Annotated in this window: 53 protein-coding genes and 2 pseudogenes (2 of these 55 running past the window's edge); 35 read left to right on the top strand and 20 right to left on the bottom strand. The window is 72.9% G+C overall.

All coding sequences use genetic code 11. From position 1 onward, the window contains the following. On the top strand, positions 1-581 hold the 3' end of the coding sequence (locus ABTZ58_RS11225) for an AMP-dependent synthetase/ligase (RefSeq protein ID WP_351353594.1). Its footprint begins 1294 nt before the window's first position; only the last 581 of its 1875 coding nucleotides appear in the window; its start codon lies off the left edge, out of view; it ends in the stop codon at positions 579-581. Between the two features lie 267 nt (positions 582-848). Here the strand turns inward: ABTZ58_RS11225 and ABTZ58_RS11220 are convergent. Together ABTZ58_RS11220 and ABTZ58_RS11215 are read right to left on the bottom strand one after the other, a co-directional pair. After that, a pseudogene (locus ABTZ58_RS11220) lies at positions 849-1061 on the bottom strand (hypothetical protein); the annotation flags it as partial. A gap of 91 nt (positions 1062-1152) precedes the next feature. Beyond that, positions 1153-1281, bottom strand: a complete 129-nt coding sequence (locus tag ABTZ58_RS11215; protein WP_351353592.1) for a hypothetical protein — start codon at positions 1279-1281, stop codon at positions 1153-1155. A gap of 160 nt (positions 1282-1441) precedes the next feature. Between ABTZ58_RS11215 and ABTZ58_RS11210 the strand changes: the two genes are divergently transcribed. After that, positions 1442-3967 carry a SpoIIE family protein phosphatase gene (locus ABTZ58_RS11210; RefSeq protein WP_502996047.1) on the top strand — a complete coding sequence of 842 codons (2526 nt, stop codon included), beginning with the start codon at positions 1442-1444 and terminating at the stop codon, positions 3965-3967. 27 nt (positions 3968-3994) lie between these two features. Further along, positions 3995-5227 (top strand): radical SAM family heme chaperone HemW, encoded by a 1233-nt coding sequence (hemW, locus tag ABTZ58_RS11205; protein WP_351353589.1) that lies wholly within the window; start codon positions 3995-3997, stop codon positions 5225-5227. Positions 5228-5232: 5 nt separating this feature from the next. On the opposite strand, the gene ABTZ58_RS11200 is transcribed toward hemW, so the two are convergent. Next, positions 5233-6042, bottom strand: a complete 810-nt coding sequence (locus ABTZ58_RS11200) for a DUF3097 domain-containing protein (RefSeq protein WP_351353586.1) — start codon at positions 6040-6042, stop codon at positions 5233-5235. Positions 6043-6073: 31 nt separating this feature from the next. Further along, positions 6074-6805, bottom strand: coding sequence for an MBL fold metallo-hydrolase (locus tag ABTZ58_RS11195; RefSeq protein WP_351353583.1), 732 nt, complete (start codon positions 6803-6805; stop codon positions 6074-6076). 171 nt (positions 6806-6976) lie between these two features. On the opposite strand from ABTZ58_RS11195, the gene hrcA reads away from it, so the two are divergent. The 10 genes from hrcA to ABTZ58_RS11145 all read left to right on the top strand — a co-directional run bounded on the left by hrcA (position 6977) and on the right by ABTZ58_RS11145 (position 17740). Beyond that, positions 6977-7993, top strand: a complete 1017-nt coding sequence (hrcA, locus tag ABTZ58_RS11190) for a heat-inducible transcriptional repressor HrcA (RefSeq protein WP_031111606.1) — start codon at positions 6977-6979, stop codon at positions 7991-7993. After that, the gene (dnaJ, locus tag ABTZ58_RS11185; protein ID WP_333930651.1) at positions 7993-9129 is read left to right on the top strand and encodes a molecular chaperone DnaJ; all 1137 of its coding nucleotides are present in this window, start codon (positions 7993-7995) and stop codon (positions 9127-9129) included. Before hrcA ends, dnaJ begins: the two co-directional genes overlap by 1 nt. 100 nt (positions 9130-9229) lie before the next feature. After that, positions 9230-10318 (top strand): nitronate monooxygenase, encoded by a 1089-nt coding sequence (locus ABTZ58_RS11180; RefSeq protein ID WP_351353578.1) that lies wholly within the window; start codon positions 9230-9232, stop codon positions 10316-10318. Then, positions 10315-11055: a 16S rRNA (uracil(1498)-N(3))-methyltransferase gene (locus ABTZ58_RS11175; protein WP_351353575.1), complete on the top strand. Its 741-nt coding sequence runs from the start codon at positions 10315-10317 to the stop codon at positions 11053-11055. The genes ABTZ58_RS11180 and ABTZ58_RS11175 overlap by 4 nt, the downstream gene beginning before the upstream one ends. 16 nt (positions 11056-11071) lie before the next feature. Further along, positions 11072-11464, top strand: a complete 393-nt coding sequence (locus ABTZ58_RS11170) for a VOC family protein (protein ID WP_351353572.1) — start codon at positions 11072-11074, stop codon at positions 11462-11464. 49 nt (positions 11465-11513) lie between these two features. Continuing rightward, entirely contained in the window at positions 11514-12071 is a 558-nt protein-coding gene (locus ABTZ58_RS11165) for a hypothetical protein (protein ID WP_351353569.1), read from the top strand. Positions 12072-12116: 45 nt separating this feature from the next. After that, positions 12117-15344: a S41 family peptidase gene (locus ABTZ58_RS11160; RefSeq protein WP_502996046.1), complete on the top strand. Its 3228-nt coding sequence runs from the start codon at positions 12117-12119 to the stop codon at positions 15342-15344. 95 nt (positions 15345-15439) lie between these two features. Continuing rightward, on the top strand, positions 15440-15793 hold the full coding sequence (locus tag ABTZ58_RS11155) for a histidine triad nucleotide-binding protein (protein ID WP_309097023.1): 354 nt from the start codon (positions 15440-15442) through the stop codon (positions 15791-15793). Positions 15794-15797: 4 nt separating this feature from the next. Then, on the top strand, positions 15798-16703 hold the full coding sequence (locus ABTZ58_RS11150; protein ID WP_351353566.1) for a ribonuclease Z: 906 nt from the start codon (positions 15798-15800) through the stop codon (positions 16701-16703). Positions 16704-16723: 20 nt separating this feature from the next. Beyond that, entirely contained in the window at positions 16724-17740 is a 1017-nt protein-coding gene (locus ABTZ58_RS11145) for an adenosine deaminase (RefSeq protein WP_351353563.1), read from the top strand. A 10-nt stretch (positions 17741-17750) separates the two neighbouring features. Here ABTZ58_RS11145 and ABTZ58_RS11140 read toward each other — a convergent pair whose 3' ends face one another. Together ABTZ58_RS11140 and ABTZ58_RS11135 are read right to left on the bottom strand one after the other, a co-directional pair. Next, positions 17751-19064, bottom strand: coding sequence for an MFS transporter (locus tag ABTZ58_RS11140; RefSeq protein ID WP_351353560.1), 1314 nt, complete (start codon positions 19062-19064; stop codon positions 17751-17753). A 184-nt stretch (positions 19065-19248) separates the two neighbouring features. After that, positions 19249-20031, bottom strand: a complete 783-nt coding sequence (locus ABTZ58_RS11135; RefSeq protein WP_351353558.1) for an IclR family transcriptional regulator — start codon at positions 20029-20031, stop codon at positions 19249-19251. Between the two features lie 95 nt (positions 20032-20126). Between ABTZ58_RS11135 and ABTZ58_RS11130 the strand changes: the two genes are divergently transcribed. The 9 genes and pseudogenes from ABTZ58_RS11130 to ABTZ58_RS40165 form a co-directional block, all read left to right on the top strand. After that, complete coding sequence (locus tag ABTZ58_RS11130; RefSeq protein ID WP_351353555.1) at positions 20127-21074, top strand: 5-dehydro-4-deoxyglucarate dehydratase; 948 nt, start codon at positions 20127-20129, stop codon at positions 21072-21074. Then, entirely contained in the window at positions 21071-22360 is a 1290-nt protein-coding gene (locus tag ABTZ58_RS11125; protein ID WP_351353552.1) for a glucarate dehydratase family protein, read from the top strand. The genes ABTZ58_RS11130 and ABTZ58_RS11125 overlap by 4 nt, the downstream gene beginning before the upstream one ends. A gap of 132 nt (positions 22361-22492) precedes the next feature. Next, entirely contained in the window at positions 22493-23629 is a 1137-nt protein-coding gene (locus ABTZ58_RS11120) for a carbohydrate kinase family protein (protein ID WP_351353549.1), read from the top strand. A 175-nt stretch (positions 23630-23804) separates the two neighbouring features. Next, positions 23805-24872 (top strand): PhoH family protein, encoded by a 1068-nt coding sequence (locus tag ABTZ58_RS11115; RefSeq protein WP_351353546.1) that lies wholly within the window; start codon positions 23805-23807, stop codon positions 24870-24872. A gap of 14 nt (positions 24873-24886) precedes the next feature. Then, positions 24887-25384, top strand: a complete 498-nt coding sequence (ybeY, locus tag ABTZ58_RS11110) for an rRNA maturation RNase YbeY (protein WP_020270521.1) — start codon at positions 24887-24889, stop codon at positions 25382-25384. Positions 25385-25390: 6 nt separating this feature from the next. Next, positions 25391-26695: a hemolysin family protein gene (locus tag ABTZ58_RS11105; protein WP_351353543.1), complete on the top strand. Its 1305-nt coding sequence runs from the start codon at positions 25391-25393 to the stop codon at positions 26693-26695. Then, positions 26692-27051, top strand: a complete 360-nt coding sequence (locus ABTZ58_RS11100; protein ID WP_351353540.1) for an MmcQ/YjbR family DNA-binding protein — start codon at positions 26692-26694, stop codon at positions 27049-27051. The genes ABTZ58_RS11105 and ABTZ58_RS11100 overlap by 4 nt, the downstream gene beginning before the upstream one ends. A gap of 20 nt (positions 27052-27071) precedes the next feature. Further along, positions 27072-27425 carry a cytidine deaminase-like protein gene (locus ABTZ58_RS11095; protein ID WP_351353537.1) on the top strand — a complete coding sequence of 118 codons (354 nt, stop codon included), beginning with the start codon at positions 27072-27074 and terminating at the stop codon, positions 27423-27425. A gap of 37 nt (positions 27426-27462) precedes the next feature. Further along, a pseudogene (locus ABTZ58_RS40165) lies at positions 27463-27642 on the top strand (hypothetical protein); the annotation flags it as partial. A gap of 1 nt (position 27643) precedes the next feature. Here ABTZ58_RS40165 and ABTZ58_RS11090 read toward each other — a convergent pair. Further along, positions 27644-27982 carry a P-II family nitrogen regulator gene (locus ABTZ58_RS11090; protein ID WP_351353534.1) on the bottom strand — a complete coding sequence of 113 codons (339 nt, stop codon included), beginning with the start codon at positions 27980-27982 and terminating at the stop codon, positions 27644-27646. Positions 27983-28142: 160 nt separating this feature from the next. Here ABTZ58_RS11090 and era point away from each other — a divergent pair, with 160 nt between their 5' ends. Next, a complete protein-coding gene (gene era, locus ABTZ58_RS11085) occupies positions 28143-29096 on the top strand; it encodes a GTPase Era (protein WP_309098102.1) in 954 nt (317 codons plus the stop codon). Between the two features lie 13 nt (positions 29097-29109). On the opposite strand, the gene ABTZ58_RS11080 is transcribed toward era, so the two are convergent. The 3 genes from ABTZ58_RS11080 to ABTZ58_RS11070 are packed head-to-tail and all read right to left on the bottom strand — an operon-like array spanning position 29110 to position 31839. Then, the gene (locus ABTZ58_RS11080; RefSeq protein WP_351353530.1) at positions 29110-30432 is read right to left on the bottom strand and encodes a GH1 family beta-glucosidase; all 1323 of its coding nucleotides are present in this window, start codon (positions 30430-30432) and stop codon (positions 29110-29112) included. Positions 30433-30490: 58 nt separating this feature from the next. Then, positions 30491-30757: a protealysin inhibitor emfourin gene (locus ABTZ58_RS11075; RefSeq protein WP_351353527.1), complete on the bottom strand. Its 267-nt coding sequence runs from the start codon at positions 30755-30757 to the stop codon at positions 30491-30493. Positions 30758-30777: 20 nt separating this feature from the next. Further along, positions 30778-31839 (bottom strand): M4 family metallopeptidase, encoded by a 1062-nt coding sequence (locus tag ABTZ58_RS11070; RefSeq protein ID WP_351353524.1) that lies wholly within the window; start codon positions 31837-31839, stop codon positions 30778-30780. A gap of 335 nt (positions 31840-32174) precedes the next feature. Here ABTZ58_RS11070 and leuA point away from each other — a divergent pair, with 335 nt between their 5' ends. The 6 genes from leuA (at position 32175) to ABTZ58_RS11040 (ending at position 40170) form a co-directional block, all read left to right on the top strand. Then, entirely contained in the window at positions 32175-33896 is a 1722-nt protein-coding gene (gene leuA, locus ABTZ58_RS11065) for a 2-isopropylmalate synthase (protein ID WP_351353521.1), read from the top strand. A gap of 186 nt (positions 33897-34082) precedes the next feature. Then, positions 34083-34781, top strand: a complete 699-nt coding sequence (locus tag ABTZ58_RS11060) for a TerB family tellurite resistance protein (protein ID WP_351353518.1) — start codon at positions 34083-34085, stop codon at positions 34779-34781. A gap of 147 nt (positions 34782-34928) precedes the next feature. Next, positions 34929-37022, top strand: coding sequence for an MMPL family transporter (locus ABTZ58_RS11055; protein ID WP_351353515.1), 2094 nt, complete (start codon positions 34929-34931; stop codon positions 37020-37022). A 50-nt stretch (positions 37023-37072) separates the two neighbouring features. Beyond that, positions 37073-38326: a sensor histidine kinase gene (locus ABTZ58_RS11050; RefSeq protein WP_502996045.1), complete on the top strand. Its 1254-nt coding sequence runs from the start codon at positions 37073-37075 to the stop codon at positions 38324-38326. After that, complete coding sequence (locus ABTZ58_RS11045) at positions 38323-38979, top strand: response regulator (protein WP_351353512.1); 657 nt, start codon at positions 38323-38325, stop codon at positions 38977-38979. The genes ABTZ58_RS11050 and ABTZ58_RS11045 overlap by 4 nt, the downstream gene beginning before the upstream one ends. Before the next feature lie 3 nt (positions 38980-38982). After that, complete coding sequence (locus ABTZ58_RS11040; protein WP_351353509.1) at positions 38983-40170, top strand: sialidase family protein; 1188 nt, start codon at positions 38983-38985, stop codon at positions 40168-40170. 21 nt (positions 40171-40191) lie between these two features. Here the strand turns inward: ABTZ58_RS11040 and ABTZ58_RS11035 are convergent, their stop codons facing one another. The 5 genes from ABTZ58_RS11035 to ABTZ58_RS11015 are packed head-to-tail and all read right to left on the bottom strand — an operon-like array spanning position 40192 to position 46705. Then, complete coding sequence (locus ABTZ58_RS11035) at positions 40192-41124, bottom strand: dihydrodipicolinate synthase family protein (protein ID WP_351353506.1); 933 nt, start codon at positions 41122-41124, stop codon at positions 40192-40194. Further along, positions 41121-42140 (bottom strand): oligopeptide/dipeptide ABC transporter ATP-binding protein, encoded by a 1020-nt coding sequence (locus ABTZ58_RS11030; RefSeq protein WP_351353503.1) that lies wholly within the window; start codon positions 42138-42140, stop codon positions 41121-41123. Before ABTZ58_RS11030 ends, ABTZ58_RS11035 begins: the two co-directional genes overlap by 4 nt. Beyond that, positions 42137-44107, bottom strand: coding sequence for a dipeptide/oligopeptide/nickel ABC transporter permease/ATP-binding protein (locus ABTZ58_RS11025; RefSeq protein ID WP_351353500.1), 1971 nt, complete (start codon positions 44105-44107; stop codon positions 42137-42139). Before ABTZ58_RS11025 ends, ABTZ58_RS11030 begins: the two co-directional genes overlap by 4 nt. Then, entirely contained in the window at positions 44107-45069 is a 963-nt protein-coding gene (locus tag ABTZ58_RS11020; RefSeq protein WP_351353497.1) for an ABC transporter permease, read from the bottom strand. Before ABTZ58_RS11020 ends, ABTZ58_RS11025 begins: the two co-directional genes overlap by 1 nt. Before the next feature lie 4 nt (positions 45070-45073). Further along, positions 45074-46705 carry an ABC transporter substrate-binding protein gene (locus tag ABTZ58_RS11015; RefSeq protein ID WP_351353494.1) on the bottom strand — a complete coding sequence of 544 codons (1632 nt, stop codon included), beginning with the start codon at positions 46703-46705 and terminating at the stop codon, positions 45074-45076. A gap of 242 nt (positions 46706-46947) precedes the next feature. Between ABTZ58_RS11015 and ABTZ58_RS11010 the strand changes: the two genes are divergently transcribed. Both ABTZ58_RS11010 and ABTZ58_RS11005 read left to right on the top strand, forming a co-directional pair. Continuing rightward, a complete protein-coding gene (locus ABTZ58_RS11010; RefSeq protein ID WP_351353491.1) occupies positions 46948-47688 on the top strand; it encodes a FadR/GntR family transcriptional regulator in 741 nt (246 codons plus the stop codon). 33 nt (positions 47689-47721) lie between these two features. After that, positions 47722-48168 (top strand): protein-tyrosine phosphatase family protein, encoded by a 447-nt coding sequence (locus ABTZ58_RS11005; RefSeq protein ID WP_351353678.1) that lies wholly within the window; start codon positions 47722-47724, stop codon positions 48166-48168. A 190-nt stretch (positions 48169-48358) separates the two neighbouring features. Here the strand turns inward: ABTZ58_RS11005 and ABTZ58_RS11000 are convergent, their stop codons facing one another. Then, entirely contained in the window at positions 48359-49858 is a 1500-nt protein-coding gene (locus tag ABTZ58_RS11000) for an alpha/beta hydrolase (RefSeq protein WP_351353488.1), read from the bottom strand. A gap of 466 nt (positions 49859-50324) precedes the next feature. Between ABTZ58_RS11000 and ABTZ58_RS10995 the strand changes: the two genes are divergently transcribed. Genes ABTZ58_RS10995 through ABTZ58_RS10985 form a run of 3 tightly spaced genes read left to right on the top strand, consistent with a single transcriptional unit; the run spans position 50325 to position 52177 of the window. Next, positions 50325-50540 (top strand): hypothetical protein, encoded by a 216-nt coding sequence (locus ABTZ58_RS10995; protein ID WP_086599578.1) that lies wholly within the window; start codon positions 50325-50327, stop codon positions 50538-50540. Positions 50541-50566: 26 nt separating this feature from the next. Then, entirely contained in the window at positions 50567-51313 is a 747-nt protein-coding gene (gene recO / locus ABTZ58_RS10990) for a DNA repair protein RecO (protein ID WP_351353484.1), read from the top strand. 30 nt (positions 51314-51343) lie between these two features. Next, a complete protein-coding gene (locus ABTZ58_RS10985) occupies positions 51344-52177 on the top strand; it encodes an isoprenyl transferase (protein ID WP_351353481.1) in 834 nt (277 codons plus the stop codon). Positions 52178-52625: 448 nt separating this feature from the next. Here ABTZ58_RS10985 and ABTZ58_RS10980 read toward each other — a convergent pair whose 3' ends face one another. The 4 genes from ABTZ58_RS10980 to ABTZ58_RS10965 are packed head-to-tail and all read right to left on the bottom strand — an operon-like array spanning position 52626 to position 55756. After that, the gene (locus tag ABTZ58_RS10980; RefSeq protein ID WP_309096634.1) at positions 52626-53042 is read right to left on the bottom strand and encodes a Fur family transcriptional regulator; all 417 of its coding nucleotides are present in this window, start codon (positions 53040-53042) and stop codon (positions 52626-52628) included. Between the two features lie 58 nt (positions 53043-53100). Further along, positions 53101-54003, bottom strand: coding sequence for a metal ABC transporter permease (locus ABTZ58_RS10975; protein WP_351353478.1), 903 nt, complete (start codon positions 54001-54003; stop codon positions 53101-53103). Continuing rightward, positions 54003-54770, bottom strand: a complete 768-nt coding sequence (locus tag ABTZ58_RS10970; RefSeq protein ID WP_351353476.1) for a metal ABC transporter ATP-binding protein — start codon at positions 54768-54770, stop codon at positions 54003-54005. The genes ABTZ58_RS10975 and ABTZ58_RS10970 overlap by 1 nt, the downstream gene beginning before the upstream one ends. A gap of 20 nt (positions 54771-54790) precedes the next feature. Next, the gene (locus ABTZ58_RS10965; RefSeq protein WP_351353473.1) at positions 54791-55756 is read right to left on the bottom strand and encodes a metal ABC transporter substrate-binding protein; all 966 of its coding nucleotides are present in this window, start codon (positions 55754-55756) and stop codon (positions 54791-54793) included. A gap of 225 nt (positions 55757-55981) precedes the next feature. Here ABTZ58_RS10965 and ABTZ58_RS10960 point away from each other — a divergent pair, with 225 nt between their 5' ends. Then, positions 55982-55993: the beginning of a glycine--tRNA ligase gene (locus tag ABTZ58_RS10960; RefSeq protein WP_351353470.1), read on the top strand. 1371 nt of this gene lie beyond the right edge of the window; 12 of the gene's 1383 nt are visible here — the first part of the coding sequence; it begins with the start codon at positions 55982-55984; its stop codon lies off the right edge, out of view.

Below are 55993 nucleotides of genomic sequence, written 5' to 3'. Positions count from 1 at the left end.
GGGAGATCCTGCTGCGCGGCCCGGGGATCATGGAGGGTTACCACAAGCTGCCCGAGAAGACCTCCGAGGTGCTGGAGCCGGACGGCTGGTTCCACACCGGCGACATCGGGGAGCTGTCGCCGGACGGGTACCTGCGGATCACCGACCGCAAGAAGGACCTCATCAAGACCTCGGGCGGCAAGTACATCGCGCCGGCGGAGGTGGAGGGGCAGTTCAAGGCGGTGTGCCCGTACGTGTCGAACATCCTCGTGCACGGGGCCGACCGGAACTTCTGCACGGCGCTCATCGCGCTCGACGAGATCGCGATCACCGAGTGGGCCAAGGAGAACGGGCTCGAAGGGAAGTCGTACGCGCAGATCGTGGCGGCGCCGCAGACCGTCGAGATGGTCGACGGGTACGTGAAGCAGCTCAACGAGGGGCTGCAGCGCTGGCAGACGATCAAGAAGTTCCGGCTGCTGCCGCGGGATCTCGACATCGAGCACGGTGAGATCACGCCCAGCCTGAAGCTGAAGCGGCCCGTCGTGGAGCGGGAGTACAAGCACCTGATCGAGGAGATGTACGAGGGGTCGCGCGAGGCGTAGGGGGTGGCCGGGGGCTGCGGGCCCGTGGTGGCCGGTCGCGCCCACGCGGCGGAGCCGCACGTCGGACCCGCGCCCCGCGCCCCTACGGGACGTCTCCCACCCGGCGCCGCAACTCCTGGCCTCCAGGGCGGTCAGGTTGTCCTCCATGTCGTCGACCAGGAGGATCCGGGCCCGTTCGTCGTGGATGCCCGCGTCGCTCATGCGTCTTCTTCCGCGCCGTCCGGGTCCAGCAGTGCGCACACGACCGTCAGCGGCCGGTCGATGTACGACGTCGGCGCTGCGCTCCAGCGTCTCGATGCCCTCGCGGCCGTCATCCGCGTAGAGCACGGTCATCCCGACCCGGCCCAGGACATGGGTGAGGGCGAAGACGTCGCGAATGTCGTCGTCCACGCTCAGCACTCGCCGGCCGGGCGGGCGGGAGACGGCCCGGCCTGCCGGACGTCCACGCCTCAGTTTGGTCGGCGCGGGCCAGGCGTCGTCCGGTTGGCACGGCACCGTGTGACCGGGGCTGACGACCGTGACCGTGCGGGTCAGGTCGCCGCCCGCCACCGCAGGGCGTCGAGCAACTGGTTCACGTCGTCGACCCGGGACGTCCACAGGCCCTGCCCCGGCCGGCCGAGAGCCGCTCGTCGAGGCGGCCGTGGCGCACCAGCTCCCGTCTGACGTGCCGCAGCGAGCAGAGGACGGAGATCGGATGCACGAATCTGACCGTCTTCGTGCCGGTCTTCGACCAAGTGAGTAGCACGGTTCTCACTCATGGCGGCCCACTTCGGTAACTCGGCGCTTATGGGCGTGGTCAGTCTGTCACTCTGTCGGCATCGACTGTGGCGTATTCGTACGAACTGCCCGGGGAGCTGTCCATGGGGGCCATTCCGACGCAACGGGAGACCGCTTTCCGTGCCTCAGATGCGCCTGCACACGCTGGGGAGACGTCCGTGCCCGTTCAGGAGGGGCCCGTTTTCGAGGAGCCCGCACCGGCCGCGGAGGCGGTCGCCGCCGACGCCTGCGCACCGGCCGGCACGGAGCCCGCCTCCGCTTCCGAGGTGCCCGCGCGGGAGTGCGCGCGGGCGCACGCGATCCTGCCCGGCAGCCCCGTCGCGCCGGGAGCCGCCCGTGCCCTGGTGCGCGAGGCGCTCGCGGAGTGGATCGGGCTTGGCCTGCCCGGCGCCGAGCACGTCACCGACCGTCTGCGCGACGACGCCACGATCGTCGTCAGCGAACTCGTCACCAACGCCGTCGTGCACGCCGGCACCGACGTCGAGATGGAGTGCCGGCTGGAGGGCGACGCCCCGCAGACAGCCGCCCTCGTCGTCGAGGTCTCCGACCGCCATCCGTCCCGGGCCCCGCGCGGCGGCGAGCCGGAGACGCCCTACGACACCCCGGAGTACGGGCGCGGCCTGCGGCTCGTCGGCGCGCTCTCCGAGGCCTGGGGGATCACGTACCGCACGGGCCGGAAGACCGTGTGGGCGCGGCTGCCCGCCGTGGGGTGCGCGGCCGGGGAGCAGATCGAGGCGTACGCCGGGGAGCGCGCGCTGGCGCACGGTTTGCGGGTGGCCGGGATCCTGGCTCCGGAGCCGCCCCTCGGCGACCGGCACGGAGCGGCCGAACGGGACGCTTCCGACCCGCGGGGCGCTTCCGGCTCGCGGGGCGCTTCCGACCCGCGGGCTTCCGACCCGCGGGCTTCCGACCCGCGGGCTTCCGACCCGCGGGCTTCCGGCCTGCGGGACTCGGCCGCCTCGCTGGACTCGGCCGCCTCGCTGGACTCGGCCGCCTCGCTGGACTCGGCCGTCCCGCATGGCGCGTCCGTCCTGCCAGACGCGTCCGTCCTGCCGGAGTCTCCCGGCCTGCGGGACACTGCCGACCCGCTGGAATCGGCGGCCCCGCTGGACTCGGCCGTCCCGCAGGGCGCGTCCGTTCTGCCCGAGTCTCCCCTCCTGCCGGACACTCCTGTCTTGCGGGACTCGGCCGTCCCGCAGGACTCGTCCGCCGTGGGTGACTCGGCCGCCCTGCGTGACTGGAGCGACCTGCGGGACTGGCGGGACCGCCACGAGAAGCCCGACGGGTGCAACGGGCCCGACGGCTCCTGGCTCGGCCGCGGCGCCCTGTCCTTCCTCGCGGAGGCCTCCGACCTGCTCGCCGGGCAGCTCGACGAGGACCTGGTCGCCGCCCTCGCCGGGCAGCTGATCGTGCCGCGGCTGGCCGACTGGTGCGCGGTCTGGCTGGAGGACGAGGCCACCGGCGCCGGCTGGGGCGGTGGCGCCGGCGGCCCCCGGCTGGCCCGGGTCTGGCACGGCAGCGAGAACCGCATCGAGGAGCTGCGCCGGACCCTGGAGAAGGAACCGCCGCCCCCGTCCGACCCCCTGACGTCCGGGCCCGTCGCCTGCCCGTGGCCCGGCGAGGCGCTCGGCGACGCCCCTGGGGAGTGCGGCTCGGCCCTGGCGTACCGTCTGGTCGCCGGGGGACGCCCGCTCGGCACCCTGGTCATCGGACGATCCGGCACCGCCCGCTTCCCCGACGAGATCACCGGCCTCGTGGAGGACCTCGGCCGCCGGGTGGCCCTGGCCATCGGCGCCGCCCGGCAGTACGCCCGCCAGGCCACCATCAGCGCCGTCCTGCAGCGCGGCCTGCTGCCCGGAGCCGTCGCCGAGATCCCCGGTATGCGCAGCGCCCTCGTCTACGAGCCGTGCGACAAGGGCGGCCCCAGCGGCGACTTCTACGACCTGTTCCCGGCCGGCGACGGACGCTGGTGCTTCGCCGTCGGCGACGTCCAGGGCAAGGGGCCCGAGGCCGCCGTCGTCATCGGCCTGGCCCGGCCGTGGCTGCGGCTGCTGGCCCGCGAGGGCTACCGGGTCGCCGACGTCCTGGACCGCCTCAACCAGCTCCTGCTCGACGACGCCACGGAGGCCGCGGACGCGGCGGCCCGGGCCCTCGTGGCGGCGGGCGCGCGGCCGACCCCGCCCGGCGACGGTCCGCAGACGCGCTTTCTGTCCCTGCTCTACGGCGAGCTGGTCCCCTTCGACGGCGGGGTCCGCTGCACCGTCGCCTCCGCGGGGCACCCGCTGCCGCTGCGGCTCGGGGCGGGCGGCGAGGTCCACCCGTGCGCGCAGCCGCAGACCCTGCTGGGCGTCGTCGAGGACGCCACCTACACCAGCGAGACCTTCGAGCTGCGCTCCGGCGACACGCTGCTGTGTGTCACCGACGGCGTCACCGAGCGCCGCTCCGGCTCCCGCCAGTTCGACGACGGGGACGGACTCGCGGCGGCGCTGGCCGGGTGCGCGGGGCTCGACGCGGAGCTCATAGCCGAACGGATCAAGCGGCTCGTGCACGAGTTCGGGGCGCGGCCCCCGGCGGACGATCTGGCGCTGCTGGTGCTCCAGGCGGAGTGAGCGCGCGGGTGCTGGACAATGGAAGGCATGCCTTCCGCTCTCCCCGACGGCGAGCCCGTCCCCGAGGACGGCGCGCTGCCCGCGTCCGCACTCGCCGGGGCCGCCGCCCGCCCGCTCGGGTTCTACCTGCACGTCCCGTACTGCGCGACCCGCTGCGGCTACTGCGACTTCAACACCTACACGGCCACCGAGCTGCGCGGCACCGGCGGGGTGCTCGCCTCCCGCGACAACTACGCCGAGACGCTCGTCGACGAGATCCGCCTGGCCCGCAAGGTCTTGGGGGACGATCCGCGTCCCGTCCGCACGGTGTTCGTGGGCGGCGGTACGCCCACGCTGCTGGACGCCGGTGATCTCGTACGGATGCTCAAGGCCGTGCGGGACGAGTTCGGGCTGACGGCGGACGCCGAGGTCACGACGGAGGCCAACCCGGAGTCGGTCGATCCGGCCTATCTGGCGGCCCTCCGCGAGGGCGGCTTCAACCGGATCTCCTTCGGCATGCAGAGCGCGCGGCAGCACGTGCTGAAGGTGCTGGACCGCACTCACACGCCCGGGCGGCCCCAGGCGTGCGTCGCGGAGGCCCGGGCGGCCGGCTTCGAGCATGTGAACCTCGACCTGATCTACGGCACGCCGGGGGAGTCGGACGACGACTGGCGGGCCTCGCTGGACGCGGTGCTGGGGGCCGGTCCTGACCACGTCAGCGCCTACGCGCTGATCGTCGAGGAGGGGACGCAGCTGGCCCGGCGGATCCGCCGGGGCGAGGTGCCGATGACCGACGACGACGTCCACGCCGACCGGTACCTGATCGCGGACGAGGTGCTCTCGGGCGCGGGGTTCGAGTGGTACGAGGTGTCGAACTGGGCGACCTCCCCGGCCGGGCGGTGCCTGCACAACGAGCTGTACTGGCGGGGCGCCGACTGGTGGGGGGCCGGACCCGGGGCGCACAGCCACGTGGGCGGGGTGCGGTGGTGGAACGTGAAGCACCCGGGGGCGTACGCGGCGGCGCTGGCGGCCGGTCGTTCGCCCGGGGCCGGGCGTGAGGTGCTGTCGGAGGAGGACCGGAGGGTCGAGCGGATCCTGCTGGAGCTGCGGCTGCGGGACGGGGTGCCGTTGGAGCTGCTGCGGGAGGAGGGGCTCGCGGCGTCGCGCCGGGCCTTGTCCGACGGGCTGCTCCAGGAGGAGCCGTATGCGCGGGGGCGGGCCGTGCTGACCCTGCGGGGGCGGTTGCTGGCCGACGGCGTGGTGCGCGATCTCGTGGACTGAGGCGTTCAGTCCGCGGGGGCGGTGACGAAGTCGATCAGTTCCTCCACCCGGCCCAGCAGCTCCGGCTCCAAGTCCCGGTACGAGCGGACCCCCGACAGGATCCGCTGCCACGCCGCGCCCGTGTTCTCCGGCCAGCCCAGGGCCCGGCACACACCGGTCTTCCAGTCCTGGCCCCTCGGGACGCGGGGCCAGGACTCGATGCCCAGGGACGACGGTTTCACCGCCTCCCAGATGTCGATGTACGGGTGCCCCACCACCAGCGCGTGCTCGCTCGTCACCGACTGGGCGATGCGCCACTCCTTCGAGCCCGGTACGAGGTGGTCGACGAGGACGCCGAGGCGGGCGTCGGGGCCGGGGGCGAAGGAGTCGACGATCGAGGGGAGGTCGTCCACGCCCTGCAGGTACTCCACCACCACGCCCTCGATGCGCAGGTCGTCGCCCCACACCTTCTCGACCAGCTCGGCGTCGTGCCGGCCCTCCACGTAGATGCGGCCGGCCCGGGCCACCCGCGCGCGTGCGCCGGGCACCGCCACCGAACCGGAGGCCGTCCGGGCGGGGCGCGCCGGGGCGCCGGACGTGGGGCGGACCAGCGTCACCACCCTGCCCTCCAGGAGGAAGCCGCGCGGCTCCATGGGGAACACGCGGTGCTTGCCGAAGCGGTCCTCCAGCGTCACCGTGCCGGCCTCGCAGCGGATGACCGCCCCGCAGAAGCCGCTGCCGGGCTCCTCGACCACCAGGCCCGGTTCCGCCGGGACCTCGGGGACCGGCTTCGGCTTCTTCCACGGCGGGGTCAGATCGGTCGAGTACTGGCGCATTCGCATGACGATAGGGAAAGCCGCCGGACGGTCACGACGACACGCCGAAACGCGCCGCCAGCGCGTCCCGCTGGGCCCGGACGAACGCCGCGTCCACCACCGCTCCGTGACCGGGCACGTACAGCGCGTCCTCGCCGCCCAGCGCGAGCAGCCGGTCCAGCGCGGCCGGCCACCGCGCCGGCACCGCGTCCGGGCCCGCCTGGGGCTCGCCCGACTCCTCGACCAGGTCGCCGCAGAACACCACCTCCGGATCGCCCGGCACCAGCACCGCCAGGTCGTGCGCGGTGTGCCCCGGGCCCACGTTCGCCAGCAGCACCCGGCACCCGCCGCCCAGGTCGAGCGTCCACTCGCCGGAGACCAGGTGGCGGGGCGCGACCAGCCGGTCCGCCGACTCGCCCGCCACGGTCTCCGCCAGGCCGTTGCGCACCGCGTCCGCGCGCAGCTCCGCCCGGTCCCGCGCCCGGGTCAGCACCGCGTCCACGCCGACCGCGCCGAACACCTCCGCGTCCTCGAACGCCGCCGCCCCGAAGACATGGTCGAAGTGGGGATGGGTCAGCGCGAGATGCGTCACACGGTGACCGGTGAGCGACCGCGCCTGCGCGCGCACCCGCGCGCCCTCGGCCGGGCTCGACCCGGCGTCGATCACCAGCACCGCGCCCTCGCCGGCGACCAGCCCCGCCGTGCAGTCCCACACCGGCAGCCGGCACCGCCCCACCCCGGCGGCCAGGCGCTCCCACCCGGCCTCTTCCCAAGTCACCGTCATACGGCGACGCTAGCGGTGCGCCCCGCCCGGGGCACGGCGCCGTACGACCAGCCTTGCCGGGGGCGTACCCGACCGCCGTACACTGGGCCGGGGAACATTGGCACTCGCACGCGCAGAGTGCCAGGCCGCGAACGGCGGGCAACCGGCGGACGACTTCTGGAGGTGTGCGCGATGCTCAGTGAACGCAGGCTTCAGGTGCTGCGCGCCATCGTCCAGGACTACGTCGGCACGGAGGAGCCGGTCGGCTCCAAGGCCCTCACCGAGCGGCACAACCTCGGCGTCTCCCCGGCGACCGTCCGCAACGACATGGCGGCCCTGGAGGACGAGGGATACATCGCCCAGCCGCACACCAGCGCCGGGCGCATCCCCACCGACAAGGGCTACCGCCTGTTCGTGGACAAGCTCGCCGGCGTCAAGCCCATGACCGCCCCCGAGCGGCGCGCCATCCAGAACTTCCTGGAGGGCGCCGTCGACCTCGACGACGTCGTGGCGCGCACGGTGCGGCTGCTCGCGCAGCTCACGCGCCAGGTCGCCGTCGTGCAGTACCCGTCGCTGACCCGGTCCACCGTGCGGCACGTGGAGCTGCTCTCCCTGGCGCCCGCGCGGGTGATGCTCGTGCTGATCACGGACACCGGGCGGGTCGAGCAGCGCGTGGTGGACTGCCCGGCGCCCTTCGGCGAGGCCTCGCTCGCGGATCTGCGCGCGCGCCTCAACAGCCGGGTGGCGAACCGCCGTTTCGCGGATGTGCCGAGTCTGGTGGAGGATCTCCCGGAGGCTTTCGAGCACGAGGACCGGGGTACGGTCTCCACGGTGCTCTCCACACTCCTGGAGACGCTCGTCGAGGAGAACGAGGAGCGGCTGATGATCGGCGGCACCGCCAATCTGACCCGCTTCGGTCATGACTTCCCCCTCACGATCCGGCCGGTGCTGGAGGCGCTCGAGGAGCAGGTCGTGCTCCTCAAGCTGCTCGGCGAGGCGAAGGATCCGGGCGTGACCGTCCGTATCGGTCACGAGAACGCCCACGAAGGACTCAACTCCACGTCCGTCGTGTCGGTCGGCTACGGTTCGGGCGGCGAGGCAGTCGCCAAGCTCGGCGTGGTCGGACCGACCCGCATGGACTACCCGGGAACGATGGGAGCGGTACGCGCAGTGGCACGGTACGTCGGACAGATCCTGGCGGAGTCGTAGTGGCCACGGACTACTACGCCGTACTCGGCGTGCGCCGCGACGCGTCGCAGGAAGAGATCAAGAAGGCCTTCCGGCGGCTCGCCCGCGAGCTGCACCCGGACGTCAACCCCGATCCGAAGACCCAGGAGCGGTTCAAGGAGATCAACGCCGCTTACGAGGTGCTGTCGGACCCGCAGAAGAAGCAGGTCTACGACCTCGGCGGCGACCCGCTCTCGCAGTCCGGCGGCGCAGGCGCGGGCGGCTTCGGAGCCGGCGGCTTCGGGAACTTCTCGGACATCATGGACGCCTTCTTCGGCACGGCGTCGCAGCGCGGACCGCGCTCGCGCACCCGCCGCGGCCAGGACGCCATGATCCGCATCGAGGTGGAGCTCGACGAGGCCGCCTTCGGCACGACGAAGGACATCCAGGTCGACACGGCCGTCGTCTGCAACACCTGCAACGGTGAGGGCGCCGCCCCGGGCACGTCCGCGCAGACGTGTGACATGTGCCGCGGCCGCGGTGAGGTCTCGCAGGTGACCCGGTCCTTCCTGGGCCAGGTCATGACGTCCCGCCCCTGCCCCCAGTGTCAGGGCTTCGGCACGGTCGTGCCCACGCCGTGCCCGGAGTGCGCGGGTGACGGCCGCGTCCGGTCCCGCCGCACGCTCACGGTGAAGATCCCGGCCGGCGTCGACAACGGCACGCGCATCCAGCTCGCCGGCGAGGGCGAGGTCGGCCCCGGCGGCGGTCCGGCCGGTGACCTCTACGTCGAGATCCACGAGCTGCCGCACGCGCAGTTCCAGCGCCGCGGCGACGACCTGCACTGCACGGTCACGCTCCCGATGACGGCGGCGGCCCTCGGCACGAAGGTGCCGCTGGAGACGCTGGACGGCCTGGAGGAGGTCGACATCCGCCCGGGCACCCAGTCCGGCCAGTCGATCCCGCTGCACGGCCGGGGCGTCACGCACCTGCGCGGCGGCGGACGCGGCGACCTCATCGTCCACGTCGAGGTCCAGACCCCGACCAAGCTCGACCCCGAGCAGGAGCGCCTGCTCCGCGAACTCTCCAAGCTGCGCGGCGAGGAACGCCCGACCGGCCAGTTCCAGCCGGGCCAGCAGGGGTTGTTCTCGCGGCTGAAGGACGCGTTCAACGGTCGCTGAGGCCGGCGGCGCCGGGGGTGCGGAAGGGGTTATTCCTCTGGTCTATGCCACGCGGCAGGCCGGTTTCGGAGTTGTCCGGAGGACGTGACAACATGCGGTCATGTCCTCCGCACTGACCGATCTCTTCCCGCTCCCGATCGTGCAGGCCCCCATGGCGGGCGGCGTCTCCGTGCCGAAGCTCGCCGCCGCCGTGTGCGAAGCGGGCGGGCTCGGGTTCCTCGCCGCCGGGTACAAGACCGCCGACGGGATGTACCAGGAGATCAAGCAGCTGAGGAGCCTCACCGGCCGGCCCTTCGGGGTCAACCTCTTCATGCCGCAGCCGGAGTACGCCGACCCCGCCGCCGTCGACGTCTACGCCCACCAGCTGGCCGGCGAGGCCACCTGGTACGAGGCCGAGCTCGGCGATCCGGAGAGCGGCCGGGACGACGGCTACGAGACCAAGCTCGCGGTGCTCCGCGACAACCCCGTCCCGGTGGTGTCGTTCCACTTCGGCGTGCCGCACCGCGAGGTGATCGACACCCTGCACCGCGTCGGCACCTTCGTCCTGGCCACCGCCACCACCCCCGACGAGGCCCGGGCCGTCGAGCGGGCCGGTGCGGACGCCGTCATCGCGCAGGGCGTCGAGGCCGGCGGCCACCAGGGCACCCACCGGGACGTCCCCGAGACGGACGGCTCCGGCCTCGGCCTGCTGACCCTGGTCGCGCAGATCCGGGAGGCCGTCGGCATCCCGATCGTCGCCGCCGGCGGCATCATGCGCGGCGGCCAGATCGCCGCGGTCCTCGCGGCCGGCGCCGCCGCGGCCCAGCTGGGCACGGCCTTCCTCGCCACGCACGAGTCCGGCGCGCACGCCCTGCACAAGCAGGCGCTGACCAACCCCCTGTTCGTGCGGACGGAACTGACCCGCGCCTTCTCGGGCCGCCCGGCACGCGGACTCGTCAACCGCTTCCTGCGCGAGCACGGCCCGTACGCGCCCGCCGCCTACCCCGAGATCCACCACCTCACCTCGCCGCTGCGCAAGGCCGCCGCCAAGGCCGGGGACGCGCAGGGCATGGCGCTGTGGGCCGGGCAGGGCCACCGGCTGGCGCGCGAACTGCCCGCCGGGCGGCTCACGGAGCTGCTGGCCGGTGAACTCGCCGCCGCCAGGACAGCGTTGTCGGGCGGGGGCCTGCCGGGCGGAGGCCTTCGATGACCGCGCCGGTGTTCGTCGTCGGGCACTTCGACGCGGGCGGCGGCGGACGGTACGTCCTGGACGGGCCGGAAGGGCGGCACGCCGTCTCCGTGAAGCGGCTGCGGGCCGGGGAGGACGTGGTCCTCACGGACGGGGCCGGGCGCTGGGCGGACTGCGTGGTGCTCGGCACCGAGGGCAAGGACCGGCTGATCGTCCAGCTCGACTCGGTGAGCGAGGAGCCGCCGGAGCAGCCGCGGGTGACCGTCGTGCAGGCGCTGCCCAAGGGCGACCGCGGGGAACTGGCCGTCGAGACCATGACCGAGGTCGGCGTCGACGCCGTCGTGCCGTGGGCGGCGGCCCGCTGCATCACGCAGTGGAAGGGCGAGCGCGGCGCCAGGGCGCTCGCCAAGTGGCGGGCCACCGCCCGGGAGGCCGGCAAGCAGTCGCGCCGGGTGCGCTTCCCGGAGGTCGCCGAAGCGGCCACGACCAAGCAGGTCGCCGCGCTGCTGCGGGACGCCGACTTCGCCGCGGTGCTCCACGAGAGCGGCGAGGTGCCGCTGGCGACGGCCGAGTTGCCGGCCGCCGGCGAGATCGTCCTGGTCGTGGGTCCCGAAGGGGGTGTGGCGCCGGAAGAGCTGGCGCTGTTCGAGGAGGCGGGGGCCGGGGCGTATCGCCTCGGGCGCAGTGTGCTGCGCACATCCACCGCCGGGACGGCGGCCGCGGCCGTCCTCCTGGCTCGTACCGGCCGCTGGTCCTGAACCCCCTGGAGGCACCGTGGAACTCGCCCAAGTACGCCTGCTCGTCACCGACTTCGCCGCGTGTTACCGCTTCTACGACGATGTCCTCGGCCTCAAGCCGCAGTCCGGCGCGAGTGAGGGCCCGTACGAGAAGTTCAGCCCCGCGGTCGGCTCCGCCGGGATCGCGCTGCAGGACCGGTCGATGATGGCGGAGGTGCTCGACGAGGTGGGGGAACCGGCCACCGGGCACCGCTCCCTGGTGGTGCTGCGGGTGGACGCGCTGGACGCGTACTGCGAGGAGATCACGCTGCGCGGCGCCACGGTCCTGCACGGACCGGCGCCCCTGACCGACCGGATGCGGGTCGCCCGTCTCAAGGACCCCGAGGGCAACCTGGTGGAGCTCCAGGAGTGGCTGCTGCTGCGCGGTTGACGCCTTTGCGCCCTACCGCGCCGCCCGCGTCGATGGCAGGCTGCCTTTCATGGGGGCTTCGAGGAGGTTTCGGCGGGGGCCGCGCGGGCGGCGGGCGGCCGTGGCAGCGGTGTTCGCGGTCGTCGCCGTGGGCGGCGCCGTCGCCTGCGAGCCGGGCGGCGGCATCAGTTCCGCCGCCGTGGCGTACACGACCGACGAGACCGTGACGCGGGAACTCAACCGCCAGAAGGCGGGCGTGCGGTGGCTCAGCTGCACCGCCTCCTACGGCGACAGCGGCGGGAACACGAAGTCGTCGCCCTCGGCGAGCGAGAACACCGTCGCCACCGTCGACTGCCAGGGCGAGACCGAGGACGGCAAGGACGTCACCGTCGACGGCAAGGTCACCCACGCGGTCGACGGCGCCTGTGTGCGCGGGAACATCACCGCCAAGGTGGACGGCAAGGTGTGGTTCGAGGTCGACGGGCTCGGCGACTGCGACGCCACCAGCCCGCCCCCGGTGGGCGGCGGCCCCACGAACGGCGGCCCGGCACCCACCGTCACGGTGACCGTCACACAGACGATCTGGTGCGACCGCTACCCGGACTGCCGCCCTGTCGAGGGCAAGTGATCCGAACCCTGTCCGCGCGGCGCCCGACCTGCATAGGGTGATCAGGTGACATCGCCTGCTTATCTCCGGTTCCCGCACGTGCACGGCGACCTGGTCGCCTTCACCGCCGAGGACGACGTGTGGCTCGCGCCACTCGACGGCGGCCGGGCCTGGCGGGTCAGCGCCGACAACACGCCGGTGACCCACCCCCGCATCTCGCCCGACGGCACCACCGTCGCCTGGACCTCCACCCGCGGCGGCGCCCCCGAGGTGCTCGTCGCCCCGGTCGACGGCGGCCCGGCCAAGCGCCTGACGTACTGGGGCAGTTCGAAGACCCAGGTGCGCGGCTGGACGCCCGGCGGCGAGGTCCTGGCGATCAGCTCCCAGGGGCAGGCCAGCCTGCGCCGCACCTGGGCGCGTGCCGTCCCGCTCGACGGCGGCCCGGCCGCCACCCTGCCGTACGGGCCGGTCGGCGACGTGGCGTACGGGCCGCACACGGTGCTGCTGTCCGCGCCGATGGGGCGCGAGGCGGCCTGGTGGAAGCGCTACCGGGGCGGCACGGCGGGCAAGTTGTGGATCGACCGCGAAGGCGACGGCGAGTTCGTGCGCCTGCACGAGGACCTCGACGGCAACATCGAGTACCCGCTGTGGGTGGGCGACCGGATCGCGTTCCTCTCCGACCACGAGGGCACGGGCGCGCTCTACTCCTCCCTCGCCGACGGCTCCGACCTGCGCCGGCACACGCCGCTTGCGGGCACCGCCCGTTCGAGCGAAGCCGGGAGCGGGGGAGGGTTCTACGCCCGGCACGCCGCGACCGACGGCGCCCGTGTCGTCTACTCCAGCGCCGGTGAACTGTGGATCCTGGACGACCTGGACGCGGCCGAGCCGCGCCGCCTCGACGTGCGCCTCGGCGGTCAGCGCGTCGACCTCCAGCCCTTCCCGGTCAACGCCGCCCGCTGGTTCGGCTCCGCGTCCCCGGACCACACCGCGCGCGGCAGCGCCGTCTCCGTGCGCGGCACCGTCCACTGGGTCACCCATCGCTCCGGACCGGCCCGGGCGCTGGCCGCGACGCCCGGCGTACGGGCCCGGATGCCCCGGACGTTCCGCGCCGACGGCGAGGAGTGGGTGGTGTGGGTGACGGACGCCGAGGGCGACGACGCCCTGGAGTTCGCGCCCGCCACCGGCCTCGCCCCGGGCGCCACCCCGCGCCGGCTCGCCGCCGGACAGCTCGGCAGGGTGCTGGACCTCGCCATGGCCCCCGACGGCAGCCGGGCCGCCGTCGCCTCCCACGACGGGCGGCTGCTGCTCGTGGAGCGGGAGACCGGCGAGGTGCGGGAGGTGGACCGCAGCGAGGACGGCGACGTGTCGGGCCTGGTCTTCTCGCCCGACTCGGCCTGGCTCGCCTGGTCCCACCCCGGCCCGCGGCCCCTGAGCCAGCTGAAGCTCGCCAACACCACCGACCTGTCGGTCACCGAGGCGACCCCGCTGCGCTTCCAGGACTACGCGCCCGCGTTCACGGCGGACGGCAAGCACCTGGCGTTCCTGTCGACCCGCTCCTTCGACCCGGTCTACGACGAGCACGTCTTCGACCTGGCCTTCGTCGAGGGCGCCCGGCCGCACCTCATCACGCTCGCGGCGACCACCCCGTCCCCGTTCGGGCCGCAGCGGCACGGCCGGTCCTTCGAGACGCCCGACCGGGACGAGACCCCCGACAGCGAGGGCACCCCCACCACCCGGATCGACCTGGAGGGCCTCGCCGACCGCATCGTGCCGTTCCCGGTCGAGGCCGCCCGCTACTCCAACCTGCGGGCCGCCAAGGACGGCGTGCTGTGGCTGCGCCACCCGGTCGCCGGTGTGCTCGGCGCGTCCCGGGCCACCCCCGACGACCCCGAGCCGAAGACCGAGCTGGAGCGCTACGACCTCGCCCAGCAGCGCGTCGAGCATCTCGCCGTCGACGCCGACCACTTCGAGGTCAGCGGCGACGGCAGGCGGGTGCTGCTGTGGACCGACGGACGGCTGAAGGTCGTCCCCAGCGACCGGCGTGCCTCGGGCGACGACGACAGCGACAGCAACATCACCGTCGACCTGGGCCGGGTCCGGCAGATGATCGACCCCGCCGCCGAGTGGCGGCAGATGTTCGACGAGAACGGCCGCATCATGCGGGACCACTTCTGGCGGCCGGACATGAGCGGCGTCGACTGGACCGGCGTCCTCGACCGCTATCGCCCGGTCGTGGAACGGCTCGCCACCCACGACGACCTCGTCGACCTGCTGTGGGAGGTCCAGGGCGAACTCGGTACGTCCCACGCCTACGTCACCCCGCGCGGCGGATCCGGCGGCGGCCCCCGCCAGGGCCTGCTCGGCGCCGACCTCTCCCGCCACGAGGACGGCACCTGGCGCGTCGACCGCATCCTGCCCTCGGAGACCTCCGACCCGGACGCCCGCAGCCCGCTGGCCGCACCCGGCGTCGCGGTACGCCCGGGGGACGCCGTCGTGGCGGTCGCCGGACAGCCCGTCGACCCCGTCACCGGCCCCGGCCCGCTGCTGATCGGCACGGCGAACAAGCCGGTGGAACTGACCATCTCCCCGGCCGGCGGCGGCGAGCCGCGGTACGCGGTGGTCGTCCCGGTCGCCGACGAGGAGCCGCTGCGCTACCACGCCTGGGTCGCCGACCGCCGCGCCTACGTCCACGAGAAGTCCGGCGGCCGCCTCGGCTATCTGCACGTCCCGGACATGCAGGCGCCCGGCTGGGCCCAGATCCACCGCGACCTGCGCGTCGAGGTGGCCCGCGAGGGCCTCGTCGTCGACGTCCGCGAGAACCGCGGCGGCCACACCTCCCAGCTCGTCGTGGAGAAACTCGCCCGCCGCGTCGTCGGCTGGGACCTGCCCCGCGGCATGCGCGCCGAGAGCTACCCGCGCGACGCGCCCCGAGGCCCGGTGGTCGCCGTCGCCAACGAGTTCTCCGGCTCGGACGGTGACATCGTCAACGCCGCGATCAAGGCCCTCGGCATCGGCCCCGTGGTCGGCACCCGCACCTGGGGCGGCGTCATCGGCATCGACAGCCGCTACCGCCTGGTCGACGGCACCCTGGTCACCCAGCCGAAGTACGCCTTCTGGCTGGAGGGTTACGGCTGGGGCGTGGAGAACCACGGGGTGGATCCCGACGTGGAGGTCGTACAGAGCCCGCAGGACTACGCGGCGGGCAGGGACACGCAACTGGACGAGGCCATCCGCATGGCGCTCGAGAGCCTCGAGACGGCACCGGCGAAAACGCCTCCGGGTCTGCCCGGTTGACAGACGCCGACCGCGGGACCAGCCGCGAAGCACCCGCACCCGACGACGATACGATGCCCGAGTCGGACCGTATTCGGCCAACCCCCGGAGGGAAAATGGCAGGGGAACCCCAGGACGACTGCCTGTTCTGCAAGATCGTCGCAGGCAGCATCCCGGCGACGATCGTCCGCCAGACGGAGACGACCATCGCGTTCCGCGACATCAACCCCCAGGCTCCCACCCACGTCCTGGTCATCCCCAAGGCGCACTACGAGAACGCCGGTGCCCTCGCCGCCGCCGACCCGGCCCTCACCGCGGACGTGCTCCGCGAGGCCCAGGCCGTCGCGGACGAGGAGAAGCTCGACAGCTACCGCCTCGTGTTCAACACCGGCAGCGGCGCCGGCCAGACCGTCTGGCACGTCCACGGCCACGTGCTCGGCGGCCGCGGCCTGGCATGGCCCCCGGGATAACGCCTTGTCCGTACGCGAACTCGTCGTCCTCGGCACGGCCAGCCAGGTCCCGACCCGGCACCGCAACCACAACGGCTACCTGCTGCGCTGGGACGGCGAGGGCATCCTGTTCGACCCCGGCGAGGGCACGCAGCGCCAGATGCTGCGCGCCGGGGTCGCCGCGCACGACCTGAACCGGATCTGCGTCACGCACTTCCACGGCGACCACAGCCTCGGCCTCGCCGGGGTGATCCAGCGCATCAACCTCGACCGCGTCCCGCACCAGGTCACCGCCCACTACCCCCGCTCCGGGCAGCGTTTCTTCGACCGGCTGCGGTACGCCACCGCCTACCGTGAGACCGTCGGCATCACCGAGGCGCCGGTCGACGCCGACGGGCCCCTCGCCCGCACGGACGGCTACACCTTGGAGGCGCGCAAGCTCTCGCACCCGGTGGAGTCCTACGGCTACCGGCTGGTCGAGCCCGACGGCCGGCGCATGCTGCCCGAGCGGCTCGCCGCGCACGGTGTGCGGGGCCCGGACGTGGGCCGGATCCAGCGCGAGGGATCGCTCGGCGGGGTCTCGCTGGAGGACGTCAGCGAGGTGCGGCGCGGGCAGCGGTTCGCGTTCGTCATGGACACCCGGCTCTGCGACGGCGTGTACGCGCTGGCCGAAGGCTGCGACATGCTCGTCATCGAGTCGACCTTCCTCGACGAGGACGAGCAACTCGCCGTGGAGCACGGTCACCTGACGGCCGGTCAGGCGGCCCGGGCGGCGCGGGAGAGCGGGGTGCGGCACCTGGTGCTGACCCACTTCAGCCAGCGCTACGGCGAACCGGAGGAGTTCGAGCGGCAGGCGCGGGCCGCCGGGTACGAGGACGAGCTGACCGTGGCACGCGACCTGCTGCGGGTGCCGCTTCCGAAGCGACGGTGAAACGCCCGTACGATGCATTGATGCCCATCCCCAAAGCCGAACTGCACCTTCACATCGAAGGAACCCTGGAGCCGGAACTCGCCTTCGACCTCGCCGCGCGCAACGGCGTCACGCTGCCGTACGCCGACACGGACGAGCTGCGCGAGGCCTACCGCTTCGAGGATCTCCAGTCCTTCCTGAACCTGTACTACGAGCTCATGGCCGTCCTGCGCACCGAGCGGGACTTCGAGGACCTGGCGAACGCCTACCTGGGCCGGGCCGCCGCGCAGGGCGTGCGCCACGCGGAGATCTTCTTCGACCCGCAGGCCCACACCGGCCGCGGTCTGGAGCTCGGCACGGTCGTCGAGGGGCTGTGGCGGGCGCTGGGGCGGAGCGAGGAGAACCACGGCGTCTCGACCCGGCTGATCCTGTGCTTCCTGCGCGACGAGTCCGCCGAGTCGGCCCTGGCGACCCTGGAGGCGGCCAAGCCCTACCTGGACCGGATCACCGGCGTCGGGCTGGACTCGGCCGAGGTCGGGCACCCGCCGGCGAAGTTCCGCGAGGTCTACGAGGCCGCCGCCGCGCTGGGCCTGCGGCGGGTCGCCCACGCGGGCGAGGAGGGGCCGCCGGAGTACATCACCGAGGCGCTGGACGTGCTCGGCGTCGAGCGGGTCGACCACGGGCTGCGCTGCGTGGAGGACCCGGCAGTGGTGGAGCGGCTGGTGCGGGAGCGGGTGCCGCTGACGCTGTGCCCCCTGTCGAACGTCCGGCTGCGGACCGTCGACACCCTCGCCGACCACCCACTGCCCGCGATGCTGGACGCCGGCCTGATGTGCACGGTCAACTCCGACGACCCGGCCTACTTCGGGGGCTACGCCGGCGACAACTTCGACGCCGTGCGCGCGACCCTGGGCCTGGACCGGGAACGGCTGCGCGAACTCGCCCGCAACTCCTTCCTCGCCTCCTTCCTGGACGACGACGAGCAGCTGCGGGCGCGGTACCTCGGCGAGGTCGAGGCGTACACCTTCGGCTGGGCGGGCCGCGGCGGACCCGCCTGAACAGCCCGCGTCAGAGGGCCTCCGACCCCGCCTTGCCGTAGGCGCGCCGGGCGGGGACGGCCGGGGTCTCCACGGGGATCTCCACCACCGGCTGCTCCGGGGCGCCGATCCGGGGAATCGCACCGGTGGGCGTGCCGGTGGCGGCGGCGACCAGGGCGGCCGGGTGCCCGCCGCGGCGGCGGATCGCGCCGGGCAGCAGCGGGCGCCCGCCGGTGTGCAGGGCGACGGCGGTCATCGGCAGCGCGATCACCAGCAGACCGGCGCCGAGGACCAGGCCCATGACCGGGAACCCGGCCTGCGCCGACAGCACACTGCCGGTCAGCGGCCCCGCGGCCGTGCCCAGCGAGGACGCCGAGCCGACCAGCACCGCCCAGCGGCCGCGCGGGTCGAGCGAGGCGGCCAGCCCGATCAGGTACGACAGCACCACCGGGTACAGCGTGTTCCAGGCGATCTCGCCGGCCGCGAAGCTGCCGAGGCCCGTCGCGGAGGCGCTGACGGCGATGCAGCCGGCGATCAGGACCGTGCCCAGGCCGATCGGCACCGCGCGGCCGAGCCTCGCCCCGAGCGCGCCCGCGGCGAGGACGCCGGCCAGTCCGGCGCCCAGTGCCACGGCGAACACGGCACCCACGGTGGCCTCGCCGAGGTGGGCCTGCTCCAGCCCGATGCGTCCGCTCACGCCCCACAGGGAGTTCTGGGCGAGCGACCAGCAGACCATGGCGGCGGCCAGCACCAGGCCGGAACGGGCGTGCGGCAGCCGGGCCTTGTCCTGCCGGGCCGGTGTGGCGGGCACGCCGGAGGGGAGACGGCCGGTCAGCGGCCACACGGCCAGCGCCGTGAGGGCGATCGCGGACAGCGGCAGGCCGTGCCCCGGGCCCAGGTGCGGGACCGTCAGATACACGGCGCCGGCGAGCGCGGAGACGCTCAGCAGCCCGGCGGTGGAGGCCCGGTGCGGGTCCTTCTGGGCGGCGATGAGGGTGGCGGCGACGGTGGTGGCCGTGCCGGAGCCGAAGCCGCCCGCCATGGCACCGGCGACGACGGCCGGGACGGTGGTGGTCAGGGCGGCACCGCCGTAGCCGAGCACGGCCAGGACGAGGCCGAGCCGGGCGAGGGTGCGGGCGCCGATCCGTTCGACCCGGGAGGCCAGGGCGAATCCGGCGGCGGCCGAACTCAGCAGCAGCGCGCTGCCGACGGCACCGGCCTGCGTGGCGGAGAGCGGAAGGGCCGAGTCGAGCCTGCCGACGGTGGTCGGGAGCAGGTACGGAGCGAGGTACCCGGCCGTGAAGAGGGCGACGAGGGGCCAGGGAGTGGTGCGGGGGGCGAACACGGGCGTTCCCAGGGCATGCGAAAGGAGCGGCAGAAAAAGGGGAGATGGGGCGACGACCGTCGACGGACAGGAACGCGCGGGCAATTTGTATCAAGCGGATACTCGAGCACGGGAGTCCGGGCGGTGTGATGTGGAGCACGTTGCGTTTGGGAGGGTGAAGCCCGGGTAAACGAGCCGGTTCGCGCTAGCGCCAGTGCACCGATCCGGCCCCCGTCGGGACCGTCGCCTCGATCTTCGCCCGGACCTCCCGCATCACGGCGACGATCCGCTCCTCGTGCTCCGGGGTGAGCCGCGCGACCGGCACCGAGCAGCTGATCGCGTCCTGTGCCGGGGTGTCGTAGCGCAGCGCGAAGCCGAAGCCGACGATGCCGGGCACGCCCTCCTCGCGGTCCACGGACCAGCCGCGGTCCCGGATCCACGCGAGGTCGGCCGCCAGGGACTCCCGGCTGGTGTGCGAGTTCGGGGTGAGCGCCTCGTACGGCCCCTCGGGCAGCTCCCCGTCGGGGCGTTCCGCCAGCAGCGCCTTGCCCAGGGCGCCGGCGTGCGCGGGCAGGCGCCGCCCCACCCGGCTGATCGTCCTCAGGTACTCGTGCGACTCGCGCGTCGCCAGGTACGCCACGTCCCGGCCGTCCAGCCGGCCCATGTGGATGGTCTCGCCGAGCGCGTCGGACGCCTCGTCGAGGTACGACCGCACCACCCGGACCCGGGGGTCGGAGTCGAGGTAGCTCGTGCCCGTGAGCAGGGCGTGGATGCCGATGCCGTACAGCGAGCCGGTGACGTCGGTGCGGACCCAGCCACGCGAGACCAGGGTCTGCAGCAGCGCGTACATCGAGCTGCGCGGCACGTCGAGCGCGTCGGCCAGCTCCTGGAGCCGGGCCGGGCGGTCGCCGCGCGCCGCGAGGAGTTCCAGCAGCTCGACCGTGCGCGCCGCGGACTTCACCTCGCGGACGCCCCCTGTGTCTGACATGGGCCGATGGTAATCGCCCCGCTGCGCCCGGTTGACGGCCCCTGTTCGCGTATCTAACCTGCATTCCCATACGTAGATCACGTCTACATTAGGAGATGCCCGTGAGCGCTGGACCGGTGGCGGTCGCGCAGCGGCTGCGGGAGGGCATGGCGGGCGGCGTGCTGTCGTTCCCCCTGACCAGCTTCCGCGACGACGGCACCCTCGACCCGGACGGTTTCCGCGGCCATGTCGCCGAGCGGCTCGCCGCCGCGCCCGGAGCCGTCTTCCCCGCCTGCGGCACCGGGGAGTTCTTCTCGCTGGACGAGGACGAGTACCGGCAGGTGGTCACCATCGCCGTCGAGGAGGCGGCCGGCCGCGTCCCCGTCGTCGCGGGCACGGGCTACGGCTGGGCGCAGGCCGCCCGGTTCGCGCGCATCGCCGAGGACGCCGGAGCCGACGCGCTCCTGGTCCTGCCGCACTTCCTCGTCGCCGCCCCGCAGGACGGCCTGGTCGCCCAGCTGGAACAGCTCGCCGCCCGCACCCCGCTGCCCCTGATCGCCTACCAGCGCGGCCAGGTCGCCTTCACCGCCGCGTCGCTCCGGCGCGTCGCCGCCCTGCCGACCGTCATCGGCCTCAAGGACGGCCACAGCGACCTGGACCGGCTGCAGCGCCTCACGCTCGCCGCGCCCGAGGACTTCCTGTTCTTCAACGGGGCCGCCACCGCCGAGCTCCAGGCGCGCGCCTACGCCGCCGTCGGCGTCCCGGCCTACTCCTCCGCCGTCCACGCCTTCGCCCCCGAGATCGCCGACGCCTTCTTCGCCGCCCTGCGCGACGGCGACCACGGCACGGTCGACAAACTGCTGCGCGACTTCTACGTCCCGCTCGTCGAACTGCGCGACCGCGTCCCGGGCTACGCCGTGTCCCTGGTGAAGGCCGCCGCCCGCCTGCGCGGCCATCCGGTGGGCCCCGTACGCGCCCCGCTCACCGACCCCTCACCCGCCGACCTGACCGCCCTCGGCACCCTCCTGCGCACCGGACTCGACCTCGTGGGAGCCGCCCTGTGAACCTCACCGTCACGGACGTCCGGCTCACGCCGATCCTGGTCGCCGACCCGCCGCTGCTGAACACGCAGGGCGTGCACCAGCCCTACACACCCCGGCTGATCGTCGAGGTCGTCACGGCGGACGGGATCACCGGCGTGGGGGAGACCTACGGCGACACCACGTACCTGGAACTGGCCCGGCCCTTCGCCGAGCGGCTCAAGGGGCGTGCGGTCAGCGACCTGAACGGGCTGTTCACGCTCGCGGACGAGGTCGCCGTGGACGCCTCCCGCATCGAGGACGCCGTCGACGTCGGAGGCCTGCGGGGCGTGCAGACGGCCGGAAAGCTGCGGCTGTCCGTGCTCTCCGGGTTCGAGGTCGCCTGCCTCGACGCCCTCGGCAAGGCCCTCGGACTGCCCGTGCACGCGCTGCTCGGCGGCAAGGTGCGCGACGCCGTCGAGTACAGCGCCTACCTGTTCTACAAGTGGGCGAGCCACCCGCGGGGCGTGCCGGCCGAACAGGACGACTGGGGCGCCGCCGTCGACCCGGCGGGGGTGGTGGAGCAGGCCCGGCGGTTCACGGAGCGCCACGGCTTCACCTCCTTCAAGCTCAAGGGCGGCGTCTTCCCGCCCGACGAGGAGATCGCCGCCGTACGGGCGCTCGCCGAGGCCTTCCCCGGGCATCCGCTGCGGCTGGACCCCAACGGCGCCTGGTCGGTGGAGACCTCACTGCGGGTGGCCGGGGAGCTCGGGGACGTCCTCGAATACCTGGAGGACCCCACCCTCGGCACCGACGGCATGGCCGAGGTGGCCGCGAGGACCGGCGTGCCGCTGGCCACCAACATGTGCGTGACGACCTTCGCCGAGATCAAGGAGGCCTTCACCCGCGACGCCGTGCAGGTCGTGCTCTGCGACCACCACTACTGGGGCGGGCTGCGCAACACCCAGCAGCTCGCAGCCGTCTGCCGGGCCTTCGGCGTCGGCGTGTCCATGCACTCCAACACCCACCTGGGCATCTCGCTCGCCGCGATGACGCACGTGGCCGCCACCGTCCCGGACCTTCACCACGCCTGCGACTCCCACTACCCGTGGCAGTCGGAGGACGTCCTCACCGAGCGCCTCGCCTTCGAGGGCGGCAGGGTCGCGGTGTCCGACGCCCCCGGGCTCGGCGTGGAGCTCGACCGGGAGCGGCTGGCCGTGCTGCACCGGCGGTGGCTGGACGACGACGGTGCGCTGCGCGACCGCGACGACGCTGCGGCCATGCGCAGCGCGGACCCGGCGTGGCGGACGCCCGCGATGCCGCGCTGGTGAGACGCGTGGTCCAGGGGGGCGTGCGCGGGCCCCGCGCGGGCTGACAGGCGGGTGGGCCCCGCGTGATCGACGTCACGTTGTCGGTGATGTGGTGCAGACTGGCCTGATCCGCACCACGTCAGGGAGCGCATCGTGATCGCGTCCACCGCCCCGGCCGGAAAGGGCCCGGCCGGAAAGGGATCGCACCGTCAGACCCAGGTCGATCCCCTCGCCCCGCTGCGCCGGCCGGACGACCCGCCCTGGGACGTCTACCTCACCGGCACCGTCTTCCTCGACATCATCTTCACCGGCCTCGACTCCGCCCCGGTGCGCGGGACGGAGTCCTGGGCGCGCGGGATGGGGTCGAGCCCCGGCGGTGTCGCCAACATGGCCACCGCGCTCGCCCGCCTCGGCCTGCGCACGTCGCTGGCCGCGGCCTTCGGCGACGACCACTACGGCGACTACTGCTGGGACGCCCTGGAGCACGGCGAGGGCATCGACCTCTCCCCGTCGCGCACGGTGCCCGGCTGGCACTCCCCGGTGACCGTCTCCATGGCCTACGAGGGGGAGCGCACGATGGTCTCCCACGGCCACGAGCCGCCCCCCGAGGAACCGGCCCCCGAGTGCCCGCCCCGGGCCCGGGCCGCCGTGGCCTCCCTCGCGCCCGGCGTCAGCGCGCCCTGGATCGCCCAGGCCGCGAGCAAGGGCACCCGCGTCTTCGGCGACGTCGGCTGGGACGACACCGGCGCGTGGGACCTCGCCGGGCTGCCCGACCTGCGGCACTGCGAGGCGTTCCTGCCGAACGCGGAGGAGGCCATGCGGTACACGCGGACGGACTGCCCGCGGGCCGCCGCGCACGCCCTGACCGCGTACGTGCCGCTGGCCGTGGTCACCCTCGGGGCGGACGGGGCGTACGCGGTGGACCGGCGGACCGGGGAGACGGCGGAGGTGCCCGCGATCGAGGTCGAGGCGCTCGACCCGACCGGGGCCGGGGACGTGTTCGTCGCCGGGTTCGTGACCGGGACGCTGGCGGACTGGCCGCTGGCGGACCGGCTGGCCTTCGCCGGGCTGACGGCGGCGCTGTCGGTGCAGGAGTTCGGCGGTTCGCTGTCGGCGCCGGGCTGGTCGGAGATCGCCGCGTGGTGGCGCAGGGTGCAGTCCGTCGAGGGGCAGTCGGCGGTGGCGCTGGAGCGGTACGGGTTCCTGGCCGACCTGGTGTCGGAGGAACTGGTGAGGCCCTGGCCGCTGCGCAGAGCCGTCCCCACGATCGGCTTCCGGCGCTCGGCGTGACCTCCCGGCCGCAGTGCCGTCGCCTTGGCGGCCGTCCCTCCGGAACCCCTGGTGACAAGCCCCGCCCCAAAACCCCTCGGCGTTGTCACTCCCCCGTCGTACCCTGGGAATCGCGAGGCCGCCCTCAGCTGTGCGGCCGTGACGAGGAGGAACCGCAGGCCTTCAGCGCCGGCCCATGACTCAGACACCCACAGCTCACACCCCCGCGCAGGAGCAGGCGAGAGCGCAGCTCACCGTCCCCGCCCAGCACCCCATGGTGACCGTTCTGGGGTCCGGCGACTCCCTCCTGCGCGTGATCGAGAAGGCCTTCCCGGCGGCCGACATCCACGTCCGGGGCAACGAGATCAGCGCGGTCGGCGACCCCGTGGACGTCGCTCTCATCGCCCGCGTGTTCGACGAGATGATGCTGGTGCTCCGCACCGGGCAGCCGATGACGGAGGACGCAGTGGAACGCTCGATCGCCATGCTCAAGGCGAGCGACAGCGGCGAGAGCGACGGCCAGGAGACCCCGGCCCAGGTGCTCACGCAGAACATCCTGTCCTCGCGCGGGCGCACGATCCGCCCCAAGACGCTCAACCAGAAGCGCTACGTGGACGCGATCGACAAGCACACGATCGTCTTCGGCATCGGCCCGGCCGGCACCGGCAAGACGTACCTGGCGATGGCCAAGGCGGTGCAGGCCCTGCAGTCCAAGCAGGTCAACCGCATCATCCTGACCCGCCCGGCGGTCGAGGCCGGCGAACGCCTCGGCTTCCTGCCCGGCACGCTCTACGAGAAGATCGACCCCTACCTGCGCCCGCTGTACGACGCGCTGCACGACATGCTCGACCCGGACTCGATCCCGCGCCTGATGGCGGCGGGCACGATCGAGGTCGCGCCGCTCGCCTACATGCGCGGACGCACGCTCAACGACGCCTTCATCATCCTGGACGAGGCCCAGAACACGAGCCCCGAGCAGATGAAGATGTTCCTCACCCGCCTCGGCTTCGACTCGAAGATCGTCATCACCGGTGACGTGACGCAGGTCGACCTGCCGGACGGGACGAAGTCCGGTCTGCGGCAGGTCCAGGACATCCTGGACGGCGTGGACGACGTGCACTTCTCCCGGCTGTCGTCGCAGGACGTCGTCCGGCACAAGCTGGTGGGCCGTATCGTCGACGCGTACGAGAAGTACGACACGAAGCACGGCACCCAGAACGGCGCGCACAAGAGCCGGGACAGGTCCGGGCACAAGGGGAAGTAGACACACACAGCACCATGTCGATCGACGTCAACAACGAGTCCGGAACCGAGGTCGACGAGCAGGCGATCCTCGACATCGCCCGCTACGCGCTCGCGCGGATGCGCATCCACCCGCTCTCCGAGCTCTCGGTGATCGTGGTGGACGCCGACGCCATGGAGCAGCTCCACATCCAGTGGATGGACCTCCCCGGCCCGACGGATGTCATGTCCTTTCCGATGGACGAGCTGCGCCCGCCGTCCAAGGACGACGACGAGCCGCCGCAGGGGCTGCTCGGCGACATCGTGCTGTGCCCCGAGGTCGCCGAGAAGCAGGGCAGGGAAGCGGACACGCAGCACTCCATGGACGAGGAGCTCCAGCTCCTGACCGTCCACGGCGTGCTGCACCTGCTCGGCTACGACCACGAGGAGCCGGACGAGAAGGCCGAGATGTTCGGCCTGCAGGCGGCCATCGTGGACGGCTGGCGCGCGGAGCGTGGCCTGACCGGCCCGTCCCCGGCGCCGACGGTCTCGTAGCCGCCGATGAGTCCGCAACTCGCCCTGGGCGCCATCGCCCTGGTCGTCGTGGCCTGGCTCGCCGCCTGCGCGGAGGCGGGCCTCGCGCGCGTCTCCAGCTTCCGCGCCGAGGAGGCCGTGCGCTCCGGCCGCCGCGGCAGCGCCAAGCTCTCCCAGGTCGCCGCCGACCCGACCCGCTACCTCAACGTGGCGCTGCTGGTCCGCGTGGCCTGTGAGATGGCCGCCGCCGCGCTGATCACGTACGGCTGCCTCAAGGAGTTCGACGGCACCACCGAGGCCCTGCTGATCGCCATCGCGGTCATGGTCCTCGTGTCGTACGTCGCCGTCGGGGTCTCGCCGCGCACCATCGGCCGCCAGCACCCGCTGAACACGGCGACGGTCTCCGCGTACGTCCTGGTGCCGCTGGCCCGGATCATGGGCCCGATCCCGTCGCTGCTGATCCTCATCGGCAACGCGCTCACCCCCGGCAAGGGCTTCCGGCGCGGCCCGTTCGCCTCCGAGGCGGAGCTGCGCGCGCTGGTCGACCTCGCCGAGAAGGAGTCGCTCATCGAGGACGAGGAGCGCCGCATGGTGCACTCGGTCTTCGAGCTGGGCGACACCCTGGTCCGCGAGGTCATGGTGCCGCGCACGGACCTGGTGGTCATCGAGCGCTTCAAGACCATCCGCCAGGCCCTCACCCTCGCCCTGCGCTCCGGCTTCTCGCGCATACCGGTCACCGGCGAGAGCGAGGACGACATCGTCGGGATCGTGTACCTGAAGGACCTGGTCCGCAAGACGCACATCAGCCGCGACGCCGAGTCCGAGCAGGTCTCCACGGCCATGCGCCCCGCGTTCTTCGTGCCCGACACCAAGAACGCCGGCGACCTGCTGCGCGAGATGCAGAAGGAACGCAACCACGTCGCCGTCGTCATCGACGAGTACGGCGGCACGGCCGGCATCGTCACCATCGAGGACATCCTGGAGGAGATCGTCGGCGAGATCACCGACGAGTACGACCGGGAACTGCCGCCCGTGGAGGAGCTGGGCGAGGACCGCTTCCGGGTCACCGCCCGCCTCGACATCGGCGACCTGGGCGAGCTGTACGGCCTGGAGGAGTTCGACGACGAGGACGTCGAGACGGTCGGTGGCCTGCTCGCCAAGGCGCTGGGCCGGGTGCCCATCGCCGGGGCGTCGTCCGTGGTCGCCCTGCCCGACGGCCGGGACCTGCGCCTGACCGCGGAGGCCGCGGCCGGCCGCCGGAACAAGATCGTGACCGTGCTCGCGGAGCCGGTGGACCCGCCGGAGCCGCCCCAGGAGGAGAAGCCGGAGTGACCCCGAAGGAGCTGCGCGCGTTCTGCCTGTCCTTCAACGCGGCGGAGGAGGACTTCCCCTTCAGCCCGGAGATCTCCGTGTTCAAGGTGCGGGGCAAGCTGTTCGCCCTCTCCTTCCTGGACGCGAGCCCCCTGAAGGTCAACCTCAAGTGCGACCCCGACGAGGCGGTCCGCCTGCGCGGCGAGCACGAGGGGCTCATCGTGCCGGGGTGGCACATGAACAAGCGCCACTGGAACACCGTCACCGCCGACGGAGGCCTCCCTGACCAGCTGGTCAGGGAGCTCATCGAGGACTCCTACGACCTCGTGGTGGCCGGCCTGCCGCGAGCGGACCGCCTCCGCCTCGACCGCCCCTGACGCTTCCGTATGCTCGGATCATGACCGACAGCAGCGCGCTCGACCCCGAGGACCGCAAGATCGTCACCCTGGCCCGTTCCGCGCGGGCCCGCAACGGCGTGCCCGAGGGGGCGGCCGTGCGGGACGAGACCGGACGCACCTATGTCGCGGGCACGGTGGCCCTCGACTCGCTCAAGCTCAGCGCCCTGCGCACGGCGGTGGCGATGGCGGTGGCCTCGGGAGCGCGGTCGCTGGAGGCGGCGGCGGTGGTGACCGAGGCGGAGTCGGTGCCCGAGGAGGACCGCGCCGCCGTGCGGGACCTCGGCAGCGCGCAGACGCCGGTGCTGCTGGCGGGGCTCGACGGGACGGTCCGCAGCACGGTCACCGCCGGCTGAACTCCGCTGCGACCGGCGGTGATCGGGTGCGATGTCAACCTTGCCGGTCGCGCTCGGCGAGGACTCGATCGCGTCCCCGCTCACCCTGGTGGAGGCCGGTGGCGGCACCGTCGACTTCAGCGGCACCGAGAACCCGGCGATGGCCGCCGGCGCCCCCGTCGAGGTCGGCCCCCTCAGCGGCACCGTGGCCCTTGGCGGCAGCCTGGAGGCCTTCGGCGTCAGAGCGCGTCGGGGCCGCGCTCGCCCGTCCGCACCCGCACGACCGTGTCCACGGGCAGCGCCCACACCTTGCCGTCGCCGATCTTGCCGGTGTGCGCGGCCTTCACGACCGCGTCGATGACGTCCTCGGCGACCGCGTCCTCGACGACGGCCTCGATCCGGATCTTCGGCACCAGATCGACCTGGTACTCCGCGCCCCGGTACACCTCGGTGTGGCCGCGCTGACGGCCGTAGCCGCTGGCCTCGGAGACCGTCAGGCCGTGCACGCCGAGGGCCTGCAGGGCGTTCTTGACCTCGTCGAGGCGGTACGGCTTCACGATCGCGGTGATGAGCTTCATGCCTGGGGGGTGACCTTCTGGGCGGGGGGAGACGACGGAGCCCCGTGATCGTAGGCCGTCCCGGCGGCCCTCGGCGCCGCCGGGCTTCGGAAAGCTCACGCGGCGGGGATGTGCGGGCCGGGGTGCGGAGGGGTCGGTTGGATCAGGGAGAATGGGCGGCATGAGCGTTCGTGTGCAGTCATCCGAAGAGCCGGGCGAGACCGTCCACCGTGCCGGCTTCGCCTGCTTCGTGGGTCGTCCCAACGCGGGCAAGTCCACGCTGACGAACGCTCTGGTCGGGCAGAAGGTGGCGATCACCTCGAACCGGCCGCAGACGACGCGGCACACCGTGCGGGGCATCGTGCACCGGCCGGACGCGCAGCTGATCCTGGTGGACACCCCGGGGCTGCACAAGCCGCGCACGCTGCTCGGCGAGCGCCTGAACGACGTGGTGCGCACCACCTGGGCCGAGGTCGACGTGATCGGCTTCTGCCTGCCGGCGAACGAGAAGATCGGTCCGGGCGACCGTTTCATCGCCAAGGAGCTCGCGGGCATCAAGAAGTCGCCGAAGGTCGCGATCGTCACCAAGACGGACCTGGTCGACAGCAAGGCCCTGGCCGAGCAGCTCATCGCGATCGACCAGCTCGGCAAGGAGCTGGGCATGGAGTGGGCGGAGATCGTCCCGGTGTCGGCGGTCGGCGACCAGCAGGTCGAGCTGCTGGCGGACCTGCTGATCCCGATGCTCCCGGAGGGGCCCGCCCTCTACCCCGAGGGCGACCTGACGGACGAGCCGGAGCAGGTCATGGTGGCCGAGCTGATCCGCGAGGCGGCCCTGGAGGGCGTCCGCGACGAGCTGCCGCACTCCATCGCGGTCGTGGTGGAGGAGATGCTCCCGCGCGAGGACCGGCCCGCCGACAAGCCCCTCCTCGACATCCACGCCAACCTCTTCATCGAGCGCCCCAGCCAGAAGGGCATCGTCATCGGCCCCAAGGGCAAGCGCCTGAAGGAGGTCGGCATCAAGTCCCGCAAGCAGATCGAGGCACTGCTGGGCACACCGGTCTTCCTGGACCTGCACGTGAAGGTGGCCAAGGACTGGCAGCGGGATCCGAAGCAGCTGCGGCGGCTGGGGTTCTGACGGCCGGCCCTCGTCACCTCGGTTCCGTCTGCGCGCGCAGCACCTCCCGGAACCACGCGTACGAGGCCTTGGGCGTCCGCTTAAGGGTCTCGAAGTCGACGTGGACCAGACCGAAGCGGCGCGCGTAGCCCTCCGCCCACTCGAAGTTGTCGAGCAGCGACCACACGAAGTACCCGCGCACGTCGACTCCCGCCTCCAGCGCCCGGTGCAGGGCCCGGAGGTGGCCGTCCAGGTACGCGATGCGGTCCTGGTCGTCCACGCCCGGGTACGAGCAGCCGTTCTCGGTGATGACCACCGGCGGGAGGCGGTCGCCGTAGCGGTCGCGGAAGGAGGTGAGGACCTCCGTGAGGCCCTCCGGTACGACGGGCCAGCCGAAGTCGGTGACCGGACGGCCCTCGATCTCCCGCACGGAGAAGGGCAGTTCCGCCGGCATGGTGACTCCGCCGAAGTCGATCTCCGTGCCCTGCGGCGCGCCCACCCGGGTCGGGGCGTAGTAGTTGACGCCGTACCAGTCGAGCGGCTCGCTGATCACCTTCAGGTCGGCCTCCGGGTCCCCGGGCAGCAGCGCCTCGATGCCGTCCGGGTAGCGGCCCAGCAGCAGCGGATCGGCGAACAGGCGGTTCAGCAGCAGGTCGTAGAAGCCGGCCGCCTCGACGTCCGCCGCCTCGGCCGACGCCGCCCAGGTCGGGCCGTGCGAGTTGGCGATGCCGATGTCCGCGGCGCCGGCGGCGCGCAGGGCACGTACGGCCAGGCCGTGGGCGAGCAGCTGGTGGTGGGCGACCGGCAGCGCGTCGAACAGCAGCCGCCTGCCCGGCGCGTGCACGCCCAGGGCGTGGCCCAGCAGGGTGTGCTCGGCGGGCTCGTTCAGCGTGATCCAGCGGGTCACGCGGTCGCCGAGCCGGCCGGCGACCAGCGCGACGTGGTCGGCGAAGCGCGCGGCGGTGTCCAGGTCGAGCCAGTCCAGGTCCACGGGCAGGTCCCAGTGGAACAGCGTCGGCACCGGGCGCACGCCCGCCGCGCACAGGTCGTCCACCAGCCGGTCGTAGAAGTCCAGGCCGCCCTCGGAGCGCACGCGCGGCCAGGAGACCGAGAAGCGGTAGGCGTTCACGCCCAGATCCGCCAGAAGCGCCACGTCCTCGCGGTGGCGGTGGAAGTGGTCGCAGGCCACGGCCGCCGTCGAGCCGTCCTTGACCCGCCCGGGCCCGGCCGTGAAGGCGTCCCACACCGACGGTTCGCGCAGCTCGGCCGCGCCTTCGATCTGGTGCGCCGAGGTCGACACGCCCCACAGGAAGCCGGGCGGGAAGCGGGGGATCGGAGTGCCTGCGTCAGTCGCCATGCGCCGGATCATCCGTACCGGGGGTAACGGAAGTCAACGGCCGGGCGGGAAGCGGCCGTTACGCCCCCTCCTTCAGGACTCGCGAGACCAGCGTGCGCTGCTCGTCGGTGAGCCGCGGATCGGCCGCGTACACCGTCTTCCCGTCCACGGTGATCTGGTAGGCGAACCCGTCCGGCACCCCGATCGGCGGTGTGGTCCGGCCGGCGGCGAGCGCCCGCTCGGCCAGTGTGTGCCACGCGGCGGCATCGGAGCGGCCGGAGGTGTCCACCTCGGCGTGCCGCTCGATGCCCGCGAATCCGCCCGTGCGCCTCACCTGAATACGCATGGCACCTGTCTAGTACGGAACTACAGCGTCCGCACCCCGACCTGCTCCCAGGCCTTCGACACGGCGTCGAGTTCCTCGCCGTCGCCGAAGCGCTCCCGGGCGGCCTTGACGGTGAGCGTGGCGAAGTCGGCGAACAGCGCCTGCGCCTTCAACTCGCCGCCGGTCAGGACGTCGTACCACACCTGTCCCGCGCGCTCCCAGGCGTGGCCGCCGAGGGCAGTCGCCGCGAGGTAGAAGGCGTGGTTGGGGATGCCCGAGTTGATGTGGACGCCGCCGTTGTCGCGGCCGGTGCGGACGAAGTCGTCCATGGTCGCGGGCTGCGGGTCCTTGCCGAGCACGTCGTCGTCGTAGGCGGTGCCCGGCGCCTTCATGGAGCGCAGCGCCTTGCCCGTCACCCGCGGGGCGAGCAGCCCGGCGCCGATCAGCCAGTCGGCCTCGGTGGTGGTCTGGCCGAGCGTGTACTGCTTGATCAGCGCGCCGAAGACGTCCGACAGGGACTCGTTGAGCGCGCCGGGCTGGCCGAAGTAGGTGAGGTTGGCCGTGTACTGCGTGACGCCGTGGGCGAGTTCGTGGCCGATGACGTCGATCGGGATGGTGAAGTCGAGGAAGATCTCGCCGTCCCCGTCGCCGAAGACCATCTGCTCGCCGTTCCAGAAGGCGTTGTTGTAGTCGCGGTCGTAGTGCACGGTCGCGGTCAGCGGCAGGCCGTCGCCGTCGATCGAGTCGCGTCCGAACGCCCGCAGGAACAGCTCGAAGGTCGCGCCGAGCCCGGCGTAGGCCCGGTTGACGGTGGCGTCCCTGCCGGGGGCGTCGCCCTCGCCGCGGATCCGGTGACCGGGCAGGTCGGTGCCGTGCCGGGCGTCGTGGACGGTGCGCCGCGGCCTGCCCTCGGCGGCCGAGGGGACGGCGGTGGCGCCGAGGACGGTGGTCAGGCGGCGCCGGGTGCGCTCGAAGGCGTCGCGCTGCAGGGTGCGGCGGGCGGGTCCGGCGAGCGCGGGGTCCTCGGCCCGGGCGAGCTTGTCGAGGACGTGGGGCGGGACGATCGTGCAGAAGACGGGCTCGAAGCCCCCGTGGGTCGTCATGCCCGAAACCCTTGCACTGCGTGACGGAACTGTCACCAGTAGCCACCGTGATTGGTGAAATACGGGGACAACGGCCCTCACGCTCCGTGGTGGCTGCTAGGGCGAAGTGGCATGGCGCACTTTTCGTCCCATTTGTTCGACCGGTCCCGCATACTGATACGACCCCACGCGCAGGGAAGGGGCTCGGCTAGCATGCTGCGCATCATGCGTTTCGGGCTGCTTCTCCTTAGCTGCCGCGGCGAGGGCCTGTAGTCGAGGCCGACTCCCTCCCCGCGGAGCTTGGTGCTGCGTCGTCGGCCGTCCTTCCGGACACCCTCTGAGGAGCCCACAGCATCATGGCCAACCGCCAGCAGCCCAGTTCCATGCCGATCCACAAGTACGGCCGCTACGAGCAGGTCGACATCCCGGACCGCACCTGGCCGGACAACCGGATCACCACCGCCCCCCGCTGGCTCTCCACCGACCTGCGCGACGGCAACCAGGCCCTGATCGACCCCATGTCGCCCGCCCGCAAGCGCGCGATGTTCGACCTGCTGGTCAAGATGGGCTACAAGGAGATCGAGGTCGGCTTCCCGGCCTCGGGCCAGACGGACTTCGACTTCGTACGCTCCATCATCGAGGAGCCGGGGGCCATCCCCGACGACGTCACCATCTCCGTGCTGACCCAGGCCCGCGAGGACCTGATCGAGCGCACGGTGGAGTCCCTGCAGGGCGCCAGGCGCGCGACGGTCCACCTGTACAACGCCACCGCGCCGGTCTTCCGCCGGGTCGTCTTCCGTGGCTCCAGGGACGACATCAAGCAGATCGCCGTCGACGGCACCCGCCTGGTCATGGAGTACGCGGAGAAGCTGCTGGGTCCCGAGACCGAGTTCGGCTACCAGTACAGCCCCGAGATCTTCACCGACACCGAGCTGGACTTCGCGCTGGAGGTCTGCGAGGCGGTCATGGACGTCTGGCAGCCCGGCCCGGACCGCGAGATCATCCTGAACCTGCCCGCCACCGTCGAGCGCTCCACGCCCTCGACGCACGCCGACCGCTTCGAGTGGATGGGCCGCAACCTCTCCCGCCGCGAGTACGTCTGCCTGTCGGTCCACCCGCACAACGACCGCGGCACCGCCGTCGCCGCCGCCGAGCTGGCCCTGATGGCCGGCGCCGACCGCGTCGAGGGCTGCCTGTTCGGCCAGGGCGAGCGCACCGGCAACGTCGACCTGGTCACCCTCGGCATGAACCTGTTCTCCCAGGGCGTCGACCCGCAGATCGACTTCTCCGACATCGACGAGATCCGCCGTACGTGGGAGTACTGCAACCAGATGGAGGTCCACCCGCGCCACCCGTACGTGGGCGACCTGGTCTACACGTCCTTCTCCGGCTCCCACCAGGACGCCATCAAGAAGGGCTTCGACGCCATGGAGGCCGACGCGAAGGCCAAGGGCGTCACCGTCGACGACATCGAGTGGGCCGTGCCGTACCTGCCGATCGACCCCAAGGACGTCGGCCGCTCCTACGAGGCGGTCATCCGGGTCAACTCGCAGTCCGGCAAGGGCGGTATCGCCTACGTCCTGAAGAACGACCACAAGCTGGACCTGCCGCGCCGGATGCAGATCGAGTTCTCCAAGCTCATCCAGGCCAAGACCGACGCCGAGGGCGGCGAGGTCACGCCGAAGGACATCTGGGCCGTCTTCCAGGACGAGTACCTGCCCAACCCCGAGAACCCCTGGGGCCGGATCCAGGTCAAGAACAACCAGTCGACCACCGACACCGACGGCGTGGACACGCTGCAGGTGGAGGCCACGGTCGACGGCCGGGACACGGTCCTCACCGGCTCCGGCAACGGCCCGATCTCGGCGTTCTTCGACGCCCTGCAGTCCGTCGGCATCGACGTACGCCTGCTGGACTACCAGGAGCACACGATGAGCGAGGGCGCCTCCGCGCAGGCCGCCTCCTACATCGAATGCGCCATCGGCGACAAGGTTCTGTGGGGGATCGGAATCGACGCGAACACGACGCGCGCCTCGCTGAAGGCTGTCGTCTCGGCCGTCAACCGCGCGACGCGCTGACCAGCCTCGCAGGCGATTTACGGGCTCCGTCCGCCGATGTCCGGCGGGCGGGGCCCCGTCACATACCGGCCAATTGCTGTGACGGTCACGGAAAGGTCTCCTCCGGGGTGCTGACTCCTCCTCATGGATGTGGCTAACATCACGCAAGCGCGGCGACGTTGCCGCGCGGCGTGACGGAGGTGCGACGTGTTGCCAGGACGGGGACGAAACGGCCGTGCCGCCGGGCTTGCCCGCATCCTGGGCACCCGTACCGCGTGGACGGCCGCCGGCGACGGGGAGTTCTTCTGCCCCGGCTGCGGCGGTGACCGCAACTACCAGCGGCTGACCGGACAACGCCGCTTCACCCTGCTCGGCGTGCCCGTGCTGCCGCGCGGCGAGACCGGCCCGGTCGTGGAGTGCGCCGCCTGCCGCCGCCACTTCGGCACCGACGTGCTCGACCACCCGACCACCACCCGCTTCTCCGCGATGCTCCGCGACGCCGTGCACACCGTCGCCCTCGCGGTGCTGGCCGCGGGCGGAGCCGGATCCCGCACGGCACTGGAGTCCGCCGTGCTCGCCGTGCGCGCGGCCGGCTTCGACGACTGCACCGAGGAGCAGCTGGCCGCCCTCGTCGAGGCGCTGGAGGCGGACACCGGCCGCATCACCGGCGAACCCTGCGGCGCCGGGCTGGCCATAGAGCTCCACGAGGCCCTCGACCCGCTCGCCCCGCACCTGGCCACCGTCGGCCGCGAATCGATCCTGCTGCAGGGCGCGCGCATCGCCCTGGCCGACGGGCCGTACACCCCGGCCGAGCGGGACGTCCTGGCGACCGTCGGAGCGGCGCTCACCATCTGCTCCGACGACGTGACCCGCCTGCTCGCGGCGGCGGCCCGTACGCCGTCGTAGCACCGGCGGTACTCCCCGGGGAGTAATCCGCCCTCCGCACCGCCCCGCGCAGTAACCCCCGGCTCGGTCTCACGCCCGACGTGCCGGATCCCGTGCGCCGGGAGTCTGGAGTCCGTTCCAGACACCCGACCGGAGGGAGCCGGACAGATGGGGGCCACAAGGACGCGTACGGGGCGGCGGCGGGCCGTGCCCTGGGTGGTGGCCGGGCTGTGGATCGCCGCGCTCGTGCTGCTCGGGCCGCTCGCCGGGAAGTTCGCCGGCATCCAGCAGAACCGCGCGGTCGACTACCTGCCCGACAGCGCCGACTCCACGCAGGTGGCGCGCGTCCAGGACGAGTTGCCGGGCGGCGAGTCGACCGACCTGGTGCTCGTGTACCACCGCGGCGGCGGACTCACCGACGCCGACCGGCGGACGGCCGACGAGCAGATCGCCGAGGTGCGCGGCGCCTACGACCTGGCGGGTGAACCGCGCGGCGTCCCCTCCGCGGACGGCTCCACCCTGATGTACCCGGTCTCCAGCACGCAGCCGGGCCAGGACGAGGAGGCGCGGGACGCCTTCGTCGACGCGGTGCGGGACATCGCCGAGGGCGCAGGCGGACTGAGCGTCGAGGTCGGCGGGCCGGGAGCGCTGAACACCGACATGAACAAGGTGTTCGAGACGCTCGACGCCACCCTGCTGTTCGCCACCCTCGGCGTCGTCACCGTGCTGCTCGTCCTCATCTACCGCAGCCCCTTCCTGTGGCTGGTCCCGCTCGCCGTCGCGGGCGTCGCCGCCACCGTGGCGATGGCCGCCGGCTACGGACTGCACGAACTGTTCGGCGTCACCGTCACCGGACAGAGCGGCGGCGTGATGACCGTCCTGGTCCTCGGCGCCGGCACCGACTACGCGCTGCTGATCGTCTCCCGCTACCGCGAGGAACTGCGCCGCCACAAGCACCCGTACGACGCCATGCGCGCCGCCCTGCGCGGCTGCGGGCCGGCCGTCCTCGCCTCCTCGGGGACCGTCGCGGCCGGGCTGCTGTGCCTGCTCGCCGCCGACCTCAACAGCAGCAGCGGCATGGGGCCGGTCGGCGTGGTCGGGGTGCTCGCGGCGCTGGTCGCCATGACGACGCTGCTGCCCGCGGTGCTGGTGCTGCTCGGGCGGCGGGTCTTCTGGCCGCTGATCCCCGCGTTCGGCAGCGAGCCGAAGGCACGGCGGTCGCTGTTCGCCGCGATGGGCACCTCGGCGACGCGCCGGCCCGCCGCGGTGCTCGTCGGTGGCGGCGTCCTGCTGGGCGCGCTCGCGCTCGGCACGCTGAACCTGTCCGGCGGCATCAAGCAGGAGGACTCCTTCACCGAGCGGCCCGAGTCGATCACCGCGATGCGGACGCTGGCCCGGGAGTACCCCGAACGCAGCAGCCGGCCCTTGATCGTCATCGCCCCCGACGGCAGGGCCGAGGCGGTCCTGGAGCGGGCCCGGGCCGCCGACGGTGTCGCCGAGGCGGTCCCCGGGCGCAGCGGAGCCGGCTGGACGGAGATCGCCGTCTTCGCCACCGCGCCGCCGGAGACGCCGGCCGAGACCCGCACCATCGAGGCCCTGCGGGCCGGGCTCGACCCGGAGGGAGCGTACGTCGGCGGGCCCAGCGCCCAGCAGATCGATCTCGCCGACAGCGAGGCGCGGGACCGGAAGGTGATCGTGCCGCTGGTGCTCGCCGCGGTGTTCGTCATCCTCGTCGGGCTGCTGCGCAGCCTGGTCGCGCCGTTGCTGCTGCTGGTGGCGGTGGTCGCGGTGTGGGGCGCGGCGCTCGGCATCGGCGGTCTGGTCTTCGAGCCGGTGTTCGGCTTCGGCGGGACGGATCCCGGGCTCGGGCTGCTGTCGTTCGTGTTCCTGGTCGCCCTCGGGGTCGACTACGGCATCTTCCTGATGCACCGGATGCGGGAGGAGTCCGTGCGGGGGGCCGAGCCGGAGGCGGCGGCGCTGACCGCGCTGCGGACGACCGGCGGGGTGATCGCCTCGGCCGGGGTCGTGCTCGCGGCGACGTTCGCCGTACTGACGACGCTGCCGATGGTCGGTCTCGTCGAGCTCGGGTTCGTCATCGCGGTGGGGGTGCTGCTGGACACGTTCCTGGTACGCACGTACCTGGTGACCACGGCGAGTGTGCTGCTGAGGCGGCGGATGTGGTGGCCGGGGAGGCTCTCGCGCGCACCGCGGCGGATCACACCGTCGAAGCGGGACGAGCCCGTCTCCGCGCACGCCTCCTGACCCGCCGACGGCGTCCCTCCCCTCCCGGAGGGACGCCTTCCTCGCCGAGGATGATGCCCGTGCAGGCACCCACCACCCCGCAGGCGGCCTGGTCGCGTTCCGCCGAGCGGGTCATGGCCGCCATCAACCGCGACCCCCTGACCGCCCCGCACGCGGTCCGCAACGACACCGTGCTCGCCCTCGCCGCGGCGGCGCTCGCGGCCGGTATCGCGCTGCTCGTCGACGACGGGCGCGAGCCCGACGCGCTCGGCTGGACGCTGCTGCTCGCGAGTCACCTGCCGCTGCCCTGGCGGCGGCGCCGGCCGCTGCTCGTGCTGGCCCTGATCGTGGCCTGTGTCGCGCCGTACCACGCGCTGGACAACGTCCACTCCGCGCCCACCCCGGCCACCTACATCGCCCTCTACACCGTCGCCGTCACCGGCCGCCCGCTGCGCACGGTCCTGGTCGGGACGGGGGTCGTCACCCTCTCCGTCAGCGTGATGCTCACCGTCAGCCCCCACGAGGCGCTGGAGGTGCTGAAGGTCTCCGGGTGGGTCGTCGCCGTGCTGTTCTGCGGCGTCGACGTGCGCTTCTACCGCCAGTACGTCGCCTCCATCGTGGAGCGTGCCGAACGGGCCGAACGCACCCGCGAGGAGGAGGCCCGGCGGCGCGTCGCCGAGGAGCGGCTGCGGATCGCCCGGGACCTGCACGACCTGCTGGCCCACAGCATCACCCTCATCGGCGTGCAGACCTCCGTCGCCGCCCACGTGCTGTCCGCCGACCCCGACAGGCTGGACCGGGAGACGGTCGCCAAGGCCCTCGACGACATCGCCGAGACCTGCCGCAGCGCCCGGGGCGAACTCCGTACGACCCTGGAGGTGCTGCGCGCGCACGAGGCCGCGCACGGCGCCGCCGACACCCGCGGCCCGCTGCCGGGCCTGGACGGGCTGCCCGACCTGGCTCAGGCCGCGCGGCTCGGCGGTGCCCGGGTCGAGCAGACCGTACGGATACGGCACGCGCCGCCCGCCGTCGGCGCCGCCGCCTACCGCATCGTGCAGGAGGCCCTGACCAACGCCGTGCGGCACGCCGGGCCCGGACCGGCCGTCCGGGTCGAGCTGGAGGAGCGGGAGGGCGCCCTGCACCTGTCGGTCAGCGACGACGGCGCCGGGCCGGCCGCGGGCGGCACCCCGGGCTTCGGGCTGGCCGGGATGCGGGAGCGGGCCCGCAGCGTCGGTGGCACACTCGACGCCGGACCGCGGGCCGGGGGCGGATTCGAGGTGACGGCGGTCCTGCCGCTCACCACGACGGGGGAGAGGACCGGATGACCATACGGGTGCTGCTGGCGGACGACCAGACCCTGGTGCGCGAGGCGTTCGCGATGCTCGTGGAGTCGGCCCCGGACATGGCGGTCGTCGGGCAGGCCGCCACCGGCCGGCAGGCCGTCGAACTGGCCCGTGGCGCCGACCTCGTGGTGATGGACATCCGCATGCCCGACCTCGACGGCATCGAGGCGACCCGGCTCATCGCGGCCGACGAGGACCTCGCGGGCGTCCGCGTCCTCGTGCTCACCACCTACGACACCGACGAGAACATCGTCGACGCCCTGCGCGCCGGCGCCTCCGGGTTCCTCGTCAAGGACACCCGCCCGGCCGAACTCCTGGACGCCATCCGGACCGTCGCCGCCGGTGAGTCCCTGTTGTCGCCGGGGCCCACGGCACGGCTGATCGAGCGGTTCCTGCGCAGCCCCTCCCCACCGGCGGCCGGCGGGCCCGAGTGCCTGTCCGAGCGCGAGCGGGAGGTGCTCACGCTGGTCGCGCGCGGCCTCAACAACACCGAGATAGCGCAGGCGCTGGGCCTGAGCCCGCTGACCGCGAAGACCCACGTCAGCCGCATCATGGGGAAACTGGCGGCGCGGGACCGGGCCCAGCTGGTCATCGTCGCCTACGAGTCGGGGATGGTGACGCCGGGGAGCATCTGAGGGATGAGACTCCTCAGCCGCACCCTCCTGGTCACCTCGGTCCTCCTCACCCCCCTCACCGCCGGAGCCACCACCGCCACGGCCGGCCCCGGCTGCGCGTCCTCCGTCCCGTACGTCTCGGGCGAGGGCGGCTACGCCACGTACCGGATCCCCGCCACCGTCACCACCCGCGCCGGCACCGTCCTCGCCTTCGCCGAGGGCAGGCGCGGCGGGGCGGGCGACACCGGCGACATCGACGTCGTCCTGCGCCGCTCGGCGGACGGCGGCTGCACCTGGGGCCCGCTCACCGTCGTCGCCGCGGGAGACGGCGACACCCGGGGCAACCCGGCACCCGTCGTCGACCCGCGCAGCGGCGCCGTCGTGCTCCTCACCTCCTACAACAGCGGGGACGTGACGGAGGCGCAGATCATGCGCGGGGAGGTCACGCCCGAGCAGAGCCGTCGTGTCTTCGTGCAGCGCAGCCGGGACGACGGCCGCCGCTTCACCGAGCCCCGCGAGATCACCGCGCAGGTGAAGCACCCGTCCTGGCGCTGGTACGCGACCGGCCCCGGCCACGCGCTCGCCCTCACCCACGGCCCCTACGCGGGCCGCCTGATCGTCCCCGCCAACCACTCGGCGTCCCCGCCCCCCGGCTCCCCGGACACCGGCCGGGAACCCCGCTACTACGGCGCCCACGCGCTCCTCAGCGACGACGGCGGCCGCACCTGGCGGCCGGGCTTCGTCGACGACTCCTACGACGGGACGGCCAACGCCAACGAGTCCACCGCCACGCAACTCCCCGACGGCAGCGTCTACTTCAACGCCCGGGACCAGCACGGCACCGGCGCGGGCCACCGCCTCGACAGCCGGTCGAGCGACGGCGGCGCCTCCCTCGACCGGCCCTACACCGTGCAGCCGACCCTGAACGACGTCCCCGTCGTCCAGGGCAGTGTCCTGCAACCGGCGGGCCGCCACGGGCCGTTGCTGTTCTCCGGCCCGTCCGTCCCCACCGCCCGCCGGGCGATGGCGGTGTGGCGCAGCACCGACGGCGGCGCCACCTTCACCAGGGCGCTGACGCTCTCCCCGCACCCCGCCGCCTACTCCGACCTGGTGCCGCTCGGCCGGAAGGCGGTGGGGATCCTCTACGAGACCGGTGTGCGGGGGACCTACGAGACGATCGAGTTCCGCCGGATCCCGGCCGGCGAGCTCTAGGGCCGGTCGTATGGACAGGACCTAGAGCAGCCCGGCCGCTGCCAGGTACTTCCCGACCCGCTCCACCTCGCCCGGCGACAGCGGCACCTGCGGCTCGGCCGTCGCCGGGCAGTCGATCACGCCCCGCAGGTGCAGCGCGGCCTTGAAGGCGCCGATCGCCGAGGAGCCCGGGCCCATGCGCGCCGGGTCCCCGACGGACACCATCCCGAACAGGGCGCACAGGCGCTCCTGTTCGGCACGGGCCTCCTCGGCGTCCCCGGCGCGGCACAGACGGACCAGCCGGACGTAGCCGTGCGGGTCGACGTTGCCCAGGCCGGGCACCGTGCCGTCCGCGCCGACGGCGAGGGCCGCGTCGACGATCAGCTCGGAGCCGGTCAGCACGCTGAAGCCGGTGATGCCCTGGTGGTCGCGGACGCCGGTCACGACCTGCCGGAACGCGGCCAGGTCGCCGCTGGAGTCCTTCAGCCCGGCCACGACGCCGTCGGCGGCCAGCTCCAGGACGACGTCCCCGGGCAGCTTCGTGTGGACGGCGACCGGGATGTCGTAGGCGATGACCGGCACCGGGCTCGCGGCGGCGACGGCACGGTAGTGGCGGGCGATCTCCGCCGGGTGGGTGCGGGCGTAGAACGGGGCGGTGACGACGACCGCGTCCGCGCCCGCCGCCGTCACCGCGGCGACGTGGTCCAGCACGCGGGGCGTGGTCATGTCGATCGCCCCGGCCAGCACCGGCAGCTGCCCCCCGGCGTGGCGTACGACCGTCTCGACCACCAGCCGGCGCTGCCCGTCCGTCAGATAGGCCGCCTCCGAGGTGGAGCCGAGCACGAACAGGCCGTGCACCCCGCCCTCCACCAGATGGTCGACGAGCCTGAGCAGCGAGGGGACGTCCACCTCGCCGTCCGGTGTCAGGGGTGTGCACAGGGGCGGGATGACACCGGTCAGCGGGGTGATCGTCATGGGGCCTCCATCGGGTCGCTCCGGCGGACGAGGTCGCGGGTCGACTCGTCCTCCTGGACAGGATGGTGGCAGCGGAAGCGGTGCGCGGGCGCCGACGCGGCGGAGAAGGCCGGCATCTCGTCCGCGCAGACGCCGTCCGCCTTCCAGCAGCGGGTGCGGAACGGGCAGCCGCTCGGCGGGCGGGTCGCCGAGGGGACGGGACCGGCCAGCGGGATCGGCTCGATCGGGTCGAGCAGGCCGGGCGTGGCCGAGAACAGGGCACGGGTGTACGGGTGCCGGGCCCGGTCGGTGACCAGGGCGGCCGGGCACTCCTCGACGATCCGGCCCAGGTACATGGTGATCACCCGGTCGCTCATCCGCCGGACCGTCTGGATGTCGTGCGAGACGAACACCAGGGCCAGGCCCAGGCGTTCCTTCAGGTCGAGCAGGAGGTTGAGGATCTGCGCCCGGACCGACACGTCCAGGGCGCTGGTCGGCTCGTCCGCCACGACCAGGTCCGGGTCGAGCGCCAGGGCCCGGGCGATCGCGACGCGCTGGCGCTGCCCGCCCGACAACTGCCCGGGCAGGGCGTCGGCGAGGGCCCGGGGGAGACCGACCAGGGACATCAGCTCCCGCACCCGCTCCTCGCGTCCGGCCCGGGTGCCGCGGTCGTGCACGTCCAGCGGGTCGCGCAGGATCCGCCGGACGGGCAGGCGGCGGTTCAGGGCCGTCGACGGGTCCTGGAAGATCATGCCCGTGCTCGCGCCGACGGCCCTGCGGCGCTCGGCGGCCGGCATCGCCCACAGGTCCCGCCCCCGGAACGACACCGTCCCGCGGGTCGGCCGCTCCACCCCCACCAGCACCTTCGCCAGGGTCGACTTGCCGCAGCCCGACTCGCCGACCACGCCGACGGTCTCGCCGGGTGCGACGGCCAGGTCGGCGCCGGTCAGGGCGTACACCCGGTCGCGGGTGAACACCCCGCCGCTGCGGGCCCTGTGGACGACGTGCGCGTCGGACAGTTCCACCAGGGCGCTCATGACACGGCCTCGGTCTCCGGCGCCGCCGGCTCCATGGCAGGGTGATGGCAGGCCACGGTGTGCGCCGGGGTACCGGTCAGGGCCGGAGCCGTCGTGCGGCACACCTCGCTCGCACGCGGGCACCGGTCGGCGAAGCGGCAGCCGGCCGGGAAGTCGGCCGGGGACGGCACGACCCCCTTGATCTGCGTCATGCGCTCCTGCGCCGTCTCCAGCGACAGCACGCTGCCGAGCAGGCCGCGCGTGTAGTGGTGGGCCGGGGCCTCCACCAGGTCGGCCGTGACGCCCGTCTCCACGATCTGCCCGCCGTACATCACCGCCACCCGGTCGGTGACGTCCGCGATCAGCGCCAGGTCGTGCGAGACCAGGATCAGCGCGAAACCGAGCTCCTCGCGCAGCCGCAGCAGCAACTCCATCACCTGCGCCTGCACGGTGACGTCGAGCGCGGTCGTCGGCTCGTCGGCGACGATCAGCTTCGGGTCGCGGGACAGGGCCATCGCGATCAGGACCCGCTGGCGCTGCCCGCCGGACAGCTCGTGCGGGTAGCTGCGCAGGGTGCGTTCGGGGTCCAGGCCGACCATGGTCAGCAGCTCGGCGGGAGTGCGCCGCCCGCCGCGCCGCACGACCTGCTTGAGCTGGGCGCGGATCGTCATGGCCGGGTTGAGGGAGGACAGCGCGTCCTGGTAGACCATCGCCATCTCGTGGCCGAGGAGCCTGCGGCGTGCGCGCATCGGCTCGGTGAGCAGGTCCCGCTGGTGGAAGCGGACCTGGCCGCGCACGCGCGCCCCCTCCGGCTGCAGGCCCATGACCGCCAGCGCGGTCAGCGACTTGCCGCAGCCCGACTCGCCGACCAGCCCCAGGACTTCGCCGGGGTGCACCTCGAAGCTGATGCCGTCCACGATGTCCACGCCGCCGTGCCGCCCGTCGAAGCCGATGGCGAGGTTCTCCACCGCCAGCACCGGCTGCCCGTCCCGGGGGACGTGCCGGGCCCGGGCCCGCAGCCTGCGGGCCGCCTCCGTCAGGCCGGGCAGCGGCGCGACCTCCCCGCCGCCGGGCTCGGGTACCTCCAGCCGGTCGTCGCCCGGCGCCTTCACCTCCCGGGCCGAGGGAGCCGCCCACGCGTCGGAGACGCCCTCGGACAGGACGTTCAGGGACAGCACCGTGACGAGCATCAGCAGTCCGGGGAACACGGTCGCCCACCAGCCGCCGGTCAGGACCATGTTCTTGCCGTCGGCGATGACGCTGCCCCAGGACGGGTCGGGCGGCCGCACGCCCGCCCCGATGAAGGACAGCGACGCCTCGAAGACGATCGCCTCGGCGACCTGGACGGTGCAGAACACCAGCACGGGCGCGGCGCAGTTGACCGCCACGTGCTTCAGCACGATGTGCGGGGTGCGGGCGCCGATGACCCGTTCCGCCGTCACGTAGTCCTCGCCGTACTGGTCGAGGACGTTGGCCCGGACGACCCGGGCCACCGGCGGGGTGAACAGGAAGGCGAGCGCGCAGATGAGCACCGTGATCCCGCCGCCGAACACCGCCACCAGCACGGCGGCCAGCGCGATGCCCGGGAACGCCATCACCACGTCCAGGCAGCGCATCAGCGTCTCGTCGACCGCCTTGCGGGAGGTCGCGGCGATCGCCCCGAGCAGCGCGCCGGCCACCAGGGCGAGCCCGGTCGCGCCGAGCCCGATCGCGAGCGACCAGCGCGCCCCGTACATCAGCCGGCTCAGGATGTCCCGGCCGAGACTGTCCTGGCCCATCCAGTGCCCGGCGGACGGGTGGCCGGTGCCGTCGACGGGCGGCTGCTGGTCGAGCGGGTCGTGCGGGGCGAGGAGCGGCGCGAGCAGCGCCATGAGGGCGACGACCGCCAGGAAGCAGACGGCGGCCTTCGACAGCGGCGGCAGCCGGCGCATGCCGCGCAGCCGCACACCGGACCGGGACAGGGCCGTGGCAAGGCTCTTGCGGGTCATCACGTGGTCGCATCCCTCAGTCGCGGGTTGACCAGCAGGTACAGGATGTCGATGACGAGGTTCACGACGACGAACCCGGCCGCCGTGGTCAGCACGACGCCCTGGACGACGGCCGGATCACCGTTCTTCACGGCGTCGATCATCAGCTTGCCCATGCCGGGCAGCGAGAAGATCGTCTCGATGACGACCGCGCCGCCCAGCAGGTAGCCGACCCGCAGGCCGAGCACGGTGAGCGGGTTGATCAGCGCGTTCCGCAGCACGTTGCGGCCGACGACCACCCGGGGCGGCAGCCCGCTGCCGATCGCCGTCCGCACGTAGTCCTTGTCCAGCTCCTCCACCACGGACGTCCGCACGATCCGGGTCAGCTGCGCCGCCACCGGGAGGGAGAGGGCGAGGGCGGGGAGCGTCATCGTCCTCAGCCAGCCGGTGAAGGAGTCGGCCGGGTTGATGTAGCCGCCGGTCGGGAACCAGCCCAGGTCGACCGCGAGGTACTGGATCATCAGCAGCGCGAGCCAGAACCCGGGCGCGGCGACCCCGGTCAGTGACACGACCCGGATGATCTGGTCGGGCAGCCGGTCCCGGTGGATCGCCGCCGTGACACCGCCCAGCAGGGACAGCACGACCGCGATGCCGAGGCCCAGGAAGGTCAGCTGGAGGGTGAGCGGCAGTGCGGTGGTCACCTGGTCGATCACCGGGGCCCGGGTCAGCGCGCTGGTGCCCAGGTCGCCGCGGAGCAGGTCGGCGACGAAGGCGGCGTAGCGCACGGGCAGCGGGTCGAGCAGGCCGTGTTCCTCGCGGAAGTCGTGGAGCTGTCGCGGGGTCGGGTTGGCGCCCTGGAAGAACGCGGACGCCGGGTCGACGTCGGAGAACCGCATCACCAGGAACACGAACAGCACGATCCCGAGCATCAGCGGGACGAGCAGGGCGACGCGGCGGAGCAGGATCCGCAGGACGGCCGTCATGCCGCTAGGCCCACTTGGCCTGGAGGAGGTTGACGCCGGGATAGGGCTGGGCCCTGATGCCGCTGAGCCGCTTCGGGTCCCAGGCCGTCATCAGCTCGTTGTGGACCACCGGGTAGAGCACGGCCTGTTCGGCGACGACGTCGATGTAGTCCTGGACCATCGTCTTCTTCCTGGCCGGGTCGGGTTCCCGGGTGGCCCGGTCCATGTCCCTGAACAGCTGCCGGGCCACCGGGTCGGAGGCCCACCGGGTGTACTGCATCCAGAGGTTCCGCGGGCCGTAGTTGTAATGCATGATCAGGTCGGCGTCGAGGCCGAACTGGTTGGGGTTCGAGGCGGCGGCGACGACCTGGTAGTCCTGCTTCTGGTCCATCTTCGTGAAGACGGCCGTGGTCTCCTGCGGGGACAGGGTGGTGCGCACCCCGATCGCGTCCCAGGAGGACTTGATGGTGGGCAGGCAGTCGACGATCCAGCTGACGTTCACCGCCAGGATGTCGATGCTCAGGTCCTTGACCCCGGCCTCCTTCAGCAGCGCCTTCGCCCGGTCCGGGTCGTGGTCGTAGACGGTCTTCGCCCGGCGGTAGGAGGGGTTGTTCTCGTCGAGGAAGGAACTGGACGGCCTGCCGTGGCCCTTGAGGGCGACCTCAACCATCTTCTCGGTGTCGATGGCGTAGTGCAGGGCCTGGCGCACGCGCACGTCGTCGAAGGGCTTGTGCCGCGTGTTGAACATCAGGAACAGGTTGTTCATCCCGGCCCCGCCGGCCACCGTGAGTCCGCCGGCCTCCAGCCGGCCGATGTTGGCGTACGGGATGTTGTCCGCGATCTGCGCGCCCGCGCTCGACCCGGAGATCTTCGCGACGCGGGGTGCGGCGTCCACGATCGTCAGCCAGTTCATCCTCCGGAAGGCGGGCCTGCGCGGGCCGTTGTAGGCGTCGAAGGCCTCGAAGGTCGTGTTCGACTTGGGGTGGTGCGCGGTCTGCCGGTACGGGCCCGAGCCGATCGCCTTGCCCCTGATGGCGTCGTCCCAGCCGCCGGGCCGCCCGAACACGTGCCTCGGCATGACCTTGGCGAGCGTCAGCCGCGAAAGCCCGTCCGGGAAGGGGAACTTGAGCACCAGCTCCACCCGCCGCGGGTCGATCTTGCGGACCTCCTTCAGCCAGCTCGCGAAGAAGCCCTTGGCGAGGGTCTGGGTGTCCGGGTCGAGGATCCGGTCGAAGACGAACACCACGTCGTCGGCGGTCACCGGCTCGCCGTCGTGGAACGTGGCGCCCTCCCGCAGGGTGAACGTCCAAGACGTGCCGTCCGGGTCCTTCGGCACCTCGGTCGCCAGGGCCGCGTACGGCTGCCGGGAGATCGGGTCCGTGTCCAGCAGACCCTCGTAGATGTGGTGGTTGGCGGCCATGCAGAACGCGGACGCCGTCTGGGTGGGGTCCCAGCTGCCGTCGTTGCCGTAGCCGATCACCGCCGTCAGCGTCCGGTCCGGACCGCTGCCGCCGTCGCCGGTGTCGTTCGTGGACTCGGGCCCGGACGAACAGGCCGACAGCGACGCGGAGACGGCGGCGGCCGCGCCCAGCGCGCCGGTGTGCTTCAGGAACGACCGGCGGCGCAGCGCCGGCACGTCAGGGGTCACGTCGCGCACGGGTCCTCCAGCGAGAGGTCTGGGGGGACGGGGCCGGATGCGGAGATACGACGTCCTACGTCCTGCGGTCAGCGCGACCATAGGAGGGGCCGTGGGGCCGGTCAAGGGATCGCACACGAATGGCCCATCCGCCAGAGGTCGCACCAATGGCGCTGTGCGGCAGCCGAAGTTGACGCCCTGCCGGGCGGCCTTGGCATCGGGTACCGCCGGAGGTGGGACGTGGGACGTCCGGGGCGCGTACGATGCGGCGCATGTCCGAGGAGCCCAGGACCAGCCGGATACAGCGCCAGGTCGTGCAGCTCATCCTCGACCGCAGACTCACCGCCGGCGCGCCGCTGCCCACCGAGGCCGCGCTGACGCAGGCCCTCGGCGTCAGCCGCAACTCCGTCCGCGAGGCGCTCAAAGCCCTCCAGGCCCTCGACATCGTGGAGATCAGGCACGGCTACGGCACCTATGTCGGCCGGGCCTCCCTCGCCCCCCTCGTCGACGGCCTCACCTTCCGCACCCTGGCCCGCCACGAGGACGACCCCGGCGCCCTCGCCGAGATCCTCCAGGTCCGCGAGGTACTGGAGGTGGGCCTGATCCGCCGGGTGGCCACGACGGTCACGGAGGCGGAACTGGACCGGCTGGAGGAGGTGGTGACCCGGATGGAGGCCGCCGCCGGAACGGGCACCGCCGAGGGCGCCGGCGGTGCGGACCGTTCCTTGCCCGATCTCGACCGCGAGTTCCACGAGGTGCTCTACGCCTCGCTCGGCAACGACCTCGTCCCGCAACTCCTCGCCGCCTTCTGGACGGTCTTCCGGCGGGTCCTGGGCGCCCGCGGCCGGTCCCACGACCCCTCGCCCGGGATCACCGCACGCCGCCACCGCGACATCGTCACCGCGCTGCGCGCCCGGGACGCGGAGGGCGCGCAGCGGGCCATGGCCGTGCACTTCCGGGGCATCGAGGCGCGGGTGGCCCGGGAGCCGCGGGGCGTGGGCTGAATCCGCCGCCCGCGCGGCGCGGCGCGGGGGATGATGGCGGACGTGAGCGACCTGTGGAGCGAGCACGACAACGGCGTCCTGCACCTGCCCTCCGGCCGGTCGGTGCGCGGCCGGGGCCTGCGCCACCCCCTGGACCCCACCGCGCCCCTGCCCTCCTACGGCGTCTACCTGCTGGGCCGCCGGCCGCCCGGGGCGCCCTGGGAGGCGGACTGGATCCGCTGGCCCGACTTCCGGCTCCCGGCCGACCCGGAGGCCGCCCGCGCGGTCCTGGCCCGGGCGTGGGAGCGGGCCGCCGGGGAACGGGTGGAGATCGCCTGCGGGGGCGGACGGGGCCGGACGGGCACGGCCCTGGCCTGCCTCGCGGTCCTGGACGGCGTACCCGCGGCACAGGCCGTGGCGTACGTCCGCCGGCACTACGACCGGCGGGCGGTGGAAACGCCCTGGCAGCGGCGGTACGTACGCCGGTTCGGCCGGGGGTGAGCCCCTCCTCCGGCCCGGCGGATCGTCCCCCGGACGCGCCTGCTTGGACCGACGGCCGGGAGCCGGACCCGTTCGCCCGGCTCGGCGGCCCCGCACCGCCCCGGCGAGCCCGCCACGGGCCGGCACCGGGAGCCGGAGCAGGCGTTCCACGCGACGGCCCGCCGCACCGGGCGGCGGGCCACCGCGGACGTCACGCGCAGTACAGGTCGGATCCGGGCCGCTCGCCGGTGGCGAGGAAGCGGGAGACGGTCCGGTCGCCGCAGGCGTTGCCGTTGGCGAGGTAGGCGTCGTGGCCCGTGGAGTTCACGGTGACCATGACGGCCCGGTCGCCGAGCGCCTGACGGAGCCTCAGGGCGCCGCTCAGCGGGGTGGCGACATCCCGCTCGTTCTGCACGAGCAGCACGTTGGACGGCCCGCGCCCGGTGATCCGCACGGCCGGTTCCCCCGGCTCGTACGGCAGGGCGGCGCACGCCATCGGCCCGCGCGGCATGCCCGCCGTGAGCGGGAACTTCACCCGGCTGACGTCGACGTCCCGCTGGTAGGCGGCGGCCGAGTCCGGCCAGTCGACGTCGTTGCAGATGGTGCCGACACCGACCGCGGCGACGTTCTGCAGGACCGACTCGGGCGGGGACTCGGGCACGGGCGGCACGCTGCCCTTGCGGGCGGCCAGGATCGTCCGGGCCAGCACCGGATAGTCGTCGGGGTCGTAGAGGCTGGTCAGCATGGTCTGGCGGAGCACGGTGCCGTCCAGCCGCTCCGGATCGGCACCGGGCCAGGGGAGGGGGTCACGGTCCAGCCGCGCGGCGAGACGCAGGAAGCCGGAGCGCACCTCGGCGGCGGTGGAGGCCAGCCGGTGCGGGTTCCCCGGCCGCGACGCCCACGCGGCGAACTCGGGGAAGTTGTCCTCCACGCCCCGCTCGAAGGCGGCGAGCCAGCCGCGGGTCACCCGGGTGGGGTCGGGGTCGTTGTTGCTGTCCAGCACGATGCGGTCGGTGCGGTGCGGGAACAGCTGGCTGTAGACGGCGCCGACGTACGTGCCGTACGAGACGCCCCACGCGGAGATCTTCGCCTCCCCGAGCGCGGCCCGGACGCGGTCGAGGTCGCGGGCCTCGTTGGCGGTGCTGATGTGCCGGATCAGCTCACCGCCGTTGCGGCCGCAGGCCTCGGCCATGCGCCGGGCGGTGGCCATGTTCCCCTCGACGGAACCGTCCGGGGCGGGCCAGGGCAGGAGCTTGGTCCGGCTGAGGTCGGCGGGGTCGAGCTTGCAGTCGACGGCGGTGGAGGGCGCCATGCCGCGCGGCGCGAAACCGATGAGGTCGTAGGCGTCACGCACCCGCTGCGGCAGCTTCTGCCCCTTGCCGGAGGGGTCGGAGAGACTCTCCCCGCCCGGGCCGCCGGGGATGAGTAACAGCGCGCCCCGGCGGGCGGAGGGCTTCTCGCTCGGAATGCGGGAGACGGCGATCTCGATGGTCCGCCCGTCCGGGTCGGAGTAGTCCATCGGCACCTCGACGGTGGCGCACTGCTGTCTGGGGTCGAGGCCGTCGCCCCGGCAGTCGGACCAGGTGAGCGGCTCGGCGGTGCCGGCGGTGCCGGCGGTGCCGGCGGACGCGGTCAGCGGGACGGCGAGGGAGAGCAGGACCGCGCAGGCCGCGGCGAGTGAGGCGTGACGGGTGATTCTCTTCTTGTCCATGGGCCGATCCTGACGCGTCCCCGCCCCACCCCACATCCGGCCAACTCCCGGATCGCGCAGGGGGTTTACCCCCTAGGACCATTCCAGGACGGTCCCGCACCCCCGTCCGGTCTCACGCGTCCGAATTCGTCTCCACGATTCGATCACGCCCGAACCTCGCTGCGTCGCCCCGCAGTTGTACGGCACAGACCCTTCCCGAGTGTAGACGCGGAGAGTCACCAAAAAAACGCGAAGAGTGAAACTCCGAAAGGAAGGGGAGCACGGTGGAGGCACGACACTCGGCGCTCTGCGCCGAAGAAGCGGAGGACGCGGTGAAAGAATTGCGGGCAGAACTCGTCAGGACCGGAATGATCCCGCCGTCACCGGGAGTCGACCCGGTGTGTTTCGCGCGGAAAGCTCCTTTCCCGCTCACAGAACCGGTCCGGCTTCGCGTCCCGACCGCCCGCCGGACCGCGGCGGTGGTGCGATGAAGCCCCCCGTCGGCGCCTATGTCGTGGACACCCGCAGCGGACGCATCGGCATCGTCATGGGGCATGAGGGGCCCTACGTGCAGTTGCGGCCGTACGGGGGCGGGAAGGAGTGGGACGCCGACCCCGGCGCCGTCCGGCACGCCACCCCGGCCGAGCGGCTGCGTGCGGCGACCGCCTACGCCAACGCCCGCAGCAGGGGCGAGGTCCCTTGACGCGCTGACCCTGCGAGAATGGCGCCATGAGTCTGTTCCGCGACGACGGCATCGTGCTGCGCACCCAGAAGCTGGGTGAGGCGGACCGGATCATCACGCTGCTCACGCGCGGTCACGGCCGGGTACGCGCGGTGGCCCGGGGCGTGCGCCGGACGAAGTCGAAGTTCGGCGCGCGCCTCGAACCCTTCTCCCACGTCGACGTGCAGTTCTTCTCCAAGGGCAGCGAACTGGTCGGACGCGGGCTGCCGCTGTGCACCCAGAGCGAGACCATCGCGCCCTACGGCGGCGGGATCGTCACCGACTACGCCCGGTACACCGCCGGCACCGCCATGCTGGAGACCGCCGAGCGGTTCACCGACCACGAGGGCGAGCCGGCCGTACAGCAGTACCTGCTGCTCGTCGGCGCCCTGCGCACCCTCGCCCGGGGCGAGCACGCACCGCACCTCGTGCTCGACGCGTTCCTGCTCCGCTCCCTCGCCGTCAACGGCTACGCCCCGACCTTCAGCGACTGCGCGAAATGCGGGATGCCCGGCCCCAACCGGTTCTTCTCGGTCGCCTCGGGCGGCTCCGTCTGCGTGGACTGCCGCGTGCCCGGCAGCGTCGTACCCTCGCCCCAGGCCCTGGAACTCCTCGGCGCGCTGCTTACGGGAGACTGGGAGACCGCCGACGCGTGCGAGGCGCGCTACGTCCGGGAGGGCAGCGGACTGGTGTCCGCCTACCTGCACTGGCACATGGAGCGCGGCCTGCGCTCGCTGCGCTACGTCGAGAAGTAACCGAAGCAAGCACGAGGAGACGAGACACACATGGCCGTACGCGGGATCCTGGGGCGTCAGCGCCGGGAGTACAGGACGCCGGAGCCGCACCCGTCCGGCGCGCGGCCGCCGAAGCTCCCCGGGGAGCTCGTACCGAAGCATGTGGCGATCGTCATGGACGGCAACGGCCGCTGGGCCAAGGACCGCGGCCTGCCCCGCACCGAGGGGCACAAGGTCGGTGCCGAGCGCGTGCTGGACGTGCTGCAGGGCGCCATCGAGATGGGCGTGGGCGCCATCTCCCTGTACGCCTTCTCCACCGAGAACTGGAAGCGCTCGCCCGACGAGGTGCGCTTCCTGATGAACTTCAACCGGGACTTCATCCGCAAGACCCGCGACCAGCTCGACGAACTGGGCGTGCGCGTGCGCTGGGTCGGGCGGATGCCGAAGCTGTGGCGGTCCGTCGCCAGGGAACTCCAGATCGCGCAGGAGCAGACCAAAGACAACGACCGGCTGACCCTGTACTTCTGCATGAACTACGGGGGGCGGGCCGAGATCGCCGACGCGGCGAAGGCGCTCGCGGAGGACGTGCGCAGCGGCAGGCTCGACCCGTCCAAGGTCAACGAGAAGACCTTCGCCAAGTACCTGTACTACCCGGACATGCCGGAGGTGGACCTGTTCCTGCGTCCGAGCGGCGAGCAGCGCACCTCCAACTACCTGATCTGGCAGAGCGCCTACGCCGAGATGGTCTTCCAGGACGTGCTGTGGCCGGACTTCGACCGGCGTGACCTGTGGCGGGCGTGCCTGGAGTTCGCCTCCCGGGACCGGCGCTTCGGCGGGGCCATCCCGAACGAGGAACTGCTGGCCATGGAGGGCGGCCAGCCGTAGGGGTCCCGCCCGGCCGGTGCCCCTTCCCGGTGGCAGCCGGGCCGGCTGGACTTCACCGGCGGCTGCCGCGGCGACCTGCTGGGCCGGCGCCCCGTGCTGCCGGCCGGGACCGGGCTGTTCGCCGCCGCCTCCGTCGGCAGCGCGGCGGCACGTCACGCAGGCGGCCGCCGACGCCGTCAGGAGCATGCCGTCATCGCGCTCGTCACCCTGGCGACGGGGGTGCGGACCTCCACCGACATCGGGCGGCGGGCGGGCCCTGCTCGTCGTCGCCGCGGTGCCGCGGCTCGCGGCGTCACATCGGCGTTGCCGGCGCGGGCAGAACCAGCCGGGATCTTAGGGACTTCGGGCTGCCCGCCTCACCGCAGCGGTGCTGCCGGCACGGCGGTCGCGCCGGCGCCGCCCGCGCGGACGAACCGGCCGGACGGCGGCTGCCGACGCGTCCGGCCGGCTACTTCGCGGCCGCCGCGCACTCCGCGCACGTGCCGAAGATCTCCACCGTGTGGGCCACGTTCACGAAGCCGTGCTCGGCGGCGATGGCCTCCGCCCACTTCTCCACGGCCGGGCCCTCCACCTCGACGGCCTTGCCGCAGCCACGGCACACGAGGTGGTGGTGATGGTCGTCGGTGGAGCAACGGCGGTAGACGGACTCGCCGTCGGCGGTGCGCAGGACGTCGACCTCACCGGCGTCGGCGAGGGACTGCAGGGTGCGGTAGACCGTGGTGAGCCCGACCGAGTCGCCCTTGTGCTTGAGCATGTCGTGCAGTTCCTGCGCGCTGCGGAACTCGTCGACCTCCTGCAGGGCCGCCGCCACAGCGGCCCGCTGCTTGGTGGCGCGGCCCTTCACGGACGGTCCAGCGGTCGTCACCGTTGCCTCCTCACGTCTGCCTTGCCCGGGCCATTGTGCCAGCCCGGTGCGGGGGCGGTCAGACGCCGACCCCGTCGGCCGACTTCCGGCTGCCCGGGATCGCGCACTCGGCGGGGTCGCCCGCGGTGTCCGCGGCGGCCCGGGCCCGGGCGCGGCGGCGGGCCAGCGGGGCGGCGAGGGCCGTCAGCACGATGAACGCGCCGATGGTCAGCAGCACGATCGTCGCGCCGGGCGGCACGTCCTGGTAGTACGAGGTGACCGTGCCGCCGATCGTCACACTCACCCCGATGGCGACGGCGACGGCGAAGGTCGCGGCGAAGCTGCGGGTGATCTGCTGGGCGGCCGCGACGGGCACCACCATCAGCGCGCTCACCAGGAGCAGCCCGACCACGCGCATCGCCACGGTCACGGTGACGGCCGCGGTGATCGCCGTCAGCAGGTTCAGAACACGCACCGGCAGGCCCGTCACCCGGGCGAACTCCTCGTCCTGGCTCACCGCGAACAACTGGCGGCGCAGGCCCAGGGTGACCAGCACGACGAAGGCGGCCAGGACGCAGATGGCCGTGACGTCCGACTCGGACACCGTCGACAGCGAGCCGAACAGGTACGAGGTGAGGTTGGCGTTGGAACCCGTCGGCGCGAGGTTGATGAACATCACACCGCCCGCCATGCCCCCGTAGAAGAGCATCGCGAGGGCGATGTCGCCGCGGGTCTTGCCGTACCAGCGGATCAGCTCCATGAGGACCGCGCCGAGGACGGAGACCAGGGTCGCCATCCACACCGGGGACCAGGACAGCAGGAAGCCCAGGCCGACGCCGGTCATGGCCACGTGACCGATGCCGTCGCCCATCAGGGCCTGGCGGCGCTGCACGAGGTAGATGCCGACGGCCGGGGCGGTGATGCCGACCAGGACGGCGGCGAGCAGGGCCCGCTGCATGAAGGCGTAGTCGAGGAAGTCCATCAGCTCAGCAGTCCCGTGCGGATCGGTTCGGCGCCCGCCGGTGCGTGCGGGTGTACGTGGTCGTGGCCGGGCAGGGCGTGCTGCCCGACGGCCTTCGGCGGCGGGCCGTCGTGGACGACGCAGCCGTCCCGCAGGACGACCGCCCGGTCGATGAGGGGCTCCAGGGGGCCCAGCTCGTGCAGCACGAGCAGGACCGTCGCGCCCTGGGAGACCTGCTCGGTGAGCGTGTGCGCGAGGACCTCCTGGCTGGCCAGGTCGACGCCCGCCATCGGCTCGTCCATGATCAGCAGTTCGGGCTCGGAGGCGAGGGCGCGGGCGATCAGGACGCGCTGGTGCTGCCCGCCGGAGAGGGCGTCGACCGGGTCCTTGGCCCGGTCGGCCATGCCGACGAGCTCCAGGGCGCGCCGCACGGCCGCGTGGTCGGCCTTGCGCAGCACGCCGAAGCGGGTCCGGGACAGGCGGCCGGAGGAGACCACCTCGGTCACCGTGGCGGGCACGCCGGACGCGGCCGTGGTGCGCTGCGGGACGTAGCCCACGCGGTGCCAGTCGCGGAACCGCCTGCGGTCCGTGCCGAACAGCCGGATCTCGCCGGCGGCGGTCTGCACCTGGCCGATGACGCTGCGCACGGCCGTCGACTTGCCCGAGCCGTTCGCGCCGAGCAGCGCGACGACCTCACCGTGGCGCACGGTGAGGTCGATGCCGCGCAGCACGGGGCGCGAGCCCAGGTCCGCGCGGACGCCGCGCAGGGATACGACGGGCTCGGTCATGCCGTCCTCCGATGGGTCGATCACTTGGCTCCCAGGGCCTTCTGCAGGGCCTTGAGGTTGGCTTCCATGACCTGGAAGTAGTCGTCGCCGCGGGACTTGTCGGTGATGCCCTCCAGCGGATCGAGGACGTCCGTCTTCAGGTTCGCGTCGCGGGCGAGGGTCTTCGCGGTCTTGTCGGAGACCAGTGTCTCGTAGAAGACGGTGGTGACGCCGTCGGCCTTGGCCTCCTCCTGCAGCTCCCTGACCCGGGCGCCGCTGGGCTCGCTCTCGGGGTCGAGGCCGGAGATGGCCTCCTGGGTGAGGCCGTAGCGCTCGGCGAGGTAGCCGAAGGCGGCGTGGTTGGTGAAGAAGACCTTGGTCTTGGTGTCCTTCAGGCCGTTCTCGAACGTGCCGTTCAGGCCGTTCAGCTTCTCGACCAGGGCCGCGGTGTTCTTCTTGTAGTCGGCCGCGTGGTCCGGGTCGGCCTTCTCGAAGGCCTTGCCGACGCCCTCGGCGACCTCGGCGTACTTCACCGGGTCCAGCCAGACGTGCGGGTCGCGGGCGTGCTCCTCCTCCTCGGCGTGGCCTTCCTCCTCGGCGTGGCCCTCCTCACCCTCGTGGCTGTGGCCGCCGGTGCCGTGGTCCTCGAGCGTGGTGAGCGCGGCCGCGTCGATCTTCGTCTTGATGCCGGTCTGGGCGACCGCCTCGTCGACGGCGGGCTGCAGGCCCTTGAGGAAGAGGGCCGCGTCGGCCTCCTCCAGCTGCGCCCGCTGCTTGGTGCTGATCTCCAGGTCGTGCGGTTCCTGGCCGGGTTCGGTCAGGCTGGAGACGTTCACGTGGTCGCCGCCGATCTGCTCGGCGAGGAACGCCATCGGGTAGAAGGAGGCGACGACGTCGAACTTGTCCGTGTCGCCCGTCGCCGCGCTGTCGCTGGAGCAGGCGGTCAGGGCGCCCAGGCCGAGAGCGGAGGCGAGGGCGGCGGGTATGAGGCGTCGTCGTACGTTCATGACACTCATTTTCAACAAATATGGAAACCGTTGTCAACAAACGCCCTGACCGGGACCTTGAGGGCGCCGGAGGGGGAGCGATTTGATTGAGGGGGCGCCCCCGCCGGTAACCTGAAGCATTCGCTGGAAGCAACTCGCTTCGCCCGCCCGTCTCCCGACCACCACCCCTCGTCGAGGCGCTTCCGCGCCGCAGTCAGTATTCGTCGTCGTAATGAAGAGAGCACCGTGGCCGCCGAC

The sequence above is a fragment of the Streptomyces sp. NPDC094143 genome, from assembly GCF_040303825.1.
Classification (GTDB): Bacteria; Actinomycetota; Actinomycetes; order Streptomycetales; family Streptomycetaceae; genus Streptomyces.
The sequence above is the reverse complement of the archived record's forward strand: the minus strand, read 5'-3'. Positions and strand labels throughout refer to the sequence as shown.

What these genes read in the sequence shown, in the direction of transcription:
- ABTZ58_RS11210 (WP_502996047.1), top strand. Translation starts at nt 1,442, where the DNA reads ATGGGGGCCATTCCGACGCAACGGGAGACCGCTTTCCGTGCCTCAGAT.
- hemW (WP_351353589.1), top strand. Translation starts at nt 3,995, where the DNA reads ATGCCTTCCGCTCTCCCCGACGGCGAGCCCGTCCCCGAGGACGGCGCG.
- ABTZ58_RS11200 (WP_351353586.1), bottom strand. Translation starts at nt 6,042, where the DNA reads ATGCGCCAGTACTCGACCGATCTGACCCCGCCGTGGAAGAAGCCGAAG.
- ABTZ58_RS11195 (WP_351353583.1), bottom strand. Translation starts at nt 6,805, where the DNA reads ATGACGGTGACTTGGGAAGAGGCCGGGTGGGAGCGCCTGGCCGCCGGG.
- hrcA (WP_031111606.1), top strand. Translation starts at nt 6,977, where the DNA reads ATGCTCAGTGAACGCAGGCTTCAGGTGCTGCGCGCCATCGTCCAGGAC.
- ABTZ58_RS11180 (WP_351353578.1), top strand. Translation starts at nt 9,230, where the DNA reads ATGTCCTCCGCACTGACCGATCTCTTCCCGCTCCCGATCGTGCAGGCC.
- ABTZ58_RS11175 (WP_351353575.1), top strand. Translation starts at nt 10,315, where the DNA reads ATGACCGCGCCGGTGTTCGTCGTCGGGCACTTCGACGCGGGCGGCGGC.
- ABTZ58_RS11165 (WP_351353569.1), top strand. Translation starts at nt 11,514, where the DNA reads ATGGGGGCTTCGAGGAGGTTTCGGCGGGGGCCGCGCGGGCGGCGGGCG.
- ABTZ58_RS11155 (WP_309097023.1), top strand. Translation starts at nt 15,440, where the DNA reads ATGGCAGGGGAACCCCAGGACGACTGCCTGTTCTGCAAGATCGTCGCA.
- ABTZ58_RS11145 (WP_351353563.1), top strand. Translation starts at nt 16,724, where the DNA reads ATGCCCATCCCCAAAGCCGAACTGCACCTTCACATCGAAGGAACCCTG.
- ABTZ58_RS11135 (WP_351353558.1), bottom strand. Translation starts at nt 20,031, where the DNA reads ATGTCAGACACAGGGGGCGTCCGCGAGGTGAAGTCCGCGGCGCGCACG.
- ABTZ58_RS11130 (WP_351353555.1), top strand. Translation starts at nt 20,127, where the DNA reads ATGCCCGTGAGCGCTGGACCGGTGGCGGTCGCGCAGCGGCTGCGGGAG.
- ABTZ58_RS11115 (WP_351353546.1), top strand. Translation starts at nt 23,805, where the DNA reads ATGACTCAGACACCCACAGCTCACACCCCCGCGCAGGAGCAGGCGAGA.
- ybeY (WP_020270521.1), top strand. Translation starts at nt 24,887, where the DNA reads ATGTCGATCGACGTCAACAACGAGTCCGGAACCGAGGTCGACGAGCAG.
- ABTZ58_RS11105 (WP_351353543.1), top strand. Translation starts at nt 25,391, where the DNA reads ATGAGTCCGCAACTCGCCCTGGGCGCCATCGCCCTGGTCGTCGTGGCC.
- ABTZ58_RS11095 (WP_351353537.1), top strand. Translation starts at nt 27,072, where the DNA reads ATGACCGACAGCAGCGCGCTCGACCCCGAGGACCGCAAGATCGTCACC.
- ABTZ58_RS11090 (WP_351353534.1), bottom strand. Translation starts at nt 27,982, where the DNA reads ATGAAGCTCATCACCGCGATCGTGAAGCCGTACCGCCTCGACGAGGTC.
- era (WP_309098102.1), top strand. Translation starts at nt 28,143, where the DNA reads ATGAGCGTTCGTGTGCAGTCATCCGAAGAGCCGGGCGAGACCGTCCAC.
- ABTZ58_RS11080 (WP_351353530.1), bottom strand. Translation starts at nt 30,432, where the DNA reads ATGGCGACTGACGCAGGCACTCCGATCCCCCGCTTCCCGCCCGGCTTC.
- ABTZ58_RS11075 (WP_351353527.1), bottom strand. Translation starts at nt 30,757, where the DNA reads ATGCGTATTCAGGTGAGGCGCACGGGCGGATTCGCGGGCATCGAGCGG.
- ABTZ58_RS11070 (WP_351353524.1), bottom strand. Translation starts at nt 31,839, where the DNA reads ATGACGACCCACGGGGGCTTCGAGCCCGTCTTCTGCACGATCGTCCCG.
- leuA (WP_351353521.1), top strand. Translation starts at nt 32,175, where the DNA reads ATGGCCAACCGCCAGCAGCCCAGTTCCATGCCGATCCACAAGTACGGC.
- ABTZ58_RS11055 (WP_351353515.1), top strand. Translation starts at nt 34,929, where the DNA reads ATGGGGGCCACAAGGACGCGTACGGGGCGGCGGCGGGCCGTGCCCTGG.
- ABTZ58_RS11050 (WP_502996045.1), top strand. Translation starts at nt 37,073, where the DNA reads ATGATGCCCGTGCAGGCACCCACCACCCCGCAGGCGGCCTGGTCGCGT.
- ABTZ58_RS11045 (WP_351353512.1), top strand. Translation starts at nt 38,323, where the DNA reads ATGACCATACGGGTGCTGCTGGCGGACGACCAGACCCTGGTGCGCGAG.
- ABTZ58_RS11040 (WP_351353509.1), top strand. Translation starts at nt 38,983, where the DNA reads ATGAGACTCCTCAGCCGCACCCTCCTGGTCACCTCGGTCCTCCTCACC.
- ABTZ58_RS11035 (WP_351353506.1), bottom strand. Translation starts at nt 41,124, where the DNA reads ATGACGATCACCCCGCTGACCGGTGTCATCCCGCCCCTGTGCACACCC.
- ABTZ58_RS11030 (WP_351353503.1), bottom strand. Translation starts at nt 42,140, where the DNA reads ATGAGCGCCCTGGTGGAACTGTCCGACGCGCACGTCGTCCACAGGGCC.
- ABTZ58_RS11025 (WP_351353500.1), bottom strand. Translation starts at nt 44,107, where the DNA reads ATGACCCGCAAGAGCCTTGCCACGGCCCTGTCCCGGTCCGGTGTGCGG.
- ABTZ58_RS11020 (WP_351353497.1), bottom strand. Translation starts at nt 45,069, where the DNA reads ATGACGGCCGTCCTGCGGATCCTGCTCCGCCGCGTCGCCCTGCTCGTC.
- ABTZ58_RS11010 (WP_351353491.1), top strand. Translation starts at nt 46,948, where the DNA reads ATGCGGCGCATGTCCGAGGAGCCCAGGACCAGCCGGATACAGCGCCAG.
- ABTZ58_RS11005 (WP_351353678.1), top strand. Translation starts at nt 47,722, where the DNA reads ATGGCGGACGTGAGCGACCTGTGGAGCGAGCACGACAACGGCGTCCTG.
- ABTZ58_RS11000 (WP_351353488.1), bottom strand. Translation starts at nt 49,858, where the DNA reads ATGGACAAGAAGAGAATCACCCGTCACGCCTCACTCGCCGCGGCCTGC.
- ABTZ58_RS10995 (WP_086599578.1), top strand. Translation starts at nt 50,325, where the DNA reads ATGAAGCCCCCCGTCGGCGCCTATGTCGTGGACACCCGCAGCGGACGC.
- recO (WP_351353484.1), top strand. Translation starts at nt 50,567, where the DNA reads ATGAGTCTGTTCCGCGACGACGGCATCGTGCTGCGCACCCAGAAGCTG.
- ABTZ58_RS10985 (WP_351353481.1), top strand. Translation starts at nt 51,344, where the DNA reads ATGGCCGTACGCGGGATCCTGGGGCGTCAGCGCCGGGAGTACAGGACG.
- ABTZ58_RS10975 (WP_351353478.1), bottom strand. Translation starts at nt 54,003, where the DNA reads ATGGACTTCCTCGACTACGCCTTCATGCAGCGGGCCCTGCTCGCCGCC.
- ABTZ58_RS10970 (WP_351353476.1), bottom strand. Translation starts at nt 54,770, where the DNA reads ATGACCGAGCCCGTCGTATCCCTGCGCGGCGTCCGCGCGGACCTGGGC.
- ABTZ58_RS10965 (WP_351353473.1), bottom strand. Translation starts at nt 55,756, where the DNA reads ATGAACGTACGACGACGCCTCATACCCGCCGCCCTCGCCTCCGCTCTC.